The organism is Streptomyces sp. NPDC033131, from assembly GCF_055578365.1.
In genome coordinates this window covers 57,150-113,701 of the sequence record NZ_JBVIPA010000003.1, presented here as the reverse complement: position 1 = coordinate 113,701, position 56,552 = coordinate 57,150, and the positions used below count along the sequence as shown (strand labels likewise).

The following is a 56,552-nucleotide window of genomic DNA, read 5'->3' as shown; positions in this document are numbered from 1 at the left end:
AGTTGCTCGAAGCCGTGGCCGACGATGAGCCGGGTGGCCTCGGTGCCGAGCCCCCGGCCCCGGCCGCGGGGGCCGATGAGAGTGCGGAAGGTGCAGCCGCGGGCGTGCCGGTCCCACTCGTGCAGGACGACCTCGCCGACGAGTTCGCCGGTGGCGCGGTCGGTGACGGCGAGGTCGAGGCGGTCCGGCCGGCCGGACCGGGAGCCGTACCAGGAACGCAGTCCCTCCAAGGTGAGTTCGGTCGACGGCTCGAAGGTGAAGCGGACGACCTCGGGGTCCTGGATGATCTCCCAGATCTGCTCGGCGTCGGCCGCGGTGAATGGTCGCAGCCTGGTCTTTTCGCCGGTCAGGACGGGTTTGACGGAGAAGTCCATGGGAGGACTGTGCCCCACGGGCGAGTGGGGCGCAGGTGTTTTTCCGGCCGTCAGAACTCTCGTCGGCCCCGGTTGCCCGGGCGGGACGCCACCCACGCGCGGACGGTGTCCGCGTACCAGAAGGGCTTGCCGCCCTCGACGTGGTCGGGCGGTGGCAGCAGCCCGTGCTTGCGGTACGAGCGCACGGTGTCCGGCTGCACCCGGATGTGCGCCGCGATGTCCTTGTAGGACCAGAGCCTTCGGTCGGTCATGGGTTGCCCCTCCCTGCGCGTACCGCGGGGGCGGCCGGGGGCGGCCGTCCGGGGGAGCCGGGCACTGCGCTGGCGATCACAAAGCCTGTGCCCCGGTGAACGACGCGGCGCGAGGGCTGGGCAGGGCCTGTGCGCCGGGTGTGACGCAAGACCCGCGTACTTGCGACATGCGTGACACAAGGGAGGTACTTGTGACAGAGGTGACGCAAATGCGTACGCGGGCTCGTCGGCGGGGCGCGTTGACTTGTGGGTGACCGTGTCCTCCGGATCGCCCGGCCGGACGTCCGGCGTGCCGTCGGCGTGCCCCGCCGGTGTCGTGGCGGCTATGCCCCGCAGGACCTCAGGAAGGCCCGCGTCCGCTGCGCGATCGGCAGCGGCTTGTCCGGCTCGCACGGGTACATGTCCTGCTCGACGATCGCGAACAGGTCGACGTCGAGCTTCTGCGCGGCCTCCAGGACGGGCCCCAGTTCGGGCACCCCGTTGGGCGGCTCGCACATCACTCCGCGTGCGACCGCCGGCCCGAACGGCACCTCGCCCGCCCGCACGTCCGCAAGGATCTCCGGGTCGACCTGCTTGAGGTGCAAATACCCGATCCGCTCGCCGTAGGTCTCGATGAGCTTGACGCTGTCGCCGCCGCAGTACGCGTAGTGCCCGGTGTCCAGGCACAGTGACACCAGCGAGGAGTCGGTGGCGTCGAGGAAGCGGACCACGTTCTCCTCGCTGTCGATGTGGGTGTCGGCGTGCGGGTGGACGACGATCTGCAGGCCGTACTCCTCGCGCACCCGGCTCCCCAGCCGTTCGGTCAGGGAGCTGAGATTGCGCCACTGCTCGGGCGTGAGGGTGTCCGGCTCCAGCACCTCACCGGTCTTGTCGTCCCGCCAGAAGGACGGGATGACCACCAGGTGGGATGCGCCCATCGCCTGCGCCAGGACCGCGTTGTCCGCGACATGGTCCCAGGTCTTCTCCCACACGGCCTCGCCGTGGTGCAGGCCGGTGAAGACCGTGCCGGCCGACACTTTCAGGCCACGCCGGGAGGTCTCCTCGGTGAGGACGGCGGGATCGGTCGGCAGGTAGCCGTAGGGGCCGAGTTCGATCCACTCGTAGCCGGACTGCGCGACCTCGTCGAGGAAGCGCTGCCAGGGAACCTGCTGGGGATCGTCCGGGAACCAGACGCCCCAGGAGTCGGGGGCCGATCCGATCCGGATGCGGGACAGTGAGGTCTGAGGTGACAACGACGTCATGGCCGCCAGCGTGCGGATCCCGAGCGAGGGTGTCAAGCCCTGGTCCGAATGTCTGGACAAAACATTGACAGGGCTCACCATGCGGGGCTAGAAAGCCGTGGAGAGCCGACACGAAGGGAAGTCGATGGCGTACGACCTGATCACCATGGGGCGGATAGGAGTGGACCTCTATCCGCTGCAGACGGGCGTCCCGCTGCCGCAGGTGTCGTCCTTCGGCAAGTTCCTCGGCGGCTCGGCCGCCAACGTCGCGGTCGCCGCGGCCCGCCTGGGACGGCACACTGCGGTGATCACGCGGACCGGCGACGACCCGTTCGGCACCTACCTGCACGAGGCGCTGCGGGACTTCGGCGTCGACGACCGCTGGGTCACCCCGGTCCCCGGCCTGCCGACCCCGGTCACCTTCTGCGAGGTCTTCCCGCCGGACGACTTCCCGCTGTACTTCTACCGCCGGCCCAAGGCGCCCGACCTCGAGATCGACGCCCACGAGCTGGACCTCGACGCCGTCCGCGAGGCCCGCATCTTCTGGGTCACCGGCACCGGCCTGAGCGAGGAGCCCAGCCGTACGGCGACCCTGGCGGCCCTCGCCCACCGGGCCAAGGCCGGCACCACGGTCTTCGACCTGGACTGGCGGCCCATGTTCTGGACGGACCCGGACACGGCCCGGCCCTTCTACGAAGAGGCCCTGCGCCACACCACCGTCGCCGTCGGCAACCTCGACGAGGTGGAGGTGGCGACCGGAGTGCGCGAGCCGCACGCCGCCGCCCGCGCACTGCTCGACGCCGGTGTCGAACTCGCCGTCGTCAAGCAGGGCCCGAAGGGTGTCCTCGCCGTCAACAGCAAGGGCGAGTCCGCCGAGGTCCCGCCCCTGCCGGTGACCGTCCTCAACGGCCTCGGCGCCGGCGACGCCTTCGGGGGCTCCCTCTGCCACGGCCTGCTGGAGGGCTGGGACCTGGAGAAGATCATGCGGCATGCCAACGCGGCCGGTGCGATCGTCGCCTCCCGCCTGGAGTGCTCGTCCGCGATGCCCACGCCGGACGAAGTGACGTCGGCCCTCGCGGCGGGAGCCGTCCTGTGAGCACCGTCGCCCCCGCCGGCAACGGCCCCGTGCCCTCCGTCGACGTCACGGAACTCGTCCGTCTGCGCACCCACCACCCCGACGCGATCGCGGAGGCCGCCGCCCGCCGCCCCCGCCGCCCGCTGCTCAACGAGGCCGGCCGGCTGATGATCGTCGCCGCCGACCACCCGGCCCGCGGCGCCCTCGGCGTCGGCGACCGCAAGTTCGCCATGGCCAACCGCGTCGACCTGCTCGAACGCCTCTGCCTGGCGCTGAGCCGCCCCGGCGTGGACGGCGTCCTCGCCACCGCCGACATCCTCGACGACCTGCTGCTGCTCGGCGCCCTCGACGGCAAGGTCGTCATGGGCTCGATGAACCGCGGCGGCCTCCAGGGCGCCAGCTTCGAACTCGACGACCGCTTCACCGGCCACCGCCCCGAGGACATCGAGCGCTTCGGCTTCGACGCCGGCAAGCTGCTCCTGCGGATCGACTACGACGACCCGGGCTCCCTCACCACCCTGGAGTCCACGGCCCGCGCCATCGACGACATGGCCGCGCGCCGGCTCCCCGTCTTCGTCGAGCCGTTCATCAGCGAACGCTCCGCCGAGGGCAGACTCCGCAACGACCTTTCCGCGGAGGCCGTCACCAAGTCGATCGCCATCGCCTCCGGGCTCGGCGGCAGTTCGGCCTACACCTGGCTGAAGGTGCCGGTCACCGAGAACCCCGACGACATGGCCGAGGTCATGGCGGCCTCCACGCTGCCCGCCGTGCTGCTCGGCGGCGAGGTCGGCGACGACCAGGACGGGGCGTACGAGAAGTGGCGGGGCGCCCTGCAACTGCCCACCGTGCGCGGCCTGGTGGTCGGCCGTTCGCTGCTGTACCCGGCGGACGGCGACGTGGCCGCCGCCGTGGACACCGCCGTAGGACTGCTGTGAGGGCCGCATGACGAGCAACGACCTCTACCTCGCGAAGGGCGCCACGACGGGCGCCCGGTACGCCGTCGACATCGACCCGAAGCGGGCCGGCTGGACCTACAGCAGCCTGCGGATCGTCGAGCTGGAGCCCGGCGGCACGCACGCCTTCGACGCCGGGGACAGCGAGTGGATCGTTGTCCCGCTGCAAGGCGGCTGTACTGTGCAAACAGAGGGCAGCGAGTTCCAACTCCTGGGCCGGGAAAGCGTGTTCAGCGGAGTCACCGACTTCGCGTACGTGCCCCGTGGCGCCCGGGCACAGATCGCCTCCGGCGCGGGCGGCCGCTTTGCTTTGGCAGGAGCGAAGTGCGAGCGACGACTCCCCGCCCGCTACGGCCCCGCGCCGGAGGTCCCGCAGGAACAGCGTGGCAGCGGCAACTGCACCCGCCACGTCCGCAACTTCGCCTCGGCCGACGCCTTCGACTGCGACAAGCTGATCGCCGTCGAGGTGATCACGCCCGGCGGCAACTGGTCCTCGTACCCGCCGCACAAGCACGACGAGCATCGGCCGGGCGAGGAGGCGGAGCTCGAGGAGATCTACTACTTCGAGATCGACGGCCCGAACGGATTCGGCTACCAGCGCGTATCCCCCTCCCGTGAGGGCGGTTCGGACGTCCTCGCGGAGGTCCGCTCCGGCGACGCCGTCCTCGTCCCCGACGGATGGCACGGCCCGTCGATCGCCCAGCCCGGCCATGACATGTACTACCTGAACGTCATGGCGGGCCCGGGCGAGACCCGGGAATGGCGGATCTGCTTCCACCCGGACCATACGGAGGGTTACCGATGACCTCGACGACGAGGCTGACGGTCGCACAGGCGCTGGTGCGTTTCCTGGCCGCCCAGTACACGGAGCGGGACGGCGAACGGCAGCGGCTGATCAGCGCGACCTGGGGCATCTTCGGCCACGGGAACGTCGCCGGGCTCGGCCAGGCGCTCGTGGAGTACGCCGACGAGATGCCGTACCACCAGGGCCGCAACGAGCAGTCCATGGTGCACGCGGCCGTGGGTTACGCGAGGCAGTCGAACCGCCTGTCCACCCACGCGGTCACGACCTCCATCGGCCCCGGCGCGACCAACCTGGTCACCGGTGCCGCCCTCGCCACGATCAACCACATCCCGGTCCTGCTGCTCCCCGGCGACACCTTCGCCACGCGGGTCGCCGACCCGGTCCTCCAGCAGCTGGAACTGCCGTACGCGGGAGACGTGTCGGTCAACGACTGCCTGCGCCCGGTCTCGAGGTACTTCGACCGCGTCACCCGCCCGGAAGCCCTCATCCCGGCCGCGCTCCAGGCCATGCGGGTACTCACCGACCCGGTGGAGACCGGCGCGGTCACCCTCGCCCTCCCGCAGGACGTCCAGGCCGAGGCGTACGACTGGCCGGACGAGTTCTTCGCCGAGCGCACCTGGGTCGTACGACGGCCCGGCGCCGACGCGACCGAGCTGGCCGAGGCCGTCACCGCGATCCGGGCGGCCGAGCGCCCCCTGCTGATCGCGGGCGGCGGCGTCCACCACAGCCGCGCCGAGGAGGCCCTGGCCGAGTTCGCGGCGGCCACCGGCATCCCGGTCGCCTCCACCCAGGCCGGCAAGGGCTCCCTGCGCCACGACCACCCCCAGGACGTCGGCGGCGTCGGCCACACCGGCACCGCCACGGCCGACGAACTCGCCCGCCTGGCCGACCTGATCATCGGCGTCGGCACCCGCTACACCGACTTCACCACCGCCTCCGGCACCCTGTTCGAGAAGCCCGGGGTCCGCTTCCTCAACCTCAACATCGCCCCCTACGACGGCCACAAGCTCGCCGGCATGCCGCTCGTCGCGGACGCCCGCAGCGGCCTCCAGGAGCTCACCCAGTCCCTGGGCATGCACGCGCACCGGGTCACGGACGCGTACGTCAGCGAGTACACCCTGGACAAGGAGCGCTGGGAGCAGCGCGTCGACGCCTGCTACGAGGCCGAGGAGCCGGACGTACGGCCGACGCAGTCCCAGGTGCTCGGCGCGCTGGACGCCCTCGTGGACGAGTCGGACGTGATCATCAACGCGGCCGGTTCGCTCCCCGGCGACCTGCACAAGCTGTGGCGGGCACGCTCCCGGGACCAGTACCACCTGGAGTACGGCTACTCCTGCATGGGCTACGAGATTCCGGCGGCCATCGGCGTCAAGATGGCGGCACCCGATCGGCCCGTGTGGGCGCTGGTCGGCGACGGCACCTATCTGATGATGCCGACGGAGATCGTGACGGCCGTACAGGAGGGGATCGCGATCAAGATGCTCCTCATCCAGAACCACGGCTACGCGTCCATCGGCGGACTGTCCGAGACGGTGGGCGGCGAGCGGTTCGGCACCGCGTACCGCTACCAGTCCCAGGACGGCACCTACACGGGGGCGCCGCTCCCCGTGGACCTCGCCGCGAACGTGGCGAGCCTCGGCATGCGCGTGCTGCGCGCGAAGACCGTACGGGATCTGCGGGCCGCGCTCGCCGAGGCCCGTGCGGCCGACACTCCCACATGTGTCTACGTCGAGACGGAAACGGCAGACACAGTGTCGGGCCCGCCGCCGGCGCAGGCCTGGTGGGATGTACCTGTGGCCGAAACCGCGACCCGACCGTCCGCGGTGAAGGCACGTGAGCTGTACGAACGGCACGTCTCCACCCGACGCCGCCATCTGTGAAGGAGTACTCGGTCATGACGAAGATCGTCAACCACTGGATCGGCGGCAAGACCGTCGAAGGCGCGTCGGGTACGTACGGGCCGGTCACCGACCCCGCGACCGGCGCGGTCACCACCAAGGTCGCGTTCGCCTCCGTCGAGGAGGTGGACGCCGCCGTCGCCGCCGCCAAGGACGCCTACGCGACCTGGGGCACCTCGTCGCTCGCCAAGCGGACCACCATCCTGTTCAAGTTCCGGTCGCTGCTGGACGCGAACCGTGACGCCATCGCCGAGCTGATCACCGCCGAGCACGGCAAGGTGCACAGCGACGCGCTCGGTGAGGTCGCGCGCGGCCTGGAGATCGTGGACCTGGCGTGCGGGATCACCGTGCAGCTGAAGGGCGAGCTGTCGACCGAGGTGGCCAGCCGCGTGGACGTCTCGTCCATCCGGCAGCCGCTCGGTGTCGTCGCGGGCATCACGCCGTTCAACTTCCCGGCGATGGTCCCGATGTGGATGTTCCCGATCGCCATCGCGACCGGCAACACCTTCGTCCTGAAGCCGTCCGAGAAGGACCCGTCGGCGTCCCTGAAGATCGCCGAGCTGCTGGCCGAGGCCGGTCTGCCGGACGGCGTCTTCAACGTCGTCAACGGCGACAAGGTGGCCGTCGACCGCCTCCTGGAGCACCCGGACGTCAAGGCCGTCTCCTTCGTCGGCTCGACCCCGATCGCCCGCCACATCCACACCACCGCCTCGGCGAACCACAAGCGCGTCCAGGCCCTGGGCGGCGCCAAGAACCACATGCTGGTCCTGCCGGACGCCGACCTGGACGCGGCGGCGGACGCGGCGGTCTCGGCGGCCTACGGCTCCGCGGGCGAGCGCTGCATGGCCATCTCGGCCGTGGTCGCGGTCGGCGCGATCGGCGACGAGCTGGTCGACAAGATCCGCGAGCGCGCCGAGAAGATCAAGATCGGTCCCGGCAACGACCCGACCTCCGAGATGGGCCCGCTGATCACCGCCGTCCACCGCGACAAGGTGGCCTCCTACGTGGAGGGCGCGGCGGCCGAGGGCGCCGAGGTCGTCCTCGACGGCACCGGCTACACGGTCGACGGCTTCGAGGACGGTCACTGGATCGGCATCTCCCTGCTCGACAAGGTGCCGACCACCGCGAAGGCCTACCAGGACGAGATCTTCGGCCCGGTGCTGTGCGTGCTGCGCGTCGACACGTACGACGACGGCGTGGCCCTCATCAACAGCTCGCCGTTCGGCAACGGCACCGCGATCTTCACCCGGGACGGCGGCGCGGCCCGCCGCTTCCAGATGGAGATCGAGGCCGGCATGGTCGGCGTGAACGTCCCGATCCCGGTCCCCGTCGGCTACCACTCCTTCGGTGGCTGGAAGGACTCGCTCTTCGGCGACCACCACATCTACGGCAACGACGGCACGCACTTCTACACCCGCGGCAAGGTCGTCACCACCCGCTGGCCCGACCCGGCGGACGCCCCGGCCGGCGTCGACCTGGGCTTCCCGCGCAACCACTGACACCGAACCGATCAGGGGCCGTTCGTGACACGACGGCCCCGCTTCTTTGGCCGCTGCGCGGCCATCAAGGGGCGCGGGGAACTGCGCGACCAGCCACAACGAGCCCGCACCCGGCCGGAGACAGAACCCACCGAGCTCTCAGCCGTACCACGCCCGCGGTACAGGAAACCGCCCCCGTACCCCCACGGGATGGGGCGTGGTTCACCCCCCGGTAGATAACTTCCCGACAGTTTCACCCCGTACCGTTGACGCATGGATCTTCGACTGCCCCGGCTGCAAGACCTGCTCCGGCGGCCACGACGGCTCGGCGTCGCCGCGGCCGCCGTCGTGGTGCTCGCCGGCGCCGGGACATGGACGGCCGCCGCCGACGACGACGCGCCGCCGGTACGCCGTACCGACCGGGTCATGGACATGAGGGGCGGGGTGCGCATCGACACCTCGTACTTCACGTCTCCCGACGCGGGACGCCGCCCCGCCGTCCTCCTCGCCCACGGCTTCGGCGGCAGCAAGAACGACGTACGGCAGCAGGCCCAGGACCTGGCCCGGGACGGGTACGCGGTCCTGACCTGGTCGGCCCGCAGCTTCGGCGAGTCGACCGGCAGGATCGGACTCAACGACCCGAAGGGCGAGGTCGCCGACGTCCGCAAGCTCATCGACTGGCTCGCGAAGCAGCCGCAGGTCCAGCTCGACAAGGCCGGCGACCCGCGCGTGGGCATGGCGGGCGCGTCCTACGGCGGCGCGATCGCGCTGGAGACCGCCGGGTACGACGACCGGGTGGACGCCATCGCCCCGGCGATCACCTACTGGAACCTCGCCGACGCCCTCTTCCCGAACGGCGTGTTCAAGAAGCTGTGGGCGGGCATCTTCGTCAACTCCGGCGGCGGCTGTGAGAAGTTCGAGCCGCAGCTGTGCCGGATGTACGAACGGGTCGCCGAGTCCGGCACCCCGGACCCGGAGGCCGTCAAGCTCCTTCAGGAGCGCTCGCCGTCCGCCGTCGGCGACCGCATCAAGGTGCCCACCCTGCTGATGCAGGGCCAGACCGACTCCCTCTTCCCGCTCGGCCAGGCCGACGCGGCCGCGAAGGCGATCCGCGCCAACGGCGCCCCGGTCGACGTCGACTGGCTCGCGGGCGGCCACGACGGCGGCGACATGGAGACGAGCCGCGTCCAGGCACGCGTGCAGTCCTGGTTCGACCGGTACCTCAAGGACGACAAGGCCGCCGACACCGGCCCCGCCTTCCGCATCACCCGCACCGGAGGCGTCGACTCCACCGACGGCCAGGCGCTGCGGCGGGGCGCGAGCGACGACACGTACCCCGGCCTGGAGAGCGGGCGGAAGACCTTCGCCCTGACCGGCCGCGAGCAGAGCTTCGCCAACCCGGCGGGCGCCAACCCGCCCGCCGTCTCGGCCCTTCCCGGCCTCGGCGGCGGCGGCCTCGCCCAGCTCTCCTCGCTCGGCGTCGGCGTCTCGCTGGACTTCCCCGGCCAGTTCGCCCGCTTCGAGTCGGCGCCGGTCACCGACGACGTCCGGATCACCGGATCGCCGAAGGTCACCGTCCACGTCGAGTCGACGAGCGACGACGCCGTCCTCTTCGGCAAGGTGTACGACGTCGGCCCGGGCGGCACCCAGCAGGTGCTGCCCTCCCAGCTGGTCACCCCCCTCAGGGTCGAGGGCGCCAAGGCCGGCAAGGACGTGACGATCACGCTGCCCGCCGTCGACCACGACGTCGAGAAGGGCCACCGGCTGCGTCTGGTCCTCGCCTCCACCGACCTCGGATACGCCTCCCCGGCCGCTCCGGCGACGTACACCGTCTCCCTGAAGGGCGACCTCACGGTGCCGACGGCCCCCGGCGTGACCACCGCGGCCGCCCCGCTGCCCGCGTGGGTGTGGTGGCTGCCCCTCGCCGGCGCGGTGGTCGCCCTGGCCCTGCTGCTGACCGGCCGCCGCCGTACCTCCGCGGCGCCCCTCGACCCGGACCTCACGGAAGTCCCCCTGCAGATAACGGACCTGAGCAAGCGGTACGCCAAGTCGGCGGACCGGTACGCGGTCAAGGACCTGTCCTTCCGCGTCGAGAAGGGGCAGGTCCTCGGCCTCCTGGGCCCGAACGGCGCGGGCAAGACGACCACCCTGCGCATGCTGATGGGCCTGATCAAGCCGGACGACGGAGAGATCCGCGTCTTCGGCCGGGCGATCCGCCCGGGCGCCCCGGTGCTGTCCCGGGTCGGTGCCTTCGTCGAGGGCGCGGGCTTCCTGCCGCACCTGTCCGGCCGGGAGAACCTGGAGCTGTACTGGGCGGCGACCGGCCGCCCCGCCGAGGACGCCCACCTGGACGAGGCCCTGGAGATCGCGGACCTCGGCGACGCACTGGCCCGCGCGGTGCGCACGTACTCGCAGGGCATGCGCCAGCGCCTCGCCATCGCCCAGGCCATGCTCGGCATGCCCGACCTGCTGATACTGGACGAGCCGACGAACGGCCTGGACCCGCCGCAGATCCGTGAGATGCGCGAGGTGCTCATCCGGTACGCGGCCGCCGGGCGCACGGTGATCGTCTCCAGCCACCTGCTGGCGGAGGTCGAGCAGACCTGCACGCACCTCGTCGTCATGGACCGGGGCAAGCTCGTCCAGGCCGGACCGGTCGCGGAGATCATCGGCTCCGGCGACACCCTGCTCGTCGGCACCGGAACTCCCTTGGAGGAGCCGGTCGTCGAGAAGATCGCCGCGCTGCCGGGCGTCGTCTCGGCCGTGCGCACCGACGACGGGCTCCTGGTCCGCCTCGCCGCCGACGGCAGCGCCCGGCGCCTGGTCGTCGACCTCGTCCGGCTCGAAGTGCCCGTCGAGTCGGTGGGCCCGCACCGCCGTCTGGAAGACGCCTTCCTCACCCTGATCGGAGGCTCCGCATGAGCACGCTCGTCGAGCGCCCGGAGGTCGCCTCCGGCTACCGCGCGGGCCGCACGCTCCCCCTGAGGGTGGAGCTGGTCCGCCAGCTGAAGCGGCGCCGCACCCTCGTCATGGGCGGGATCCTCGCCGCCCTGCCGTTCGTCCTGCTCATCGCCTTCGCGATCGGCGGCGAGCCGGACGCGGAGGGCAACCGGATCACGCTGATGGACACGGCGACGGCGTCCGGCGCGAACTTCGCCGCCGTGAACCTGTTCGTGTCCGCGGGCTTCCTGCTGGTCGTCCCGGTCGCCCTGTTCTGCGGGGACACGGTCGCCTCGGAGGCCAGCTGGTCCTCCCTGCGCTATCTCCTGGCCGCTCCGGTGCCGCGCGCCCGGCTGCTGTGGTCGAAGCTCGTCGTCGGGCTCGGCCTCAGCCTGGCCGCGATGATCCTGCTGCCGGTGGTGGCACTGGCCGTCGGCTCGGCCGCCTACGGCTGGGGTTCCCTGGCGATCCCCACCGGCGGCTCGCTCGCGCCGGGCACGGCCGCCCAGCGGCTCGTGGTGGTCGTGGCGTTCATCTTCGTGTCCCAACTGGTCACCGCCGGGCTCGCGTTCTGGCTGTCGACCAAGACGGACGCCCCGCTCGGCGCGGTCGGCGGCGCGGTCGGCCTCACCATCGTCGGCAACGTCCTCGACGCCGTGACGGCCCTCGGCGACTGGCGTCACTTCCTGCCCGCGCACTGGCAGTTCGCCTGGGCCGACGCCATCCAGCCCAATCCCGAGTGGTCCGGCATGATCCAGGGCACGGCCGTTTCCATAACGTACGCCGTGGTGCTGTTCGCGCTGGCCTTCCGGGGTTTCGCCCGCAAGGACGTGGTGTCCTAGGTCACCGGAGGATCACCTACCGGTCTCGACGGCCGGCTTCCGTGCCCTCTTCGAGATCCATCCGCAACGCTCCGTAGCGCACGTTCCGTCCCCCCGCGCCGTCACAGTCACAGACAAGGCGTCATGAGACCAAGGGGGCACGGAAGATGGAGCGGTATCGAACACGACGGCTGCGCGCCGCCCTGCTCGCGATCACCGCGGCGGGCGGCCTGCTGCTCACCGGGTGCGGCGCGGGCGGCAGCGGCGACCACAGCAGCGCGGACGGGGCGACCGGCTTTCCCGCCCCCGACCACAACCGGGGCACCGGCGAACAGGACAGCGGCAACGACAGCGACCGTCCCGACGACGAGTCCCGCGAGGTCGCCCCCTCACCCGACTACCTCTCCACCTTCGCCCTCGACGTCGACACCGCCTCCTACGGCTACGCCCGCCGCACCCTCGCCGACGGGCAGCGGCCCGACCCGTCGACGATCCGCCCCGAGGAGTTCGTCAACAGCTTCCGCCAGGACTACGAGCGCCCCGACGGCAACGGCTTCACGGTGACCGTCGACGGCGCCCGCACCGACGAGGACGACTGGTCCCTGGTCCGCGTGGGCCTCGCCACCCGGGGTGCGGCCGAACAGAGCGGCGAACGCCCGCCCGCCGCCCTCACCTTCGTCATCGACATCTCCGGCTCCATGGCCGAACCGGGCCGCCTCGACCTCGCCCAGAAGTCCCTCGGCGTGATGACGGACCGACTGCGCGACGACGACTCGGTCGCCATCGTCACCTTCAGCGACAAGGCCGAGACCGTCCTGCCGATGACCCGCCTCGACGGCAACCGCGGGGAGATCCACGGCGTGATCGACGACCTGGAGCCGACGTTCTCCACCAACCTCGGCGCCGGCGTCGAGACCGGCTACGCCACAGCCGTCGAGGGCCTGCGCAAGGGCGCCACCAACCGGGTCGTCCTCGTCTCCGACGCCCTCGCCAACGACGGCGACACCGACCCCGACTCCATCCTGGAGCGCATCGACGGCGCCCGCCGCGAACACGGCATCACCCTGTTCGGCGTCGGCGTCGGCAGCGAATACGGCGACGCCCTGATGGAACGCCTCGCCGACAAGGGCGACGGCAACACGACGTACGTCTCCGACGTCGACGAGGCCCGTACGGTCTTCTGTGAGCAGCTCCCGAAGAACATCGACCTCACGGCCCGCGACGCCAAGGCCCAGGTCGCCTTCGACCCGGAGACGGTCGCCGAGTTCCGCCTGGTCGGCTACGACAACCGCCGCGTCGCCGACGACGACTTCCGCGACGACCGCGTCGACGGCGGCGAGGTCGGCCCCGGCCACACCGTGACCGCCCTCTACGCCGTCCGCACCAAGTCCGGCGCCGACGGCCACCTCGCCACCGCGACCGTCCGCTGGCAGGACCCGGACACCCGCACCCCGCACGAGGAGTCCGGCCAACTGGAGTCCGACTCCCTCGACGACGACCTCTGGAACGCGAATCCCCGCCTCCAGGTCACGGCCGTCGCCGCCTACTTCGCGGACGCCCTGCGCAGGGGCGACGACCGCTGGAGCGCACTGCCGGGCGCCCGGCCCCTGAAGGAGCTGGCCGGCCGCGCCGACGACCTGGCGGACACCACCGAGGACAAGTCCGTACGGGAACTCGCCGACACCATCCGCCAGGCGCGGCACCTGGCTGAGTAGCCGCTCGGCCCCGCCGCACCCCGCCCCGACGGGGGGATCAGCCGCCGCACACGGACGGCAGCGCCCGCCGGAGTCCCGTCAGATGCAGGAGGTCCAGGTCATGCCCGTACGCGGACCGCGCGGCGGCGACGGACAGCCTGGGCTCGCACGAGGCGGAGGCCCGCACCCGCTCCGTCTCCCGCAACGCGGCGAGCACCTGGGTGGTGATGCGGTCCAGCGCCGGCCGGACCTCCCTCACCAGGTCGGGCCGCTCGGCGGGCCGCTGCTCGGGATGCGCGTCCCAGCGGGCGTACAGCCCGCGCTGCACCAGCTTGTTCGCCTCGATCTGGTCCCGGAAGACCGCGCTCACCGCGTCCGGGTCCAGCCCGAGGCCGACCGCCCGCGCGGTGACGTCGTCGAGGACCTGCTGCTCGCGCGCGGGGTCGTCGATCGGTTTGTCGGTGCCGTACTTGGCGGCGGCCACCTTGTCGGCGAGCAGCAGCCGCTCGGCGAACAGGTCGGTGAGCGGGACGAGGGCGGGGGCGACGGCCGCCGCATGGACGGGCGTAGTGGCGACCGCCGGGGCGGCACCGGTGAGGGTGACGGCCGCCGTCGCGCACACGGCGACGAGGACGGAGCGAAGGCGTGGGGGGCGCACGGGCTTTCCTTCCGTGGGGGGTCGGTCGGAAGGCAACGTACAGGCGCTGTTCCCGGCCTTCGTCGCCGGGCCCCGCGACCGCCGACTCACCGGCCGCACAACTGTCGTTCGGCCCGCACGGGGTCGTTCGGGAAGCGGAACACCGTGCGCTCCCAGGCCCCGGCCACGTTCCGCACGAAGCGCACCGGCGTGAGCGGGTCCCGCGTAGCGGCGCGCAGTTCGGCGAGCGCCCCGCAGCGCAGGGCGCGCCGGGCGGCGGCGATGTGCGCCGGGTCGGTCCCGGGCGGCGGATCGGCGGGCAGCCCGCGGTCGGCGGCCAGCCAGGCGGCCGGCAGCCACTTGTCGTGCGCCACCCGCCCGCCCTCGATCCGCTCGGAGTGCGCGGCCAGCGGATGGGCGAGCCCGATCGGGTCGAGCGCGGCCCCGGCCAGCGGAACGACGGACCCGTTGAGCCCGAGCACCACATAACTGCCGGTGACCGACGGCGAGTTGGCGGCCGTACGGGGGCCCCTCCCGCCGAACAGCAGCGTCGGCTCCCCCGACCGCACGGCCTCCCGTACGTCATCCAGGTACCCGCGGTGGCGCGGCGCCCCGGCGAAGTGGTGGTGCACCGGATGCGGGTCCGCGTTGTGCCGCACGTACACCCCGCGCTCGTCGGCGATCCCGGCCGGCCCGATATGCCCCTCGTACGGCACCCGCAGCCACCCCGCGCACACCACCGCCCACGCCCCGACACCGACGGCCGCGCACACCCCCACCCGCGACACCGGCACCACGAACACCGGCAGCAACAGCAGCAGCAACCCGGGCAGCAGCATCCGCCCGTGCATGAAGTCACCGCCGACCTTCACCACGTAGAGCCAGCAGAGCAGCCCGGCGACGACGGGCGCGAGCACGGGGACGACGGCTGCCCGGCGGACCTCACGGCGCCCGAACAGCACCACGGCGCCCACGAACAGCACGGGCACCCACAGCAGATAGGGGAGCGCGAGATCCGCGAAGTAGCCGAAGCCCCGCCCCCACAGGCTCTGCGAGGCCTCCTTCGTCACGGCGGGCAGCGGCACCAGATGCCCGTAGTAGCCCGCCCGGAACACCTCGTACCCGGCCGGCAGCGCACCCGCCGCCCCCGCGCCCGCGAGCACGCCCCGCCAGGAGGGCCGCGCGAGCAGCCACTGCGCCCCCAGGAAGACGGCCGAGACCAGCCCCAGGTCGGGCCGCACCAGCGGACCCAGACCGATGAGCACCGAGGTCGCCAGACACCCGGGCCGGACGGCCAGCGCCAGCCACGCCCCCGCGATCCAGCAGGTGACAAGCCCCGTCTCCAGCCCCGAGGTGGCGAAGTCCCACACGGGCGGCAGCCCCAGCAGCAGGAGCGAGCCCAGGGGCACGGCCGCCCGGCCGCCGTACAGCCGCAGCGCCCCGACCCCCGCCAGCGCGAACCCGGCGCCGGTCAGCGCCAGCCCTGCGTACACCGCGGCCGACGCCGGATCGGCCCCTGCCTCGCCCGCCGCCACCAGCAGCCACTGCCACAGCGTTCCCGTCGACGACTCCACCCGCTCACCCTGGTTGAACACGGGCCCGTTGCCCGCCAGCACCTGCCGCACGGTCCGTACGTAGATGAAGGCGTCGTCGGACATCCACCGCCGCCCGAACCCGGCGAACGCCACGACGACCGCGGGGACCAGCCACACCGCGCCCCGCAGCACCCTTCCCGCCACCGGCACAAGATCGGGCGGCACCGCAGGGGCCGGACTGGTCTTCGCAGGCGCGGGCGAATGCGTCGAGGTCATGATCCAGTCATCGGCCCGCGCGAAGCCGACCTTGACACGGGAAGCGGCACACGACGAGTGACCCCCGGCGCGTGACATGCGAAACGGCGGGCCACCGGAAAACCGGTGACCCGCCGTGCGGCGGAAGCCGATGCTCAGCCGTTGGCCGTGCCGTTGCCGGACAGCGCCGAGATGTCGTCCAGGATGTGCGACAGCGGCTCGTCGCCCTTGGCCTGCGTCGAGTTCTCGACACACTGCTGGTTCTGGGGGGCCGACAGGATCGGGATGTCCTGCACGCCGACGTTGACGAGCGCCACGAGCGACTGCGCGTTGAGCTTCGCGGGCAGGCCGACACACGGCTTGTTCAGCGAACCCTGGACCAGCGAGAGCTGTGGGCTCATCTTGCCGAACGTGGCCGAGTTGCCGAACTCCTGCGAAGCGCCGTTGCCGCTGGCGGAGGTGGTGCCGTTGTCGTCACCGATGGCAAGCGCCGGGGAGGCGGCCGCGGCCGACAGGCCGGCGACGGAGGCGGCAATGGCCGCGGTGGCCCACAGCTTCTTCATTTTCATTCCCTTCGAAAAGCGGACTCCCGGGAGGAGCTGCGTGATCATCAACGGCCCGACCCCCGCTGAAGTTGTGGGCTTTGCCCCGATTGGCGCAGCGCACTGCGAGAGGATGTGAGCGCCCCTCACCGGCAGGCGAAGGCGCTCCCGCGCACCGGCACGGAGTTCGTCATATGGGGCGGATCACTGGGCCGGGGCTGGGTTCCGGCCTTGATCAGCGGACGGTCCGCACGCAGCAGCCCGAACATCTCCTCCGCCTTCTCCCGGTCCCAGGCCAGCGTCGAGCCGATGTCCGGGCGGGTCGGGTTGAAGCCGGCGACCGGCACCGTCGCGAACTCCGTCGCGTCGGCCGGCACCCGGCTCAGCGCGGCCGCCAGCTCGACCAGTTCCCCGGCCCCGACCCCCTGGTCGACCTGCCCGGAACCGAGCAGCGTGTTCACCACGCGCGCCATCGCCATCGGGTCGGTGAGCAGCTGCCGGTCCTGGAGCCCCCGCAGCGCGGCGACCAGGAACCGCTGCTGGCGCTGCATCCGCCCGAGATCGGCGGTGGCGTCCACATGCCGGGAGCGGACGTACTGGAGGGACGGCCCGCCGCCGAGCCGGTGCTTCCCGGGGGCCAGGTCGAGCTTCGTGACCGTGTCCTTCAGCCGCCGCGCGGTGCACACCTCGACTCCGCCGACATCGTTCACGGTGTCCATGAAGCGCCTGAAGTCCACCTGGAGATACCGGTCGATGCCGAGCCCGGTCATCGACTCGACGGTACGGACGGCGAGCTCGGCGCCGCCCCGGGCGTACGCGCCGTTGATCTTCGAGGGCTGGGACGGGCGTTCCTCGCCGGTGGACGGGTCGCGGTACGGCGGGATGTCCGCGTAGGAGTCCCGCGGGAGACTGACGACGCTCACGCGGTCCCGGCGCGCCGAGACATGGACCAGCATCAGGACGTCCGTGCAGTCGCAGGCGATCCCGCCGGCGTGGAACTCGCGTTTCTCCGCGTCACTGATGGTGTCCCGGCCGTCCGTTCCCATCAGCAGGATGTTCGTGCCGTGCGACGAGGGTGCCGGGTCGGGAAGTGGGGAGGTGCCGAGCAGGGCGGCGGTCGCCGCCAGCCCGAACAGGGAAATCAGAGCTTTCTTCAGCGTCACGCGACGAAAACTAGGTCAGCGGGCCGCCGAAAGTCCGGCGGCCCGCTGACGGGGGCTCAGAAACCAGCCCCGGAGCTCACAAGCCCCTGCTGAGCGACAGGCTCAGTTGTTGGCCGTGCCGTTGCCGGACAGCGCCGAGATGTCGTCCAGGATGTGCGACAGCGGCTCGTCGCCCTTGGCCTGCGTCGAGTTCTCGACACACTGCTGGTTCTGGGGGGCCGACAGGATCGGGATGTCCTGCACGCCGACGTTGACGAGGGCGAGGACGGACTGCACGTTGGCCTTCGCCGGCAGGCCGATGCAGGGCTTGTTCAGGGAGCCCTGGATGAGCGCCATCTGCGGGCTCATGTCGCCGTACGTGGACGAATTGCCGAACGACTGGTGCGCGCCGTTGCCGCTGGCGGACGTGGTGCCCTCGTCGTTGCCGATGGCCAGAGCGTGCGGTGCCGCGGCGACGGAGGCGCCGACGACGGAAGCTGCGACCGCGGCGGTAGCCAAAACCTTCTTGATCACTTGCTAGTCCCTTCTGGAGAAACCCCGTCCACCGGAGCGCTCTGATCAACTGCCGCGAGCCCGCTTGGTTGCTGTCATTCACTCCGATGGCCCATTGGGAAGGTGAAAGGGCTGATCGGGTGAAATGTCGCAACCAATCTCCGCGCATTCGGTTGAAGCGGGGGCAGGAACATGCGTCATGCCGGGATACGTCGTGTCCAGGACGCCTCTTGCCCTGGAAAGGAAAGTGAAATGCTGAAGAAGGCAATGGCCACGGCGGCGGTCGCGGCGTCCCTCGTCGGCGTGTCGGCGGCGGCGGCTCCGCAGGCGCTTGCCATCGGCGACGACAACGGCACCACGTCCGCGAGCGGCAACGGTGCCCGCAGCAAGTTCGGCAACCAGGTGACCAAGGGCGAGATGAGCCCCCAGGCCACGCTGGTCCAGAGCTCGCTCAACAAGCTCTGCGTCGGCCTGCCGGCGAAGGCCAACGTGCAGTCCGTCCTCGCCCTCGTCAACGTCGGCGTGCAGGACATCCCGGTCCTGTCGGCCCCGCAGAACCAGCAGTGCGCCGAGAACTCGACGCAGGCCAAGGGCGACGAGCCGCTGTCGCACATCCTGAGCGACCTGTCGGTCCTCGCCGGAAATGGCACGCAGAACGGCTGATCCGTCGTCTTCGGAATCCGCTCGGGCGCGCTATTTCCCTGAATGGACCGACTGGGCGGTTTCGCCATTCGCGTCAATATTGTGAAGGCGTTCGAGTGAATTACCCGGCGACTCACGTTCCTTGGTTGCTTCGGCCGTCTATCTCTCGTTCTGCAGCCTGCAGGTCATGGTGCGAGCCGTTCCGACTGCGCTCGCTCGGTTTCGACCGTCACACAGGCATGACCGCAGAGAAGGGAAATTTCATGAAGAAGACCGCAGCTGTCGTCGCGGGCGTGATCATGGCCCTCGGCATGGCCGCCCCGGCCTTCGCCGACGCGGGCGCCGAGGGTGTCGCCGTTGGGTCGCCGGGGTTCCTCTCCGGCAACGTCGTGCAGGTTCCGGTTCACGTGCCCGTCAACGTGTGCGGCAACACCGTGAACGTCATCGGCTTGCTGAACCCGGCGGTCGGGAACGTCTGCGTCAACGACTGACGACACAAGGCACCAGTCACTCGGCTGTGTCTTGGCCGGCCCTGGGACGTCCGTTTTCGGTCCGGGGCCGGCTTTTCCCACTTCTACCAGCAGGAAGACAACGAAGTTGCGTCAGACCCTGAGTAAGGGAATGGTCGCGGCCGCCGCCGCGACGAGCATTCTGTCTCTGTGCGGAAGCCCTGCCCTCGCCGACGCCGACGCGAGCGGGGCCGCCAAGGACTCGCCGGGCGTCGCGTCCGGCAACAGCGTGCAGGTCCCGGTCGACGTGCCGGTCAACGTCTGCGGCAACTCCGTGGACGTCGTCGCCGCGCTCAACCCGGCGTTCGGCAACTCCTGCGCGACCGACTCCGCTTCGCACAAGGGCGGCTCGCGCGCGGGCGGCGGCGACCACGACGCCGGTCACGGTCCGGGGCAGGGTTCCGGCCGTGACTCGGGGCACGGCTCCGACCACGCCTCGGGGCAGGGTTCGGATCACGGCTCCGGCCACGGCTCCGGTCACGCCTCGGGCTACGGCGACGACGACCTGCCCGGCGCCTTCGAGTCCGGGGCGCACGGCGGGGCGTACGACTCGCCCGGCGTCGGGTCCGGCAACAACGCGGACGCGCCGGTCGACGTGCCGGTGAACCTGTGCGGGAACACGCTGGACCTGATCGGCGTGGCCAATCCCGCGTACGGTGACGACTGCGGGGACGCGCCGGGAGGATACGGGGACACGCCGCCCACCACCCCACCGACGACGCCTCCCACCACGCCGCCCGCCGGGCCGGAACAGCCGCCGACGACCCCGCCGGCCACGCCTCCGCCGACGCATCCGGAACACCCCCCGACGACTCCGCCGCACACGCCTCCCGGGACGCCGCCCACCCTGCCCGAGACCGGCAGTGAGAGTGTGCTCGCGGCTTCGGGTGCGAGTGCCGCGCTGCTGGTCAGCGGGGCTGTGCTGTACCGACGAGGGCGGGCCGCGTCTCGTCGGTAGTACCTCTGCCGCGTTTCAGGATCGAGTGCCGGGCACGTGTTCTGTGCCCGGCACTCACGCATGTCGGTACCGCATGCTCTTCGGATCCGTTTCACTCGTGCGGGCGATCGGAGTACTCGAAAGCCGTAGCCGCGATGGCGGACTTCACACTTATATGACTGAGTGTCACATACCGGTCAAGAGCTGAAAAGTGTGGAGAGAGGAGCAGGCATGGCCTCACAGCAGCGCCGCGCCCGTTCCCGACGGCTGGCATGCGTCGCGGTGACTGTCGCCGCGTCCGCCGTCCTGGCGTCGGGAACGGGTGTCGCCGCGGGGGTGGTGCGGGTCGCCGATCCTCCCGCTCCCTTGCCCGCGGTCACCCCGGTGCCCGCGACCCCCACGACCCCCGCGACTCCTACGGCCCCCGCCACCCCGGCGCCCGGGAAGGAGGGGGCCGCCTTCGGCGCCTACCTCCACTACGGCGCCCGCGGCGTGGCCCGGATCGCCGAGCTCAGCCGCTGGCTGGGCAACGCCCAACTGCGCGTCGGCCACACCTACCTGCCCGGCGACCGCTGGAGCAACATCGAGGGCGCCCCCGGCTTCCTCGACGTGTGGGCGAACTGGCGGCGCGAACGGGACGACCGGATGTTCGTCCTCAACGTCCCCATGCTGGAGCGCAACGAGGACCACGTCTCCGACGCCGAGGTCCGGCTGCTGCTGCGTCAGGGCGCGGCCGGACGGTTCGATCACCACTTCCGCAAGCTCGCCGAACGCCTGGTGGAGCTGAAGGTGCCGGACACGGTCGTGGTGCTCGGCTGGGAGATGAACGGCATCACCTACACCCACCGCTGCGGGCCCGACCCGGAGGCCTGGAAGAAGTACTGGAACCGGATCGTCACCACCATGCGGGCGGTGCCGGGGCAGAAGTTCCGGTTCGACTTCACACCGACCCGCGGCCGGGACGCCGTTCCGTGGACGCGGTGTTATCCGGGGGACGACACGGTCGACATCATCGGGATGGACTCCTACGACCAGCCGTCCGGAGTGACGTTCGACGAACAGGTCAAGGAGCCCTACGGCCTCCAGAAGCACGTGGACTTCGCGAAAGCCCACGGCAAGCCCATCTCGTATCCGGAATGGGGACTGTTCCGCAACGGCGACAACTCCGCTTACATGCGGCGCATGCTCGCCTGGATGGACGAGCACAAGCCGCTGTACAACACGCTGACCGACTACTGCCCGCACGGTGTCTGGCAGTGCGACGCCAACCCCAAGTCGGCCGAGATCTACCGGTCCGTGCTGTTCGGCCGCACCGACCCGGTCACGGAACCGACCAAGCCCGCCGAGCCGGCCGAACCCACCACACCGACCCTTCCGCCCGCGCCGGTGAACCCGCCGAACTGCTCGCCGCTGGATCTGGGCGACTGGGTGGAGTACTGGATCGGCGGGAAGCTGTGCCTGCGCCTGGACTGGTGGTCGCGCAACCGGTAGCCCGGCACAGGGCGCGGTGGCGGCGGAGCGGTCAGGGCCTGCCGCCACCGCCACGCTCCTTCCGCTCCCGCCACCCCTTCCAGTGCAGCAGCAGCTCCTTGCCCCGCCGCCGCGCGGCCACCTCGAGCATCACCGCCGCGAGCAGCGGGGCGGTGTGCCGGCGGGCCAGCAGCAGCCGCTGGTTGACGACCTTCTCGGGCCGCCAGTGGTGCTTGTACGGCTCGTTGCCGCGCAGCAGGCTCAGCGTGTCGCGTCCTGCTCGCCGGTGGTGCGTGGCGGACGCGGCGAGCAGCAGCACCGCCACGTCCGCCTTGCGTTCCCTCAGGCACGGGTGGGCGCCGTACAGATAGCCGCCCGCCAGGCGCCGCGACAGCAGGGTCAGGTCCACGGCCACCACGTCGTCCTCCAGGCGGAACTCGGTGACCACGGCATCCCCGGCGCGCACCATCCGGCCGACCGACCGCACGAGGTGGTCGCAGAACCGCGGCCGCAGGTGCTCGGACGTCACCTTGCGTCCCCGCCACTGCAGCTGGTGCAGCTCGATGAGCCGCCGCAGGGCCTTGTCCACCTCGTCCGGTCCCACGACATGACGCTCGACGCCGAGGGCGTCCAGCCTGCGCAGTTTGGCGCGCGCCCGTTGCTGGGTCTTGGCCAGCGGCAGGCGGGCGACCAGTTCGTCCATCGGCAGGGCGGGCAGTTCCAGGCACACCGAGTCGTCCACCCGGCGACGAGTTCCCCGCCAGTGGTCGTGGATCCGCTCGGCGGCGCCGCCGGGGCGGACCTCGCGCAGGTCGATCAGGGCGGTGCGGGCGGCGGCGGCGAGCCCTTCGGCGAGCGCGGTCGCCGCCGCCTCGGCGCGATCGTCGTCCAGCAGGACGTCCCCGTAGTCGGAGATCGCCCCGCCGAGCGGCACGAGGGACGGCACCGGGCGGCCGACGCGCATGAGCGGGGCCGCGGCGACGAGTTCGCCGCCGTCCCGGACCAGTACCAGCCGCAGCCGGCCGCGTCTGCCGTACGAGAGCCACCACGAATGGATCCAGGCGTGGCTCTGGAAGGGCGTCGCGGCGGCGCAGCGCCGGTACAGCCCGTCCCACTCGTCGGCGAGTTCGGCGAAAGCGCGCTCGTCGGTGACGAGTTCCGTGGTGTAGGCGGGGTTCACAGCTGTCCGCGGACGTCGGCGGCCGTGGCGGGTCCGGGCACGGCCGCCTGGCGGGCCGGTTCCCCGGTGGCCCGTCGGGGCCGGACCAGCAGGGCCAGGCCGCCGAGCAGGCCGCCCGCGCTCGCACCGACCATGCCCGTCACCGCGGGCGAGGCCGAGGACGGTTCGGCCGGCTTGGTGGCGCGGGCGAACTGCTGGAGTTCGACGCGGGTGGTGGCCCGGGCGTCACTCGCGTGCCGGGTCAGCGCGCGGGAGACGGCGTTGGCCATGTCGGCGGCGAGGTCGGGGCGGGAGGAGGTGGCCGTGATCGCGATCATCGGGGCGTCCGGCGAGGTCGCCGTCCGCACGCTCTTCCTCAGCGTGTTCACCGGCACCCCCGCCCACACCTGCGCGTCCCCGAGCACCGCGAGCTGCGTGGCGACCCGGCCGTACGCCGTGGCGAAGCCGAGCGCGGACGCCGGGTCGGACTTCTCGGCCGGTACGGCGACGACGTAGCTCGTGGCCGTGTAGGCGGGCGGCTTGGCGAGACCGTACACACCGCCGAGCAGGCCGCCGGCGAGGGCGCCCGCCGCGATCAGGGACCACGGCGGGAGGGTCCTGGCGCGGGCCAGGGCGGTGACCGGGCGGCGTGGTCCGGTGGGGTTCTCGGTCATGAGGAACTGACTCCCTGGGATGACGGGGACACGGAAGGGGCGGCCACCGCGGCCGCGTAGACGCCCATGAGCCGGGCGGCGCTGCGGGTGATGCTGTAGTGGTGGGCGGCGTCGGGCGCCGTGCGCGGGCGGGGGCCCGGTGCGCGGGTTTCGGCGATGGCCCGGGCGAACGCCTCCGGGCCGCCCCGCACGCGGCGCGCGGCGGACGCGCTGTGCGCGGGCAGGTCCTCGATCGCCGGGCAGGACGCGTACAGCACGGGCAGCCCGGACGCCAGCGCCTCCACGGCCGCGAGGCCGAAGGCCTCCTCGGGGCAGGGCGAGGCGAGCAGGTCCATCGCGGCGGTGAGGGAGGGCAGGTCGGGGCCGGGGGAGCCGTCGGGGACGTAGGGGCGTTCGCCGGTGAACAGCACACGCTCGGCGACCCCCGCCTCGTGCGCGGTGCGGCGCAGGACGCTCTCCTCGGGGCCGCCGCCGACCAGCAACAGCCAGTGGTCCGAGGGGAGCTGGGTCAGGGCGCGGATCAGGACGCCGAACCGCTTGCCCGCCGTGAGTCGGCCGATGCCGCCGACGACGTACGCCGTGTCGGGCAGCCCGAGGCGCCGGCGGGTGCGCAGGCGCCGGCCCGGGTCGAAGCGGAAGCGGTCCAGGTCGATGCCGTTCGGGACGACCTCGATGCGCGGGGCCGGTACGCCCCAGTGGGTGAGGCGGGCGGCGACCGTGGGGGAGACGGCGACCGTCGCCCGGCCCAGGCGTTCGCTGGCCAGGTAGAGGCCGCGGACTCCGGCGGTCAGTCTCCGGCCCTCCATCTGCGAGGCGCCGAGGGAGTGTTCGGTGGCGACGATCGCGCGGACCCCCGCGAGACGCGCGGCGAGACGGCCGTAGACGCAGGCGCGGTAGAGGTGGGTGTGCACGAGGTCGTAGCCGCCGTCGCGGATGAGGCGGATCAGGCGGGGGAGGGCGGCCAGGTCGCGGTTGCCGGCCATGCCGAGGTGGGTGACGCGCACACCGTCGGCGGCCAGCCCGTCGGCGACCGCGCCCGGGTTGGTGAGCGTGACGACGTCGCAGTCGACGGGCAAATGCTGCAGCATGAGCCGCAGTTGCTGCTCGGCACCGCCCACGCCGAGACCGGTGATGACGTGCAGGGCCTTCACCTCAGACCCCCTCGACGGGACGTCGGCGCAGGCGGTGCAGCCGGTACTTCAGGAAGAGGCGTACGGCGGTGTCGTTCTGCCCGATGTGCAGGCGGGGGAGGGCGTGGCGGCCGGTGAGCGGGCCGGGGTCGATGGCGCAGGCGTAGGTGTATCCGGCTTCGCGTACGGCGTCGACGGTGCGTCGGTCGATCGTGCCGTACGGGTAGCAGAAGCCGGTGACCGGAGCGCCCGTCACCTCCTCCAGCAGGGCCCGGCTCTCGGCGGCCTCCGCCTTCAGGGTGACGTCGTCAGCCTTGGTCAGGTCGGCGTGTGTCAGGCCGTGCGAGCCGATCTCGACGCCCTCGGCGGCCGCGTGCCGGATCCCGTCGGCCGTCAGGAGCGGCTTGCGCGGGCCCAGCGGGTCCCAGGCGTTGTCGCCGCCGAGCCGGCCGGGCAGGACGAAGAGGGTGGCGCCGCAGTCGTGGCGGCGCAGGACGGGCAGGGCGTGCTCGACGAAGTCGGCGTAGCCGTCGTCGAAGGTGAGCCCGACCAGACGCCGGTCCTCACCGCAGGCGCGGGCGGCGAGCAGGCCGGCCATGGAGACGCCCGTGAGGCCACGGGCGCGGAACCACCTCAGCTGGCTGTCCAGCCGTTCCGGCGTGACCGTGACCCGGTACGGATCCTCGGAGCAGTCGCCCACCGAGTGGTACATGGCCACCCAGGGAACACGTCCGGGGTGCCTGCTGGTGCGGGCTGGGTCAACGGTCGCGGCCATGCGGGAGCCTTCGTGTGACGGTACGTGTGAGGTGTCGTACGGAGTGGAGGGCGGGGGAGCAGCCCTGGGCGCCCAGGACCCGGGCGAGCAGGGCGAAGACGGCGGTCACCGTCGCGCCACCGGCGGCGAGAGCGGGCAGCGGCGCCTCGATCCGGCTCGCCACGAACGCGCCCGCGACCGTCGCGGCCGCCGCCGCGCGCACCGGCCTGCTCAGCTCGGCCAGCACCCGCCGGGTGCGGATCGGGACGTTGCGCGGGCCCATCCCGGCGAGCAGCAGCGCGGCCGTGACGGTGATGCCGGCCGCGTTGGCGGCGGCGATGCCGGCGACGCCCCAAGGGCCCACCGCCCAGGCGCCGAACCAGGTGGTCGCGACGATGCCGACGGTCATCGCGCCGACCGGGTACCAGGTGGGGCGGCCCGCCGAGAAGTACGAGCGGACCAGACAGCCGACCAGGGTCTGGCCGAGCAGTCCGAGCGCGTACACGCGCATGACGTTCGCGGTCGCCGTCGTGTCCCGCGCGGTGAACGCGCCCCGCTGGAAGAGGAGTTCGATCATCTGCGGGGCGCAGGCGATCACCGTCGCCGCACCGAGCAGCACCATGCACGCGGCCAGCGCCAGGTCCCGCTCCACCCGGTCGCGGGCCCGCTCGACGTCGCCGTCGGCCAGCGCCCGCGCCACCACCGGGAAGGTGACCGTGCACAGCATCAGCGACAGCGTCATCGGAATCTGCGCCACCTTCTGCGCGTAGTTCAGGTGCGAGATCGCCCCGGCGGGGAGGGTGGAGGCGAGAAACCGTTCGACGAGGACCTGGGACTGCCGGCACAGGGCGAACAGGAGCACGGTGGAGACCAGCGCCAGCGTCACCGCCCGGTCCGGGGTCTCGACGAGCGTCTCCCGCACCACCACCTTCCGGCGCGACTGCCGCCACACCGAAGGCAGTTGGACCGCCACCATCAGCCCGCCGCCCACCGCGACCCCGACGGCCGCCGAGCGCACCCCCCACTGCCCGCCGAACACGAACATCGCCGTGATGATGCCGGTGTTGTACGCCACGTAGATCGCCGCCGGCGCCAGGAACCGCCGGTGCGCCCGCAGTGCCGCGCTGCAGTACCCGGCGAGCCCGAAGCCCAGCACGCACAGCGCGGTCAGGCGGGTGCAGTCGACGGCGAGGGCCGGGTCGGGCAGGCCGGGGGCCAGGGCCGCGACCAGGTGGGGAGCCAGGCCGACGACCAGCGCGGACACGGCGACGAAGGCCAGTGACAGCCGGGGCAGGGTGGCGGCGACCAAGGCGCGGACCGGATCGCCGGGGGCGCCCTGCGCGCGCCGGGCCAGCGCCAGGCTGAACGCCGGGACCAGCGCGAAGGCCAGACCGTCCTCGATGAGGAGTGTCGCCGCGAACTCCGGCACGGTCCACGCCACCAGGAACGCGTCCGTCTCACTGCCGGCCCCGAACAGCCGGGCCAGCGCCTGGTCCCGCACCAGCCCGAGCAGGGCCCCGGCGACGGAGAGGACGGCGGTGACGAGGGCGGCCTTGGCGAGGAAGTTGCGGGAGGCGGGGGCGGGTTCGGTGCTGTCCGCGGTGCGGGCCGGAGGAATGGCCGCCGTCCCTTCCAGGCCGGCGACCTCGCCTCCAGGACCGGTTGCAGGCGTCCGGGGCGGCGGCTGAGCAGGCGTCACCGTCATCGCGCCACGGCCTCCTCGACCCGTCCGGGCTCAGGCGTCGGCGCCACGGCCTCGACGGGCCGGACCCCCACCAGCCCCCACCACGCCACCAGCCCGAAGCACACCGCCGTCAGCACCGTGGAAGGGCCGCCGATGTCGGCGTACGCGAAGTCGGTCAGCTGCCACACCAGCAGACCGCAGGCGACGAGGCCGCAGTCGAGGCCCGACCCGTCCCGCCGTACGCGGAACAGCCCGCGCAGCGCACACACCAGCAACGCGAGCCAGCTGCCCGCCAGCGCGAGCAGCCCGGTCAGTCCCTGTTCGGCGAGGATCAGCAGGTACATGTTGTGCGGGGAGAGCAGGGGCTGCCTGTGGAAGGAAGCGCCCGCGCCGTCCGTGTCGCTGCCCGAGGACAGCGCGAGCGAGGCGTGTGCGTCCCGGTGCTCGGGGAAACCCTTCAGTCCGACGCCGACGAGCGGCTGTTCGCGCCACATGCCGACGGCCGCCGCCCACATGGTGTACCGGTCGGTCACGGACTGGTCGGGCGCGGCGGTGACCTGCGTGATGCTGGTGATCCGCTCCTGGAGCATCGCCGTACCCACTCCGAACCCGCCCACCAGGACCACGCCCGCCGCGGCCACGACCGCCCCGGCCCGCACCGCCCGCCGCGCCCCGGCCAGCAGCAACTGCGCCGCGCAGGTCACCGCCGTGGCGATCCAGGCGCCGCGGCTGAAGGACAGCGCGAGCGGCAGCAGGAGGGCCGCCGCACATGCGGCGGTGACGGCCCGCTGCCGTACCGACGTGTGCCCCAGCGCCAGCCCCACCGCGCACACCAGCCCCAGGGACACGACGGTCGCCATGCCCATCACGTCCTGCGCGCCGAAGGTGCCGACGGCACGGATCTCCTCGCCCTGGTACGAGGCACCGGTCCCGGTCGTGTACTGGTGCACGCCGATCGCCCCCTGCCACAGGGCGAGCCCCACGAACGACCAGGCCAGCAGCCGGAAGTCGGCCCGGCCGCGGATCAGCAGCAGGACGGCGGCGGGGACCAGCACGAAGACCTGGAGGTAGCGGCCCAGGCCGGTGAGCCCGGCCCCCGGCGCGGACGCCCCCAGCGCGGCGACCGCCAGTCCGGCGACGGGCAGGCCGAGGAGCACGGCGGCCGTACGGGACAGGGGACGCCGCCGGTCCCGGACGAGAAGGATCACGCAGTACAGGACGACGAGCGCGGAGAGCGCGTCGGCGGGGCCCGCGCCGCCCGCGCCGCCGGGCCCGAGCGGCAGCCCGAGCAGGGCGACCACGGCCACCACCGCCAGGACGGGGGACGACTTGAGGGCCTGCGGAGGGGGCACGCGCTCAGCTCCCCGTCGGGCGCACGAGCGCGGCCGCGGTGCGCAGCAGGATGCAGACGTCCTGCCACAGCGACCAGTTGTCGATGTAGGCGTTGTCGAAGCGCGCCCGGTCCTCGATGGAGGTGTCGCCGCGCAGGCCGTGGATCTGGGCGAGGCCGGTGATGCCGGTCCGCATGCGGTGGCGGGCCGCGTAGCCGGGGTAGGTCCGGCTGAACTGGGCGACGAAGTAGGGGCGTTCGGGGCGCGGGCCGACCAGGCTCATGTCGCCCCAGAAGACGTTCCAGAGCTGGAGGAGTTCGTCCAGGGAGGTGCGGCGCAGGAAGCGGCAGAACCACGGCATGCGGTGCTCGTTCGCCACGCTCCAGCGAGTCGCCGCCTCGTGCTCGTCGACCGGGCGGTGGGTGCGGAACTTCAGCAGTGTGAAGGGCTTGCCGTCGAGGCCGATGCGCTCCTGACGGAACACCACCCCCGGTCCACTCGTCAGCCGCAGCACCACCGCGCACACCAGCAGCAGGGGGCTGACCAGCAGCAACAGCGCCCCGGACACGGCCACGTCCAGCGCCCGCTTGCCGACGCCGCCACGCCGCCGGGATCCCGTCTCGAGCCGTCGGCAGGAGAACCCGGCGAGCCGGTCCCTCGTCGCGTACGACGGTGAGTCCGCGTCGACCTCCCACACCGCGCAGCCGGACTGGGCGAGCGCGCGCAGCAACGGCCCCTGCCGGGACCGTACGGAGGGATGGACGACCAGGACGTCCCGCACCCCGTTCTGGATGAGGGCCCGCTCGACCTCCGCGCCGGTCGTCAGCACGGGCAGCCCGTCGCCGCCGTCCGGCTGCTCGGCCACGATCCCCACCGGCCGCACTCCGCAGCGCGGATGCCGCAGGACGGCGGCGGCGACGCGCTGCGCGGTCGCCGCCGGGCCGACGACCAGGGCCGCACGCGGCCGGGCGAGCCGCGCCGCGCGCCGCCGCCGGTGCACGAGACCGCGGCCCGCGCAGCCGGCCGCCGTCTGCAGGAGGAAGCCCGCGGCGAGCGTGCCGGCGGAGAGCGCGTGAGGGGGCGCGTACGCCGCCACGAGCGCGGCCAGCGCCAGCCAGGCGACGGCGATCCGGGCGCAGACGGCGGGCAGTTCGTCGAGGACGCCGGGAACGGACCGGGGCGTGTGGGGCCGTAGCAGCAGTGACGCGGCCACCAGCAGGGCCACGAACAGCGGCCGGCGCGGGGATCCGGTCAGGGCCAGGGCGCCCAGCAGGGCGGCGACGCCGTCCGCGGCGAGCAGCGGGAGGGGCGAGGCGGGCCGGACCGGGGGGCGCCCGGCGGGGAACCGGAAACCGGTGGCGGTGCCGCGCGGCGGCATGACGGAGACGGGCGAGAATCCGAGATCCCGTGGCTGCCCACCGGGCGAGGGGACGGTGCTTTCCGCGGTCACGAGTGGATGGACTCCCTGTACTCGGTGGGCACGAAGAGCGCGGCGGCCGGGTCGTCGAGAACGTCGCGGTAGACGCCCGCCACCGCCTCGGCCGTGTGCCGCACGTCGTGCGTGGACAGGACGTGACGGCGCCCCTGGTGGCCGAGCGACGCGCGCAGCGGCGGGTCGAGCAGCAGGTCGGTGACGGCCCCGGCCAGGGCGGCCGGGGTCTCGGACGGGACGAGGCAGTGCGCCGCGAGTCCCGGCGGCAGGCTCTCCCGGGCGCCGTCCACGTCCGTCAGCACCACCGGCCGCCCGCACGCCATCGCCTCCAGCGGGGCCAGGGCCATGCCCTCCCAGCGCGACGGCAGCACGACCAGGTCGGCGGCCCGGTACCACGGGGCGGTGTCGGCGACGGCACCCGCGAACAGCACGGACCCGGGTGCGCGCGACCGCAGTTCGGCCAGGTCGGGCCCATCGCCCACGAGCACGAGGCGGGCGTCCGGCACCCGCGCCGACACGGCCTCCCACGCGCGCAGCAGGACGTCCTGCCCCTTCTGCCGGCACAGCCGCCCCACACAGACCACGAGCGGCGCCGCGGGATCGACTTCGGGAAGGAGAGCGGCTCGTACGGTGCCGACGGCGGCCGGGCGGAAACGCTCGGGGTCGATGCCGTTGGGGATCACGCTCCACGGCCCGGCGATCCCGGCGCGCACGCCGGTCGTGCGCTCCGCCGCGCTCACGCACACCACCCGGGATGCCCAGCGCGCCCCCCACCGCTCCCACCGCAACGCCAGCGCCGAGGTGACGCCGCCGACCGCCTCGAACGACCAGGCGTGCGGCTGGAACACGGTCGGGATCCGCCCCCGCACGGCGAGCCGGCCGGCCAGACCGGCCTTCGCGCTGTGCGCGTGCACCAGATCGGGCCGCACGTCCTCGATCAGGCGAGCGAGCCGGCGTACCTCTCGAACGAGTGTCGGGCCGGGCGAGCGGGTCGCGGGCCAGTGCCGTACGTCGGCGCCGAGCGTGCGCAGAGCGGGGGCGAGAGGGCCGTCCGGGCAGCCGACCGTGACCTGCAGACCGGCCGTCAGCTGGGCCCGCACCAGATCCGTCACCACCCGGGCGACCCCGCCGTCCACGGGCTGGGTGAGATGCAGGACCCGTGGCCGAGGGTCGGGTGCTGGCTGGTGCATGCGGGCTTTCCTCGCTCACGGACGGCGCTGGGAGGGCGGGAACGCGCCTGTCCATGCCGCGTCCCGCTGGGAAACGAGCCGGTGGGCCGGCTGGTCACCGCCCGGCCGCGGCACCTTGCCGGGTTCGAACAGCGCCCGCCTGCGCGCGGTGCGGCTGCGGAATCCGGGAATGCCGCATGACCGGCGTGGCCCTTCGGGAAAAGGGGTGCGATGTGCTGGCTGCAGGGGTGCGTCAAGAGGTCCGCAACTCTAGCCGCTATCCGTATTTATTCGGCGAAACGGGACAAGTGTGTCGGATCGGTGAAGCCGGGCTCTGTGGCAGATCACTCCATTGGCGGCACAACCCCCGTGGGTGCCACGCGTTGACACAGCGCCGGGCATCCCCGCCCGGATGTGTGTGTCAACCCCAAGGAGCACCTCTCCATGTCGCGTATCGCGAAGGGCCTGGTCCTGTCCTCCGTTGCGGCCGCCGCCGTTGCGGGCACCGCCGGCATCGCCACCGCCGACAGCGGGGCCGCGGGCAAGGCTGTCGGTTCCCCCGGCGTCCTGTCGGGCAACGTCGTCCAGGTCCCGGTCCACATTCCGGTCAACGTCTGCGGCAACACCGTCAACGTCATCGGTCTGCTGAACCCCGCGTTCGGCAACGAGTGCGAGAACGACTGACGTCGGCGCGAAACCCCAGGTGCCGGCCGCCCTCCCGTGGTTCTTCCCCGGGGTGGCGGCCGGTTCGTGTTTCCGGCGCTCGCCCGAATGGTGTTCGCACGGTTGCAGAGCGCATGGGCCGATTCCACGGTGAGTTCACGATCCGGCCACATCGAAAGGAACCCCATGCGTGGTCTGCCCACACGGCGCGTCGCCTCCTCCGCCCTCTGCGCGACCCTCCTCCTCGGCATCGCCGGCCCGGCCGCGGCGTCCGTCGAGAGGGAGCCGGGCAGCGGGAGTGTCCAGGAGGCGGCATCGCGTGCGCCCGTCCCCGGCGCGGACGCGCTCCTCGCCCAGTCCAGGGCCCTGGGCGATCTCGGCGGCGTGCTGACCCCGGTCACCGACCTGGTCAACGCCGTGCTCAAGGCCGACAACGGCCAGCTCTCGGCCGACGAGTCGACCCGGCTCGGCGACGCCGTCAAGGCCGCCATCGCGAAGGCCACCGCGGCGGCCCCGGAGGCTCCGGTCACCACCGTGCCGGACACCACCGTGCCGTCCAGCATCCTGCCCGCGCTGCCGGGGTTTCCCGCGCTGCCCACCCTGACGGGCGCCGACTCCAAGGAGCCTGCCGTACAGGCGGCCCCGGCCGACCTCGTGGGTGACGCGCTCGACGCCCTGCAGAAGGCGGTCGACACCCTGCTCAAGGCGTCCACCGCCGGTGACGCCGCCCAGGTGGCGCCGGCCGTCGACGGCGTGGTGTCCACCCTCGTCAACGTCGTCGCCGCCGCGTTGACGAGCGGCGGACTGCCCGCCCCCAGCCTCCCGGCGGTGCCCGGCCTGCCGACGAGCTCGCTGCCGGCCGCGCAACCGGTGCCGGCGGCCTGAGCCGCCGTCCCGGGGAGCTCACGGTCAATCTTCCAGGCCTCTCATATGAGGATGGGAAACGCCGATGAGACCCACCCTTCATTCGGGTGGGTTGCGGAAACATTCCGCGTACGGGGTTTCCGCTCCGGCGGGGTCTCGTTAGGCACGGCGTCAGCATTTCCTCTGGTGACGCGAGTTGCCGAAGAAAGGAACACGATGAAGTCCCTGAAGGCTGCCGCTGTAGTTGCCGGTTCCATGGTCCTCGCCGGTGCCGCCGCGCCCGCGTTCGCCCAGGACGCCGCCGACCTCACGCCCACCAGCCTCAACGGCGCCGTGAACACGCTCACCGAGACCCCCCTCCAGCCCGCCGACGTGATGCCGCTGCAGCACCAGTCGGACGCGCTCAACACCGAGAACAAGGACTCCGTCCTCAACACGGTCAAGGGCGCGACCACCACGCTGAACTCCAGCGGGCTTCTCGGCGGGCTTCCGCTGCAGGGCTGACGTATTCCGGAGCACCCACCACAGGGGCCGATCCCGTGTCGTACGGAATCGGCCCCTCGCGCTGTTCGAGTGGCGTCCCTCGTTCGTGTGGACAGGCGGGGGGCAATCGCCCGGTCGGGTGAGAACACGGTCGGCCTGTTCAGGTGCGTCGATAAGGTCGCGCGGTGACCTCAACCTCAAGCAAAACCCGCCCTTTCCACGCCGCCGACCTCGGCACGCTCGTCGTGATGGCCTGGAGCGGCGAAGCCCCCGACGGCGACATGCCCTACCTGCTCGCCTACACGCTCGGGGACGGTGCGAACGGCCCGGAGGCCTCCACGGCCGCCGTCGAGGCGCTGCTGGAGAACAACGGGCTGCCCGTCGGCGGTGACCTCGTCGACGGCGCCTCCCGTCCGAGCCTGCCGGTCAGCCTGCTCGTCGAGTCCGGCACGGCCGTCGTCACCATGCCGGGCTCCAACGCCCAGTGCACCCCGCCCCCGGAGTGGCTCGCGGCCGTCGGCGAACGCGGCTTCGCCTACTTCGTGTTCACCACCCGCCCCTGGCCCGAGGCCAAGCCCGGCAAGCCGGTCGAGCCGGAGGCGCTGTCCGCCTTCGCGGGCGCCGAGGAGACCCTGAACGCGGCGGCGCACATCGTGCTGCCCGCCCGCAGCCTGCGCAACTGATGGCCGACGCCGCGGGACGGCGCACGCGGGTGGCCGCCGGTGCCGGCCGGGGCCTCGCCCTGCTGCTGGTGATCACCGGCGCGGCCGGGCTGCTGGCCTCCTGGGTCATCACCCTCGACAAGTTCAAGCTGCTGGAGGACCCGGACTTCACCCCGGGCTGCAGTCTGAACCCGGTGGTGTCCTGCGGCAGCGTCATGGAGAGCGACCAGGCCGAGGCCTTCGGGTTCCCCAATCCGATGCTGGGCCTGGTCGCCTACGGCATCGTCGTCTGCGTCGGCATGAGCCTGCTGGCCGGCGCGGCCTTCCCCCGCTGGTACTGGCTGACGCTCGACGCCGGCTGCCTGTTCGGGCTCGGGTTCGTGTCATGGCTCCAGGTCGAGTCGCTGTACCGGATCAACGCGCTGTGCCTGTGGTGCTGCCTCGCCTGGGTCGCCACGATCCTCATGTTCTGGTACGTCACCTCGTTCGCCGTATTGCGGGAATTCCTGCCCGCGCCCGGATGGTTGCGGGCCTTCGTCGGTGAATTCACCTGGGTGCCGCCGCTCTTGCACTGCGGCGTCGTCGGCATGCTGATCCTGACCCGTTGGTGGGACTTCTGGACGAGCTGACCGTTGCCGTACGTCGTACTACTGCGGCAGTCGGGGGAATCTTGCGCTGGTGGACGGCTCGGGATCGTTACGCGGTACGGGCGTTGAGACTCGCCGATCCGCCGATCCTGAGAGGGACCGTACCTGACATGAAGTCGACCACCCGAGGAACCCTTGCCGCCGTCATCACGGGCGTCGCGGCCGCGGTGGGGGCCACCGCGACCCCCGCGGCAGCGGTGGACACGGTCCCCGTGCCGGTGCCGCTGGAGGGCATCGAGCACTCCCTCAACATGGAGCTGCCCAAGCTCGGCGGCGAGCTGCCCCTGCTGACGCCGGGTGCGCCCGAGGGACCGCAGTACGTCGAGGGGCGCCTCATCCCGGAGCGCGTCGTCCCGCAGCTGCCGGTGAGCGGCGCACTGCCCGGCGCGGGTCTGCGCGCGCCCCTGCCGCACCTCCTCGGTGACGACTTCGACCACGTGGGCGTCGACGCGCCGGCCTCCGACCTGCGCGCGCTGGCGCCGGGCCTGACCCTCGACGCCCCGCTGACCCCGCCGAACCCCGACAACTTCGGCCTGCCGGACCCGAAGCTGCCGCAGGCGGGCCTGCTCGCCCCGGTGCTGCAGACCGTGCCGGGGGCGGACCTGGGGGCGGGGCCCGGACTGTAGGGGCGTACCGGCCACACCCGACAGAGCCCGGACCGCGTGAGCGGCCGGGCCCTTCGGTTGTCCGGGCCCTTCGGTTGTCCGGGCCCTTCGGCTGTCCGGGCCCGGAAGTTCACCTCCTGGGCCGCCGGACGGTGACCGGGCGGGCCGCTGGACGGTTACCGCTGCAGAGAACCGAACCGGACGAGGAGCAGACCATGGTCGTGAGCGCAGGCGGAGTGCCGGTGAGGGCGGAGCCCTCAGCGACGAGCCCGGTGAGAGGCGGCCCCGCGCGCGGGAGCCGACGGGACCTGCTGCGCGGGCTGCTCGCCCCGGCCGTCGCCCTGGCGCTCACCCCCGTCGTCGTCGCCTCCCGCCCGACGTCCGGGGACGGTCCGCCCGCGGACGTCGCCTTCGAGGAGACCTACCGGGGCCACCGTATCCGCGGGGTCAGAACCTCCGCGGCCGCCGCGGGGCACACCTTCGCGGGCGGCCGGTGGCACGTCACCGTGGACGACCGCCCGCTGCACCTGATGCGCCGCGCCGACGGCACCTGGCTGAGCATGGTCGACCACTACCGGTCGTATGCCACCCCGCTGGAGGCCGCCCGCGCCGCCGTCGACGAGCTGGGGCCGGGGCAGCGGCTGCGCGCCCCGGGGATGACCGGGGAACAGGGACACGAGGACATGGGGGGACACCATGGCGTACACGCGTAAGGACGTCAGCACGTTGACCGCCGCCGAGAGGCGGCGGTTCGTGAAGGCGCTGCTGGAGGTCAAACGGCGGGGCGAGTACGACGAGTTCGTGCGGATGCACGTCGAGTACTACGTGGCCGACGGCGAGGACGGACTGCGTTCGGCCCACATGACCCCCTCCTTCCTGCCCTGGCACCGCCGGTTCCTGCTGGAGCTGGAGCGGGCGCTGCGCCGGGTGGACCCGTCGGTGAGCATGCCGTACTGGGACTGGACCAAGGACCGTACGACGTCCTCCGCGCCCTGGACCAAGGACCTGCTCGGCGGCAACGGGCGGCGCTCCGACCGGCAGGTGACCACCGGACCGTTCGCCTACAAGGAGGGCAACTGGACCCTCAAGGAAGGAGTCACCGACGGGGAGTTCCTCACCCGGGACCTCGGGCGGGCCCGTGATCCGATCGCGCTGCCGACACGGAGCGAGCTGGAGTGGGCCCTGAAGGACCCCGTCTACGACACCTCGCCCTGGGACTCCACGGCCACCAGGGGGTTCCGCAACAAGCTGGAGGGGTGGGGCACCGGGCGGGGCAGTGCCGGCTGGCGCAACCACAACCGCGTGCACCGCTGGGTCGGCGGGGCCATGGTCGGCGGCGCGTCCGTCAACGACCCGGTCTTCTGGCTGCACCACGCCTTCGTCGACCTGTGCTGGTCCCGCTGGCAGCGCCGGCACCGCGAGCACCGCTACCTGCCCGCGAAGCCGCCCGGTCCGGGCAGCGCCCAGCGGGGACGGATCGTCGCCCGGCACGAGAAGCTGCCGCCGTGGGACGTGACACCGGACGAGCTGGAGGACCACGGGCGGATCTACCGGTACGCCTAGCCGTCGGGCGGGCCCCGGACGTGCGAGAGCCCCGGCGCTCGGAGGTGCCGGGGCTCTCGGGTGGGGACGGGCGGTCAGCCGCCGTAGCCGTTGTGGCCGCCGGAGCCGTGGTGGCCGTTCTTGTCGTCGCTGACGTTCGCGCACTGGTTGCCGAACGCCGGGTTCAGCAGGCCGATCACGTCGACGGTGTTGCCGCAGAGGTTGACCGGAATGTGGACCGGGACCTGGACGACGTTGCCCGACAGGACGCCGGGGGAGCCGACGGCCGCACCCTGGGCGCCCGCGTCCGCCATGGCCAGGCCGGCGCCGCTCATGACCACGGCGCCGGTGCCGAGAGCCACACAGGCTGCCTTCGCGATGCGAGACATCACGTTCTCCTTCTGACTCGGGGAGTGCGGCGGCAGGACGTGCCGTCGCACTCCCCGTTCAACGCCGCCGCTCACGGCTGGTAACGGCGGGCATGTGCGGATCACCCTTTTTGAACACGCAATCGGTGGGGACCGGGGAGCCGGGCGGCGGGCGGCGGGCGGCGGGAAAATGATTTGGGCCGTGCCGGGCCGTTCACTAGCCTCCCGGCATGGAACCCGACCCCATGACCCTGGTCCGTCTGTTCGCCGAGGAGAGCCGGGTGCGCGCCTTCGCGGCGGTCGCCCTGGGCGCGGGAAGCCCGGCTGAGGTGGCCCGCGCGTCCGGCCTGTCCGTGAAGGAGACGGCCCTGGCGCTGCTTCGGCTGCGCGAGCAGGGTGTCGTGACCGCGGGGGACGACGGGGCACTGACCGTGGCGTACGACCTGTTCAGGGATCAGGCACGGGCGGCGGGGCGGCCGCCGCGGGCGCCTGGGGTTCCCTCCGGCGGGGACGAGCGGACCGACATGATCCTGCGGACCTTCGTCCGGGACGGCCGGCTGCTGCGGCTGCCCGCCCGGTGGACCCGCAAGAAGCTGGTGCTGCGGTACATCGCCGAGCAGACCTTCGAGCCGGGCGTCGAGTACCCGGAGCGGGCCGTCGACGAGAAACTGCGCGCCTGGTGCGAGGACGGCGACGTCGACCATGTGACGCTCCGGCGCTGTCTGGTGGACCTGCACCAGCTGCGCCGGAGCGACGGAATCTACCGGCGGCCCGAGGGGGCGGCGGAGGCCGGCATCGCCTGACGTCAGGGCAGTCGTCGTACCGGCGAACCCGCCAGGAAGGCGCGGATGTTCTCGACCGCCTGGCCGTAGTACGTCTCGTAGTTGGCGCGTGAGACGTATCCGAGGTGAGGGGTGGCGAGCAGCCGGGGGGCCGTGCGCATCGGGTGGCCGGCGGGGAGGGGCTCGGTGTCGAAGACGTCGACGCCGGCGCCGGCGATGCGGCCCTCTTCGAGGGCGGCGAGGAGGGCGTCCTGGTCGACGATCGCGGCGCGCGAGGTGTTGACCAGGTAGGCGGTCGGCTTGAGGAGGGCGAGTTCGGCGGGGCCGAGCAGGCCGCGGGTGCGGTCGCCGAGCGCCAGGTGGATCGAGACGAAGTCGCTGGTGGCGAGAAGGTCGTGCAGGGAGGGTGCGAGTTCGGCGCCCACCTCGTCGGCGCGGTCCGCGGTGAGGTTCTGGCTCCAGGCGCCGACCCGCATGCCGAAGGCGAGGCCGATCCGTGCCACCCGGCTGCCGATCTTGCCGAGGCCGAGGATGCCGAGGCGGCGGCCGTGCAGGTCCGCGCCGACCGTGCGCTGCCAGGGCCCGTCGGAGCGCAGGGCGTTGCTCTCCTCTACGATCCCGCGGGCGAGGCCGAGCAGCAGGGCCCAGGTCAGTTCGACGGGCGGGGTGGCGGCGCTGGCCGTGCCGCACACGGTGACGCCGTGCGCCTCGGCGGCGGCGTAGTCGATGACGGAGTTGCGCATGCCGGAGGCGACGAGCAGTTTCAGCCGGGGCAGGCGGGCGAACAAGGAGGCCGGGAAGGGCACGCGTTCGCGCAGGGTGACCACGATGTCGACGTCGGTGAGGGCCGCGGCCAGGGCGTCCTCGTCGGCGAAGTGCGTGTCGTGGGAGACGACCTCCACCTCCCCGGCGAGCGGTGACCAGTCGGCGAGTTCGGTCGCCACCTGCTGGAAGTCGTCGAGCACGGCACAGCGGAGGGGCACGTCGGTTCCTTTCCGGGCGGGCAGACCGACCTTACGGCGCCGGGTCCGGCGTCGCCATGACGGCTTCACCTGCGGGGCCGGTGGTGCCGGGTGGGACCGGGGCGAGTGGCGTGCGAACGTCCTCAGAGGGGAACGGGCCTCCGGCGCCGACACGCCGACACGAAGCGACTGCCTGCCAGCGGGCGAGTGCCGCTCCGGCACCCCGGCACCCGGCACCCTGTGCCATGCGGTTCTGCCGACCCGCGGATCCGATGTCGTGTCCGGCGCTCCTGCCGACGTGGCCGGGATGACCTGGCACTCGATGAGGTAGAGCGGTGCTGGATCGCCTGACGCGGGCGAGCGGTGGAGCCACTGATCGACGGGTCCTCGCTGCCTCTGGTGCCCCGTGCCGGCTGATGCAGCAGGCCGGCTGGAGTTCGTGTGCGTCCTGTCGGGGGCGTATGGGAGCAGTTGGGACGTATGGGGAGGGGAGCGGCCGCCACTGGAAGGTGAGCCCTCTGACCTGCGGAAATGCGGAGAGTGGAGCGCCCCCGGCAGGACTCGAACCTGCGGCCAAGCGCTTAGAAGGTGCGCGGGCCTGATCGATGCGCTCACCTGCGTGTTCGCAGGTCGTCCACGAACGGAAATCGTCAAAGCGCTTGCTGTCGATTCCGGGATGCCTGCTCGATGGTCGTCTCGGGTAGCGAAAGGCGCGTGCCATCGGCCGGAGCCAGGGCGTTCGACAGCGGTGGCGCCGGAACAACTACACCCTGAGGTATTTAGGTACTATGGCGTGCGGAGGTGTCGACAATGACGACGGCGGCGAAGCCGGTACGCCAGTCCCCGCTGAAGGTGGACCCGGCGACGGACAAGTTGATCAGCCAGGGCGCTCATTTCCTGGGGCTGACGAAGAAGGACTTGGTGGCCGAGGCGGTCCGGGCGTATCTGGAGCAGCGCCGTGAGGATCTGCGGTCCGGCATGGTGGAGGCGCTCAGTGTGCTGGATGGCTCGCTGAAGTCGGATGTGATGCTGCTGACCGGGCTGACCGCGGAGGAGATCGACGCGGTCGGGGGAATCGAGGAATGAGCGGAGCCGGCCCGCTGCGCCCGGCCCGCCCGACGCTGCGCTGCTTACGCGAGGATTTGTGCCTCGCGGTGCCGCCGGTCACGGCGCCGCTGGACGAGATCGAGCACCCGGTGCTGGCCAAAGTGTCCGAGCAGTTCGCGGACGAGGACGGCAAGCACGAACGCATTCGGTCAGTGGACGACCATGTGCTGTTCAAGGTCAAGGTGCAGCGGTGGCGCGGCGCGGTATGGCTGGACGCCGATCTGCCGTGGCTGGTCGCGGCGGGTCGGCGCGAGGACGGCTCGGGCGATGACTTCTATGCGGCCCTTGAGGCCGACGGCCGCGCCGCCCGGGCTCGCTACAACGCGGAACATTCCGACGGCCTGAAGACCGCGACGCACACCGCTCACCTCCTGCCCGCACGCGAGGGCCACGTCCGGTACCGGGCCGAGGCCGGCGTCCGCTTCGTGCGCCGCCTGCGGGTGACTCTGCTGGACCTGGCGCACGCCGCGCTGCGCGACGGCCGTGAGCACACACGCGAGTTCGACACCTTCACCCTTGGCCTCCAGGTGCGTGCAGACGACGGCCACGAGACATACCTCGCCGTCCGGATCACCGGCTCCGTCCCGCCGAACCTGACCGTGCTGATCCTGCGCAACGTCCCCGGCTGCGAGGTTGAGGGCTGGTATCCGGAGTACGCCCTGCCTGAGCGGGACCTGCTCCCGGCCGAACAGGCGTGGTCCAACCTCATGGATCCCCGCGCGGCCGCCCAGGTGCTGGACGAGGAGGGGTAGCCAGCCATCTGTCAGCTCGAACTGCAACCTGGATCTCGGGCATGCATCCACGACTGTGGACAGTCAAGGCGCTTGCTCTCGCAGCGATGTGCACCCGGACGTCAAAGAATCCCTCACGCGTTTCCGCAGGGGAGAGGGTATGTGCGCCCCCGGCAGGACTCGAACCTGCGGCCAAGCGCTTAGAAGGCGCCTGCTCTATCCACTGAGCTACGGGGGCCGGGTGTGGTGGCCTCTGTCCTGGGTGCCCGGGTGTGGGCCGGTCCGTGACGCTGCCGGGGACAAGGATAGGGCTCCCGCGTCCTTGTCCCTGTTGCTTCCCCTCCGTGGCTCGATGTGGAGGTTCGGTGAAGCGGTCCTGATAATCGCAGGCAGGTACGAATCGTGCACCGCTTTTGGCGTCTTGTGCCTCGGGTGTTGTGCACTCGTTATGCCTGGACTGTGGCCGCGCCCCAGTCGCCCCTTCCGTCCGTTGTGTCCTGTCGGCGCGCAGACATGCTCATATGCTTCAGAATTCCCCTAAAATTGGGCATTCTTCACATGTGGTGACCTTGGACGTACGGCCTCAGCTGCTCGACGCACTCTCCGCCCTGCGCGACCGTGTCGCCGCCGCACGCTTCCCGCTGCCCCTGCCGGGGGCTCCACGCGCGCGTGCCAACCGCGACGAACTGCTGTCCCAGCTCGACGACTATCTGGTGCCCCGCTTGAGAGAACCCGAAGCGCCGCTGCTGGCGGTGGTGGGGGGATCCACCGGGGCCGGCAAGTCGACACTGGTCAACTCCCTGGTGGGGCGGCGGGTCAGCGAGGCGGGGGTGCTCCGGCCGACCACCCGGACTCCGGTTCTGGTGTGCCATCCGGAGGACCATCACTGGTTCAGCGGGATGCGGGTACTGCCCGACCTCACGCGCGTGTGGGTGCCCCATCGGGAACAGACGGACGAACTCCTGCTGCCCGGCGAGGACCCCACGCGCGTCCTGCGCATCGAGACCGCCGACACCCTCCCGCCCGGCGTCGCCCTCCTCGACGCCCCCGACATCGACTCCCTCGTCGCCGACAACCGCGTCCTCGCCGCCGAACTGATCTGCGCGGCCGACATCTGGATCATGGTCACCACGGCGGCCCGGTACGCCGACGCCGTGCCCTGGCATCTGCTGCGCACCGCCAAGGAGTACAACGCCACGCTCGTCACCGTGCTCGACCGGGTGCCCCACCAGGTCGTCTCCGAGGTCTCACGGCAGTACGGCGCGCTGCTCACCAAAGCCGGACTCGGCGACGTACCCCGCTTCACCGTGCCGGAACTGCCCGAGTCGGCGTGGGGCGGCGGGCTCCTGCCGGCCACCGCCGTCGCGCCGCTGCGGACCTGGCTCATCCATCAGGCCCAGGACCAGGTGGCCCGGCAGTACGCGATGGCCCGTACCGCGTACGGCGTCCTCGACTCGCTCAAGGCCCGGATGCCCGAGCTGGCGAGCGCGGCCGCCGCACAGTACGCGGCCGCGCTGCGGCTCACCACTGCCGTCGAGGGGGCGTACGACAGCGAGCACGCGCGCGTGCGGGGCCGTCTGCAGGCGGGTGCCGTGCTCGCCGGCGACGCCCTGAAGCGCTGGCGGGCCTTCCCGCTCGACTGCACCGCCGACGAACTCCTCGACGCCCTCGTGGAGAGTCTCGGCGCGCTCCTGCTGTGTGCCGTCACCGCAGCCGACGAACGCGTCGAGGAGGCCTGGCGACGCGAACCGGCCGCCGGGGCTCCCGAACTGACCGACCGTGGCACGTCCGCGGAGAGCGCCGAGCACCGCATCGGGCTGGCCGTACGGCGGTGGCGGCGGGAGCTGGAGGAGTACGCCGAGGAGGAGGTGAGCGGCCTCGACCGGAGCGTCGCACCCTCCGCCGAACTCGTCGCCGCCCTCGTCGCAACCGCTCTGCTGGGCGGCCGTCGGGCGCGGTCGGCCGGCGAGGGACTCGCCGAGCGGATCGGCGCGCACGGCGCGCTGCGGCTGCGTGACCGCGGCGGACGGCTGCTCACCGACCACCTGGACCGGATCATCCACACCGAACGCGAGCGCCGCCTCGCCCCGCTCGATGCCCTCGACGTCCACCCCGAACCGCAGGCGGAACTCATCGCCGCGCTGTCCGTACTGCAGAAGGAGAGGTGACCGGTGACCGCCGTCACAGACCACGACCACACGGAGCACACGGACGATGCGGCTGACGCGGCCGACGCGGCCGACGCGGGTCGTCAGGACGACGAGCGAGCCGAAAATGCCGGCTCCGAGGAGGGCACGCCCGATGACGGCCGTCCTGACGGTCCTGGCCGTGCTGGAGAGGCCGATTCGGGTGAGGGGGGCACGGAAGTCGAGCTCGCCGGTGAAGCGACTCCCGAAGCATCCGGCGAGGTTCAAGAGCCGGAGCGCCCCGGGGAACCCGAGGGACCTGGGGGGCGCGTGCGCTCCGACGACCGGCACGCGCGCGTGAAGGACGGCCACTCCGCAAGCCGTACGGGCACCTCCGGTCGTACGGACTCCGACAGCGCCTGGGACGACGGGCTGATCGCGCGAAGGGTCACCGAGGAGACCGCCGCGCAGCACGTCACCGTCGTGGAGGCCCGGCCCTCGCATCCGCAGGCCGTGCCCGAGCTGGCGTACGACGGAGCGCTGCGGTCCCGGCTCGAAGCGCTGCGCGAGCTGGTGGGGCTCTCCCGTACGCGGCTGGACAGCAGGACCCTTGCCGAGGCGGGCCGGGTCCTCGACGAGGCGACGGCGCGCCGGCGGCTGTCCGGGCAGCACACCGTCGTCGCCATCGCGGGCGCGACCGGCAGCGGCAAGTCGCAGCTGTTCAACGCGCTCGCCGGAGTGAACATCTCGGAGACGGGCGTACGACGGCCCACCACCGCTGCGCCCATCGCGTGCAGTTGGAGCGACGGGGCGGCCGGCCTCATCGACCGGCTCGGCATCCCGGGGCGGCTGCGGCGGCGCCCCGTGCAGAGCGCCGAGGCCGAGGCACAGCTGCGCGGGCTCGTCCTGGTGGACCTTCCCGACCACGACTCGGCCGCCGTACAGCACCGCGAGCAGGTGGACCGCGTCCTGGCCCTCGTCGACGCGGTCATCTGGGTCGTCGACCCGGAGAAGTACGCCGACGCCGTCCTCCATGAGCGCTATCTGCGGCCGATGGCGGGCCACGCGGAGGTCATGTTCGTCGTCCTCAACCAGATCGACCGGCTGCCCGGAGAAGCCACCGAGCAGGTCCTCGACGATCTGCGGCGGCTGCTCGACGAGGACGGGATCGTGCTCGGCGAGTACGGCGAACCGGGCGCCACCGTGCTCGCCCTGTCGGCGCTCACCGGCGACGGTCTCGGGGAACTGCGGGAGGCGCTCGGCCAGTTCGTGGCGGAGCGCGGGGCCCCGGCACGGCGTATCGCGGCCGACGTGGACGCCGCCGGGTGGCGGCTGCGGCCCGTCTACGCCACGGGCCGGCGGACCGGGCTCAGTGAGCAGGCGCGGGACGAGTTCGCCGCCCGGCTCGCGGAGGCGGTGGGTGCCACCGCGGCGGGCGAGGCGGCCGAACGCGCGTGGCTGCGCAACGCCAACCGCGCCTGCGGGACGCCCTGGCTGCGGCTGTGGCGGTGGTACGAGGACCGGTTCGAACCTTCGACCGGGCGGCTGCCGTCGCGCTCCCCGGTCGACGAGGAGGTCACGGCCCGCCAGCGGGTCGAACAGGCCGTGCGGACGCTGGCCGACCGGGCGTCGGCCGGGCTGCCGGCACCCTGGGGGCAGGCGGTGCGCGAGGCCGCCGTACGCGGCGCGCAGGGGCTGCCCGAGGCGCTGGACGAACTGGCGGCGCGGGCGGGACTGCCGCCGGGACGGCCGCCGCGACCGGGCTGGTGGCCGGCGGCTGTGTTCGCCCAGGCCTCCATGACGATCCTCCAGGTCATCGGCGGCCTGTGGCTGCTGGGGCAGATCATCGGGGTCATGTCGCCGAACCTGGGCGTGCCGGTGCTGCTGATGGTGGTCGGCATCATCGGCGGCCCGCTGGTCGAGTGGAGCTGCCGGATGGCGGCGCGGGGACCGGCGCGGCGGTACGGCCTGGAGGCGGAACGGCGGCTCAGGGAGGCGTCCGCCGGGTGCGGGCGGGCACGGGTGCTGGATCCGGTGGCCGCGGAACTGCTGCGGTACCGGGAGGTGCGGGAGCAGTACGGCCAGGTCATGGGGGTGGCGGCGGCACGGTGATCCGGCCGCGGGGCGGCCCGGGGCACCGGTGACTCGGGGTGGCACCACTCGTTCGGGTGGCGGAGTTGTCCACAGCCGGGCGGTGGCCCACAGCGCTCAGCGGGCTCGGCCCGACGGAGGCAGTCTGGCCTCGCGGCGATCGGGGCGGACGCGGTCGTCGTGGCAGACGCAGCCGTACGGGACGGGCCCGTCGGCGTATCCGTCCGGCGTGAATGCCGGGAGAGGGTGGGGATCGAGATGAACGAGACGGTCATCTGCGCGGTGGGCAACGTGGCGACGCGACCGGTGTTCCGGGAGCTGGCGTCGGGCGCGTCGGCGCGCTTCCGGCTGGCGGTGACCTCGCGGTACTGGGACCGCGAGAAGAACACGTGGACCGACGGCCACACCAACTTCTTCACGGTCTGGGCCAACCGGCAGCTCGCCACCAACGTGACGGCGTCGCTCGACGTCGGCGACCCCGTCGTCGTGCAGGGCAGGCTGAAGGTGCGCTCGGACGTACGCGAGGGGCAGAGCTGGACGTCGGCCGACATCGACGCGCTGGCCATCGGCCACGATCTGGCCCGCGGCACCTCGGCCTTCCGGCGCACTCCCAGGCAGGAGACGGCGGCCGCCGGCGCCCCGGCGCAACCCGAGCCCAACTGGGAGACACCGCCCGCCGAGCCGGACGCCCAACGGCAACCGGAGCCCGCTGCGGTGACGTGACGTCAGCCGTCTGCCGGAGGGCCGAGCCCCGGGCCCGTGATGACATGACGTGACGTCAGCCTCCGTCGGCACCAGCCCGATGACGTGACGGCAACCGCCCCCGGAGCCGACCGAACTGCGGCTTATCGGTGAATGCGCGCCGAACAACTCAAGTGGATTTGTCGATAAGCCCTGTTCGGGTGCGGTCGTGGCGATAACGATTCCGAGTCGGATCGGTTGACCGACGGCATCCCCGGGAAGCGCGGTGCGCGAGGTACCTAGGATGCCGGACGTAGGCTCTCGGGGTTTCTGTTTCTGCTGGTGGGACCACACCCCCACGTCAACGGGTCCTGCTCGAAGGGGAATTCTGTGTTTTCTTCGTCCTCCGCGCTGTCGGTGCGCAGGCGAGGCGCGGCCCGCCTCGCCGCCGCCGCGCTGATGTCCGCACTCGTCGCCGCCGGCGTGCTGTCCGGCGCGGGCACGGCGTCCGCCGACGAGACGGCCCAGAGTCAGAGCGGCGCGACCGCGACGATAGGCGGACTGAAGACGTACGGCGACGCCGTCATACACGGCGACACCGGAGACCTGACGGTGTCGGCGGGCCTGTTCGAGATGTCCGTCGAGGGCGGCGGCACCCTGCAGACCTACTGCGTCGACCTGCACAACCCCACGCAGCGGGACGCCAAGTACCACGAGACCCCGTGGAGCGGCACCTCGCTCGGCGCCAACAAGAACGCCGGCAAGATCCGCTGGATCCTGCAGAACTCCTATCCGCAGGTCAACGATCTCGCGGCGCTCGCCGCGGCGGCGGGTGTGAACGGCGGCCTCACCGAGGAGGACGCGGCGGCCGGCACCCAGGTCGCCATCTGGCGCTACTCGGACGGCGCCGACGTCGACGCCGTCGACCCGCAGGCCGAGAGGCTCGCGGACCACCTGCACAAGAGCGCCCGGAACGTGGCGGAGCCCCAGGCGTCCCTGACGCTCGACCCGCCCGCGGTCTCCGGCCGCCCCGGCGAGCTGCTCGGCCCGGTCACGGTGCACACCAACGCGGCCGGCGTGACGGTGACACCGCCGGCGGACGCCGCCACCAGCGGAGTACGGATCGTCGGCAAGGACGGCAAGGCGATCACGTCCGCGACGGACGGCAGCCAGCTCTTCGTCGACGTGCCCGAGGACGCACCGGCCGGCTCGGCCGAGCTGACCGTGCAGGCCTCGACCACCGTGCCGGTCGGCCGCGCGTTCTCCTCCGAGAGCCGCAGCCAGACGCAGATCCTGGCCGGCTCCAGCGAGTCGACGGTCTCGGCGACGGCAAACGCGGCCTGGGCGAAGGAGGGCGCGATACCGGCCCTGTCCGCGGCGAAGAACTGCGCCGAGGGCGGCCTGGACATCACCGCGACCAACGTGGGCGACGAGACGTTCACCTTCGAGCTCATGGAACGCGAGCACAGCATCGCGGCGGGCGAGTCCCAGACGGTGACCATCCCGCTCCAGGAGGACCAGGCGTACGACTTCACGATCACGGCCCCGGGCGGTCTCGAGCAGCGCTTCACCGGCGTCCTGGACTGCCGGACCCAGGGCAGCGAGACCGGCGGCGACGCGACCCAGACCCTGAGCGAGCCGAGCCCCGCGACGGTCGGCGGCACCGCCAGTGACGTGAACCTCGCCGAAACCGGCGGCTCCAACGCCACCCCGATGATCGCCGGCACAGCCATCGCCCTCGTGGTGATCGGCGGCGCGGCGCTGCTGCTGGTGGGCAGGGAGAAGACGCCGACCCGGGACTAGCGGGTGCCGGCACCCACCGTCCGCCCCTGAGAAAGACGAACCAGGCCGGCGTCGCATGAGGCGAACCGTCCGGGCGGACGGTGCACAGCAGGCCCGGATCGAACTCCTGAAGCGGACGTCAGCCCGCCTGGCCCGGCTCGAACGGGCCGGCCCCCGCCACGACGGGCTGGTGCTGCGGGTCTACAGCTGCCAGTCGACGCACGTCGCTCCGAGCAGCCATGATCTGTCCATGGATGAGTACGCGTGGCCCACGGGCCCGGCGGTGCCGACGGGAGAGGCGGTTCGTCGGAATTGGGCGGCAACCGTTGCGGCCCTGCCCGTGGGGACCCGCATCACCGGCCAGGTCATCGGCCGTCAACCCTTCGGCATCTTCGTGCATATGGACGGTGTGCCGGATGCCGTGGCGCTGGGCGAGATATCGGCCATGCCGCTTGGGAGGGAGCTCCCTGCCCTCGGGACCGCTGTCGAGGGCGAGGTGTACTGGCATGCACACAACCACCAGGTGAGGATCCGGCTGGATGAGTGGCGGACGACCGGGGACTGATGTGGTGCCGGGCCGCCCCCGGGCCGTCCGACGCTCCCCGAGGGCGACCGGCGGCGACCGGCAGTGACAGTCGGGCTACAGCCGCCGGCGGTGAAGCCCCAGGTCACGGACCCCCGACAGAACGCGTTTCCTTCGAGGGGTAGCCGTCAGGCAAGATGGGGTGTATCTGCCCACTGCCAGAATTCAAGCTGCCGGACGGTTTCTCTTGGCTGAGTACATCTACACCATGCGCAAGACGCGTAAGGCGCACGGCGACAAGGTGATCCTTGACGACGTGACGCTGAGCTTCCTGCCCGGCGCGAAGATCGGTGTGGTCGGTCCTAACGGTGCCGGTAAGTCCACCGTTCTCAAGATCATGGCCGGGCTTGAGCAGCCGTCCAACGGTGACGCCTTCCTGTCGCCCGGCTACTCCGTCGGCATGCTCCTCCAGGAGCCGCCGCTCGACGAGTCCAAGACGGTCCTGGAGAACGTGCAGGACGGCGCCGCCGAGATCATGGGCAAGCTCAAGCGCTTCAACGAGGTCGCCGAGCTCATGGCGACCGACTACTCGGACGCGCTCATGGAGGAGATGGGCAAGCTCCAGGACGACCTGGACCACGCCAACGCGTGGGACCTGGACACACAGCTGGAGCAGGCCATGGACGCCCTGGGCTGCCCGCCCGGCGACTGGCCCGTCACCAACCTCTCCGGTGGTGAGCGTCGACGCGTGGCGCTGTGCAAGCTGCTGCTCGAAGCTCCCGACCTCCTGCTGCTCGACGAGCCCACCAACCACCTGGACGCCGAGTCCGTGCAGTGGCTGGAGCAGCACCTCGCGAAGTACGCGGGCACCGTCGTCGCCGTGACCCACGACAGGTACTTCCTCGACAACGTCGCCGAGTGGATCCTCGAGCTGGACCGCGGCCGCGCCCACCCGTACGAGGGCAACTACTCCACGTACCTCGACAAGAAGGCCTCCCGCCTCAAGGTCGAGGGCCAGAAGGACGTCAAGCGGGCGAAGCGGCTCAAGGAAGAGCTCGAGTGGGTGCGGTCCAACGCCAAGGGGCGTCAGGCCAAGTCCAAGGCGCGTCTGTCCCGCTACGAGGAGATGGCCGCCGAGGCGGACAAGATGCGGAAGCTGGACTTCGAGGAGATCCAGATCCCGCCGGGCCCGCGTCTGGGCAGTGTGGTCGTCGAGGTCAACAACCTCAGCAAGGCCTTCGGCGACAAGGTCCTCATCGACGATCTCTCCTTCACGCTGCCGCGTAACGGGATCGTCGGTGTCATCGGTCCGAACGGCGCCGGCAAGACCACCCTCTTCAAGATGATCCAGGGCTTCGAGACCCCGGACTCCGGCACGATCAAGGTCGGCGACACCGTCAAGATCGCCTACGTCGACCAGGGCCGCGAGAACATCGACCCGAAGAAGTCGCTGTGGGCCGTGGTCTCGGACGAGCTCGACTACATCAACGTCGGCCAGGTCGAGATGCCGTCGAGGGCCTACGTCTCCGCGTTCGGCTTCAAGGGTCCGGACCAGCAGAAGCCGGCCGGTGTCCTCTCCGGTGGTGAGCGCAACCGCCTCAACCTCGCGCTCACCCTCAAGCAGGGCGGCAACCTGCTGCTCCTCGACGAACCGACGAACGACCTCGACGTCGAGACCCTGGGCTCCCTCGAGAACGCACTGCTCGAGTTCCCGGGCGCGGCCGTGGTCGTCTCCCACGACCGGTGGTTCCTGGACCGGGTGGCCACGCACATCCTCGCCTACGAGGGTGACTCCAAGTGGTTCTGGTTCGAGGGCAACTTCGAGTCGTACGAGAAGAACAAGATCGAGCGGCTGGGCGCGGACGCCGCGCGCCCGCACCGCGCCACCTACAAGAAGCTGACCCGGGGCTGATCTTGCGGCACATCTACCGCTGCCCGCTGCGCTGGGCGGACATGGACGCGTACGGCCACGTCAACAACGTGGTCTTCCTCCGCTACCTGGAGGAAGCCCGTATCGACTTCCTGTTCCGCCCGGAGAAGGACTTCAAGCAGGGGTCCGTGGTGGCGCGCCACGAGATCGACTACAAGCGGCAGCTGGTCCACCGGCACACGCCGGTGGACATCGAGCTGTGGATCACGGAGATAAGGGCGGCGTCCTTCACGATCGTGTACGAGGTCAAGGACCCGGACCAGGTCTACGTCCAGGCCTCGACGGTGATCGTGCCGTTCGACTTCGAGGCGCAGCGGCCGCGCCGGCTCACCGCTCAGGAACGCGAGTTCCTGGAGGAGTACCGCGACGACCGGGGTGACGACTCCGCCGAGGAGGAGGCCGTCGCCGCATGACGGTGCTCCACCTCGCCGACGAGGGGGAGGCGGCGGACCTCGCGGCCTTCCTCTCCCGGCTGCTCCACTACGACCGTGGAGCAGCGGTGCGCCTCCAGGCGGCCGGCACCGCGCTCGCCGTCTTCGGACGGCCGCCGTCCTTCGACGTACTGGCGATCCGTACGGTGCGGCTCGCCAAGCCGTACGAGGACGGGCTCGCCGTCACGCTGGACGTGACCGTGTCCGCGGGCGAGTTCCTGGAGTCCGTCGACGAGGCCGCGGTCACCGTGGGCGTTCCGGGGGCGGTGACCGGGCCGCCGTGGGCCGGGGTGCTGCCGCCGCGCGGCGGGTGGCGGGCCCAGGCCGGGCTGCCGGAGCCGGACGCCCTGCGGGCGCTGGTCGCCGCCGTGATCGCCGAATTCCGGTCCCGTACGCAGGAGTTGGGACCTGAGGCGCGTACGAGGGCCGAACTCGACCGGATCGGGCGGGAGATCTGGTCCCGGACCGTCGGGGACACCGGGCTGCCGGTACGGGCCGTGCACGCGGCCCAGTCGCTGGGGTTCCTGCGCCCGGCCGTGCCCGCAGCGGACACGCGTGCGCCCGCCGAGGCGCCGCTGGGGCTGTTCTCGTCGGGCGCATGGCTCAGGCTGCGCACGCCGTACGGGTCGATCGCCGTACGCAGGGCGGGGCTCGGGGCACTGGACGTCAGCGTCCGCTGAACCGCCGCGGGCGCCGGCGGCTCCGTTGCCCCCTACCGCGCTTCCGTTTGGTTACGGCGCGTGACCGGTCGTGCTCAGTCGCGCTCGCTGTCGTCCGGCCATACGCCGATGTGGTCCGCCTCCAGTTCCAGGGCCACGCGGTCACGCATGCCGAGGGCACGGGTGTAGTCGGCGGGGAGCTGGAGGCGGCCGGCGCGGTCGAGCATGGCGTATTCGCGGGCGACCACCGTCTCGTGGCCGGTCGCCGCGTCGACCTCGCTGCGGCGCAGGACCTCGGTGGAGGTACGGCCGTCTCGGATGGCGACCGTGCGGCGGACCTCGCCGGCGACCGCCTGGTCGTGGGTGACGATCACGATGGTGGTGCCGAGCTGATCGTTGGCGGTGCGGAAGGCGGCGAAGACCTGTTCCGCGGTGTGGGAGTCGAGTTCGCCGGTGGGCTCGTCGGCGAGCAGGATCGCCGGGTTGTTGGCGAGGGCTACGGCGATGGCGGCGCGTTGTTGCTGGCCGCCGGACATCTGGTGCGGGCGGCGGTCGCGGCAGTCCGCGATCTCGAGCAGGTCGAGGAGTTCCAGGACGCGTTCGGTCTGGGCGCGGCGGGACCTGGGGGTGCGGGTGCGTCCGGCCAGTTGCATCGGGAGGGCGGCGTTCTGGGCGGCGGTCAGGTAGGGGAGGAGGTTGCGGGAGGTCTGCTGCCAGACGAAGCCCACAACTTCCCTGCGGTAGGAGAGGCGGTCCTTCGCGGTCATCGTGAGGAGGTCTCGGCCGGCCACGCGGGCGGCGCCGGCGGTGGGGGTGTCCAGGCCGGCGAGGATGTTCATGAGGGTGGACTTGCCGCTGCCGGACGCGCCCACCAAGGCCATGAGCTCGCCCTTCCGCACCAGGAGGTCGAGGCCCTGGAGGGCTTGGACCTCGACGCCGTCCGTGGTGAAGATGCGGACGAGGCGGTCGCAGGTGATGAGGGCGTCGTGGCCGTAGGCGGGGCGGTCGCGGTCCTGTGCGGCGCGATGGGTCAGGTCGGTGAGGGTGGGGTTCGTCGTCATCCCGGGTCTCCTAGCAGCACGACTGCCCGCAGCCGGAGCAGCAGGTATGTGGTCAACGGGCGTCCCCCGCCCTCAGCTCCCGCACCGACCCGCGCCGCCCCGACCACCATGCCTGCCCCACCGCCACACCCACCGCCAGCAGCAGCACCGAAAGCGCCGGCACTGTCAACGACAGGGCGTCCGTGTGGAGTTCGGCCTTGCCCGGAGAGGACGGTGCCGAGGCGAGGGCGATGGTCGTCAGGTCGATGCCCGGGGAGAGGAGGCGGATGGCGGCCCAGCCGGTGAGAGTGCCGCCGACGGCCGCCAGTACGGCCTGGGGGAGGGACTCCAGGACGAGGAGGCGTCGGCCCTGGGCGCGGGTGAGGCCCATGGTGCGGAGGCGGGCCAGCAGGGCGGTGCGTTCGGGGGCGGAGCGCAGCAGGGCGAGGAGGAGGGCCAGGACGGCGTAGCCGGCGCCGGCCGCCACCGCGGCGGTGTAGACGCGTTCGGCGCCGGACTGGAGGGGGGAGTCGACGAACCGGGCGCGTTCCTCGGACCGTAGCCGGACGGTCGTCGACTCGCCCGCCGCCCGGCGCAGCGCCCCGGCGTCCAGGTGGTCGCCGGTCAGCAGCAGGGCCGTCGGTCGGGCGGCCGCGCCGCTGAGTCCGGCGCGGTCGACGACCAGGAAGTGGGCACCGGAGACCGCCGGGGTACCGTCCCGGACGAGGGCGATCCGGACGGTGACCGTGCTGCCGTCCTCCAGACGGACCGGGAAGGGGCGCGTGCCGTACATGGCGGCGGTGGCGGGGGAGGCCAGCGCGGGCAGGGGTGCGGCATTGCCGGTGGCAGCCGGTGCCGTCTTCGCGTCGCGGGTGGCAGCCGCCGCGGCCGTTCCGTTGTCGGCGGTAGCCGGTGCCGACTCCCCGCCCCCGCCCTCGCCCCCGGCGGTCAACTCCCCCTCCTCGAACGACCAGGTCCCCGTCCGTCCCGCAAGTGACGCGTAGTCACCGGGGTCCACTCCCACCACCGGTACCGTCACCCGACCGTCGTCCGGCTTCGCCTGGTACGTGATGCCTGCCTCCGCCAGGCCGTCCACGCCCGGCACGCGGCGGAGCCGGTCGGGCAGGAGGGCCGGGAGCGGGCCCGTCGTCTCGATGCGGGCGTCGGCGCCGACGGCGAGCAGGGCCGCGTGGTCGCGGGCCTCGCGCACCCCGGCGAGGACGGAGCCGCCGAAGGCCGCGCTGGTCAGCGCGGTGAGCAGGGCGAGGAGGGGCAGCGCCGCGGAGACGGAGGTGCGCCCGGCGCGGGCCAGCGAGAGGTGGCCCACCGCGCCCCGCAGCCGGCCGGCCGGGCGGGCCAGCGCCCGCAGGGGGAGCGGGTAGAGCCGGACCAGGACCAGCGCCGCGATCACGCTGATCAGCACCGGGGCCAGCGATACGAGCTGGTCTCCGGCGGAACCCGACGTGCCGCGTCGGCGCAGGCTCTCGACCGCGCCGGCCGCGAGGACCACCAGCGTGAGTTCCGCGACCGTACGGCGTCGGGACGGGCGTACGGACGTCACGTCCTCGCGGCCGCCGTGCACCCGTACCGTCCGGTGTGCGGCGGCGGCGCGCAGGGGCAGGGCGGCGCAGGCGACGGCCGTGACCGCCGCCGCTGCCAGGACGGCGGACAGCGAGCGGGGCGCGGGGAGCGCCAGCAGCGTGGCCGTGAGGCCGAGGGCGCCCGCGGGGAGGGCGGTCACCGTGGTCTCGGCGAGCAGTCGCCCGGTCACGCCCCGCAGGGAGGCGCCGCGGGCGCGCAGGAGGGCGAGTTCGGTGCGGCGGCGGTCGGCGGCGAGGCCGCCGGCCATCAGCAGGACGACGGTGGCGACCGTGCCGGTGCCGAACGCGGCGACGGCGACGAGTGGGTCGACGCCCTCGCGCAGCCGGGCGTAGGAGGCGAGCACGTCGTCGAGGTCGGTGCTCACCTCGGTGACGCCGGACGTGTACTCGTCCGCGAGGTCGCCGATCGCCGTGCGCACCTTCTGCAGTGCCGGGCCGGACTCCAGAGAGGCGACCGCGGGCCGCAGCCGGTCCACGTCGTACGCGTGCAGGGCGTCGGCGGCGGGGGTCAACTGCCAGTAACGCCAGGGGTTTCCGGGGGTGCCGAGGATCGCGGGGGCCGCCTCGGGGGCGAGCAGGAGGGCGCCGAGCCAGTAGGTGTCCGCGTCCGAGGACGGGCCGGGCAGGCGGACGAGGGTGGGGGTGCGCAGGAGGGGCTGGGCCGACCAGTAGCTGCCGGCCGGGTCGCGCGGGGCGACGATCGCGGTGACGCGGACGGCGAGGGGATCGCGTTCCACCCCGGGCACGTGGATCACCGAACCGGCCCTGATGCGCAGGCTCCTGGCGGTCTCGACGGTGACCGCGGCCTCCACCTCGGCCGTCGCGGCGGTCACCCGGCCGACCGCGCGCGGGAGGCGTCCGGTCCGCAGGTCCGCGTGGTCGGCGAGGCCGGCCTGGGCGACGAGGGACACCTGTGCGGGCAGCCCGGTCGGCCTCGGCAGCCAGGGGTCCGAGGTCACCAGGTCCGTCTTCGTCCGCACGCCGTACGTCGACCGGCCGCGATCGACGGTGAGCGGCGCGGGGACGAGGGCGCGGATCTCGCCGTACTGCCGGGCCAGGGTGTCGGGGCGCAGGGCGTCCTCCCGCTGCGTCTGCGGCAGCAGCAGGTCGGGGGGCGGGGCGGCGACCTGCACGCCGCTCCGCTCGGGCCCGGCCTGCTCGACGGCCCGGTGCAGGCCGGCGTCCGCGTACCGGTCGACGGCCCGGGGGAACGCGGCGGCCAGAGCCGCGGTCAGCGCCACCAGCAGCGCGAGCGCCCAGGCGGCGCCGGGGGCGGTCCGCAACCTGGTGCGCACCCAGGGCGTCATCGTCGACCTCACGTCACTCACCCCCCTGTTCCCGCAACGACGTGACCGGATTCGCCCGCCGCAGCGCCAGCACCGCCGTGACCAGGGCCGGAGGCAGCGCCACCGCGGTCAGCAGTACGGCGACCCCGGTGACCGGCAGTTCCACGAGCACCTCGGGCACCGGCCGGGCGGCCTCGGAGGTCAGCACGATCAGGGGGACCACGGCCCGGGTCAGAACGGTGCCCAGGGCCGTGCCCACCAGCAGTGCCAGCGCCACCAGCACCCCCTGCTCGACGGCGACCGCGCGGGCCAGCCTCCGGCGTGGGGCGCCCAGCGCGCGCAGTACGGCGAACTCGGCGCCCCGCTCCCGCAGGGAACCCGTCGCGCTCACCGCGAACCCGACCGCGGCCAGTGCCGCCGCCACTCCGGCCGCCGCGGCGAACGCCGCCTCGGGACCCGCGCCGAACGGGTCGTCGCGCAACCGCTCGGCGATCTCGTCCCGCACCACCACCTGCGCCGGGTCCGTGTCGGGCCGCGCCCGCAGCGCCGCCGCGACCTCACCGGCCTCGCCCGGCGCGGTCCGCAGCCACCACTCGGTGGGCGTGACGCTCTGCGCGTACCGCGCCTCCAGCACCCGGTTCACCGAGCGGAGATCGACCAGCAGCGCCCCGCCGGCCGACCCCTCGGTGGTCGGCAGCGCCCGCACCGCGCGCACGATCCGCACCGGTACGGTCCCGCCGCCGAACGCCAGGTCCACGCGCTGCCCGGTGCGGGCGCCCGCGGAGGCGAGGAAGCGGTCGGTCGCGACGGCCGTGACGGCGGGCGGCGGGGGCTGTGCGACCCGGAGGCGGAGCGTCACCGACGAGAGGACCCAGGTGTATTCGCGGGGCACGTATCCGGTGCCGTAGGCGACCGTCGGTCGTCCCGACGGCGTGCTCAGGCGCGGTTCGGTCGGCTTCGTGCGCTCGTCCGGACCGGCCGCCTCCACGTCGCTGAGCGCCCCGGCCGTCCAGGCGGTGGGCAGCGGCAGCCGCCGTACCGCCCCCTCGGGGTCGACGGCGGTCACCTCGTCCAGCGCGAAGCGGTGCCGCTCGGCGCGGTCGACCGGCTGGGGCATGACCAGTTCCACGCCGGTGAGCGTGAGCGGACCGGAAGGGACGTCCAGGTCGAGGGTGTGCCGGCGGCCGTCGGAGGGGAGTTCGCCCGCCGGGAGCTGGTACGGCGTGCCGTAGCGGTCCTGGAGGGTGACGGTGACGTCGGCCGTCGTGCCCGGGCCGGCCGAGCTGCGCAGGGCCGCGGTCAGCCGCAGCCGGTCGGTGCCCGCGGGCACCTTCGCGCCCGCCGACGTGCCCTTCGGGCCCAGCCCGGCCAGCAGCGGCCGCACCGGCTCGGACGCCAGGTCGGGGCGCAGCAGCAGGGCGTCCTTCGCGTGCGCGGTGTCGAGCGCCAGCACGGTCGCGGTCCGGTTGCCGGACAGCGACAGCTCGGTGCGTACGGCGGGGGCGGCCTGGCGTACGCGGGGGACTGCCGCGTACTCGTCGGTGCGGCCGAGGCCGCCGTCCCCGGCGGCGAGGATCCGCACGGACGTGCCGGCGCGGAAGTCGGCCTGGTCGTCCTGCGAGCGGTTCCAGGAGGCGCCCTGCCCGATCGCCAGCATGCCCAGCGCGACGGCGAGGACCAGCAGCAGCACCGGGCCCGCCCCGCGCATCGGGCGGCGGGCGATCTGCCAGCCCGCCAGCGCCGCTGTCAGCCCGCGCCCGCCGGCCGCCCGGCGTTCGGCGAGCCGTGCCACCGGAGGCAGCAGCCGCAGCGTCATGACCGTCCCGGCCAGCAGCGCGAGCGCGGGCGCCGCCACCAGCAGGGGGTCGATGCCGAGCGTGCCGGTGCCGTCGCCGGTCACGGCCCCGGTGGTCTGGCGGCTCAGCTGCCAGTACGCGACCGCGGCCACCGCCAGCAGCCCGA

At 72.5% G+C, this 56,552-nt stretch carries 52 protein-coding genes and 1 tRNA gene (2 of these 53 cut by a window edge); 31 read left to right on the top strand and 22 right to left on the bottom strand.

The features are described 5' to 3' along the window. From ACZ5XS_RS05810 to ACZ5XS_RS05800, 3 genes are all read right to left on the bottom strand, one after another. Positions 1-374, bottom strand: partial view of a GNAT family N-acetyltransferase gene (locus ACZ5XS_RS05810; RefSeq protein ID WP_468648132.1) — the 5' portion only. It extends 190 nt beyond the left edge of the window; 374 of the gene's 564 nt are visible here — the first part of the coding sequence; it begins with the start codon at positions 372-374; the stop codon falls past the left edge of the window. 50 nt (positions 375-424) lie between these two features. Further along, complete coding sequence (locus tag ACZ5XS_RS05805) at positions 425-625, bottom strand: helix-turn-helix transcriptional regulator (protein ID WP_468648130.1); 201 nt, start codon at positions 623-625, stop codon at positions 425-427. Positions 626-948: 323 nt separating this feature from the next. Next, entirely contained in the window at positions 949-1,866 is a 918-nt protein-coding gene (locus tag ACZ5XS_RS05800; protein ID WP_468648128.1) for a sugar phosphate isomerase/epimerase family protein, read from the bottom strand. Positions 1,867-1,990: 124 nt separating this feature from the next. Here ACZ5XS_RS05800 and iolC point away from each other — a divergent pair, with 124 nt between their 5' ends. From iolC to ACZ5XS_RS05760, 8 genes are all read left to right on the top strand, one after another. Then, the gene (gene iolC, locus ACZ5XS_RS05795) at positions 1,991-2,941 is read left to right on the top strand and encodes a 5-dehydro-2-deoxygluconokinase (protein WP_468648126.1); all 951 of its coding nucleotides are present in this window, start codon (positions 1,991-1,993) and stop codon (positions 2,939-2,941) included. Positions 2,942-2,970: 29 nt separating this feature from the next. Further along, positions 2,971-3,855: a Cgl0159 family (beta/alpha)8-fold protein gene (locus ACZ5XS_RS05790; RefSeq protein WP_468648591.1), complete on the top strand. Its 885-nt coding sequence runs from the start codon at positions 2,971-2,973 to the stop codon at positions 3,853-3,855. A 7-nt stretch (positions 3,856-3,862) separates the two neighbouring features. Further along, complete coding sequence (iolB, locus tag ACZ5XS_RS05785; protein WP_468648124.1) at positions 3,863-4,678, top strand: 5-deoxy-glucuronate isomerase; 816 nt, start codon at positions 3,863-3,865, stop codon at positions 4,676-4,678. Beyond that, positions 4,675-6,558 carry a 3D-(3,5/4)-trihydroxycyclohexane-1,2-dione acylhydrolase (decyclizing) gene (gene iolD, locus ACZ5XS_RS05780; RefSeq protein WP_468648122.1) on the top strand — a complete coding sequence of 628 codons (1,884 nt, stop codon included), beginning with the start codon at positions 4,675-4,677 and terminating at the stop codon, positions 6,556-6,558. The genes iolB and iolD overlap by 4 nt, the downstream gene beginning before the upstream one ends. A 14-nt stretch (positions 6,559-6,572) precedes the next feature. Beyond that, positions 6,573-8,075, top strand: coding sequence for a CoA-acylating methylmalonate-semialdehyde dehydrogenase (mmsA, locus tag ACZ5XS_RS05775; RefSeq protein WP_468648120.1), 1,503 nt, complete (start codon positions 6,573-6,575; stop codon positions 8,073-8,075). Between the two features lie 252 nt (positions 8,076-8,327). Continuing rightward, positions 8,328-10,976 carry an alpha/beta fold hydrolase gene (locus tag ACZ5XS_RS05770; protein ID WP_468648118.1) on the top strand — a complete coding sequence of 883 codons (2,649 nt, stop codon included), beginning with the start codon at positions 8,328-8,330 and terminating at the stop codon, positions 10,974-10,976. After that, on the top strand, positions 10,973-11,836 hold the full coding sequence (locus ACZ5XS_RS05765; RefSeq protein ID WP_468648116.1) for an ABC transporter permease: 864 nt from the start codon (positions 10,973-10,975) through the stop codon (positions 11,834-11,836). Before ACZ5XS_RS05770 ends, ACZ5XS_RS05765 begins: the two co-directional genes overlap by 4 nt. A 146-nt stretch (positions 11,837-11,982) precedes the next feature. Beyond that, positions 11,983-13,530 carry a vWA domain-containing protein gene (locus ACZ5XS_RS05760; protein ID WP_468648114.1) on the top strand — a complete coding sequence of 516 codons (1,548 nt, stop codon included), beginning with the start codon at positions 11,983-11,985 and terminating at the stop codon, positions 13,528-13,530. 37 nt (positions 13,531-13,567) lie between these two features. Here ACZ5XS_RS05760 and ACZ5XS_RS05755 read toward each other — a convergent pair whose 3' ends face one another. The 5 genes from ACZ5XS_RS05755 to ACZ5XS_RS05735 form a co-directional block, all read right to left on the bottom strand. Then, complete coding sequence (locus ACZ5XS_RS05755; RefSeq protein ID WP_468648112.1) at positions 13,568-14,167, bottom strand: chorismate mutase; 600 nt, start codon at positions 14,165-14,167, stop codon at positions 13,568-13,570. A gap of 86 nt (positions 14,168-14,253) precedes the next feature. Then, a complete protein-coding gene (locus ACZ5XS_RS05750; RefSeq protein ID WP_468648110.1) occupies positions 14,254-15,957 on the bottom strand; it encodes an arabinofuranosyltransferase AftB family protein in 1,704 nt (567 codons plus the stop codon). A 134-nt stretch (positions 15,958-16,091) separates the two neighbouring features. Further along, positions 16,092-16,499, bottom strand: coding sequence for a rodlin (locus ACZ5XS_RS05745; protein ID WP_468648108.1), 408 nt, complete (start codon positions 16,497-16,499; stop codon positions 16,092-16,094). 125 nt (positions 16,500-16,624) lie between these two features. After that, a complete protein-coding gene (locus tag ACZ5XS_RS05740; RefSeq protein WP_468648106.1) occupies positions 16,625-17,641 on the bottom strand; it encodes an LCP family protein in 1,017 nt (338 codons plus the stop codon). A gap of 102 nt (positions 17,642-17,743) precedes the next feature. Next, positions 17,744-18,154, bottom strand: coding sequence for a rodlin (locus ACZ5XS_RS05735; protein ID WP_468648104.1), 411 nt, complete (start codon positions 18,152-18,154; stop codon positions 17,744-17,746). 231 nt (positions 18,155-18,385) lie between these two features. Between ACZ5XS_RS05735 and ACZ5XS_RS05730 the strand changes: the two genes are divergently transcribed. The 4 genes from ACZ5XS_RS05730 (at position 18,386) to ACZ5XS_RS05715 (ending at position 21,712) form a co-directional block, all read left to right on the top strand. Continuing rightward, on the top strand, positions 18,386-18,796 hold the full coding sequence (locus ACZ5XS_RS05730; RefSeq protein WP_468648102.1) for a rodlin: 411 nt from the start codon (positions 18,386-18,388) through the stop codon (positions 18,794-18,796). A gap of 242 nt (positions 18,797-19,038) precedes the next feature. Then, on the top strand, positions 19,039-19,266 hold the full coding sequence (gene chpD, locus ACZ5XS_RS05725; protein ID WP_468648589.1) for a chaplin ChpD: 228 nt from the start codon (positions 19,039-19,041) through the stop codon (positions 19,264-19,266). Between the two features lie 106 nt (positions 19,267-19,372). Then, on the top strand, positions 19,373-20,242 hold the full coding sequence (locus ACZ5XS_RS05720) for a chaplin (RefSeq protein WP_468648100.1): 870 nt from the start codon (positions 19,373-19,375) through the stop codon (positions 20,240-20,242). Between the two features lie 210 nt (positions 20,243-20,452). Beyond that, complete coding sequence (locus tag ACZ5XS_RS05715; protein WP_468648098.1) at positions 20,453-21,712, top strand: glycoside hydrolase family 26 protein; 1,260 nt, start codon at positions 20,453-20,455, stop codon at positions 21,710-21,712. 31 nt (positions 21,713-21,743) lie between these two features. Here ACZ5XS_RS05715 and ACZ5XS_RS05710 read toward each other — a convergent pair whose 3' ends face one another. From ACZ5XS_RS05710 to ACZ5XS_RS05675, 8 genes are read right to left on the bottom strand one after another with little or no spacing between them, the layout of a single operon-like run. Beyond that, a complete protein-coding gene (locus ACZ5XS_RS05710; RefSeq protein WP_468648096.1) occupies positions 21,744-22,871 on the bottom strand; it encodes a GNAT family N-acetyltransferase in 1,128 nt (375 codons plus the stop codon). Further along, the gene (locus ACZ5XS_RS05705) at positions 22,868-23,524 is read right to left on the bottom strand and encodes a YveK family protein (protein ID WP_468648094.1); all 657 of its coding nucleotides are present in this window, start codon (positions 23,522-23,524) and stop codon (positions 22,868-22,870) included. Before ACZ5XS_RS05705 ends, ACZ5XS_RS05710 begins: the two co-directional genes overlap by 4 nt. Further along, on the bottom strand, positions 23,521-24,675 hold the full coding sequence (locus ACZ5XS_RS05700; RefSeq protein WP_468648093.1) for a glycosyltransferase: 1,155 nt from the start codon (positions 24,673-24,675) through the stop codon (positions 23,521-23,523). Before ACZ5XS_RS05700 ends, ACZ5XS_RS05705 begins: the two co-directional genes overlap by 4 nt. Before the next feature lies 1 nt (position 24,676). After that, the gene (locus tag ACZ5XS_RS05695) at positions 24,677-25,429 is read right to left on the bottom strand and encodes a polysaccharide deacetylase family protein (protein ID WP_468648091.1); all 753 of its coding nucleotides are present in this window, start codon (positions 25,427-25,429) and stop codon (positions 24,677-24,679) included. Further along, entirely contained in the window at positions 25,413-27,113 is a 1,701-nt protein-coding gene (gene murJ / locus ACZ5XS_RS05690; RefSeq protein WP_468648089.1) for a murein biosynthesis integral membrane protein MurJ, read from the bottom strand. The genes ACZ5XS_RS05695 and murJ overlap by 17 nt, the downstream gene beginning before the upstream one ends. Then, the gene (locus tag ACZ5XS_RS05685; RefSeq protein ID WP_468648087.1) at positions 27,110-28,444 is read right to left on the bottom strand and encodes an O-antigen ligase family protein; all 1,335 of its coding nucleotides are present in this window, start codon (positions 28,442-28,444) and stop codon (positions 27,110-27,112) included. The genes murJ and ACZ5XS_RS05685 overlap by 4 nt, the downstream gene beginning before the upstream one ends. Positions 28,445-28,448: 4 nt before the next feature. Beyond that, positions 28,449-29,873, bottom strand: a complete 1,425-nt coding sequence (locus ACZ5XS_RS05680; protein WP_468648085.1) for an exopolysaccharide biosynthesis polyprenyl glycosylphosphotransferase — start codon at positions 29,871-29,873, stop codon at positions 28,449-28,451. Next, entirely contained in the window at positions 29,870-31,045 is a 1,176-nt protein-coding gene (locus tag ACZ5XS_RS05675; RefSeq protein ID WP_468648083.1) for a glycosyltransferase, read from the bottom strand. Before ACZ5XS_RS05675 ends, ACZ5XS_RS05680 begins: the two co-directional genes overlap by 4 nt. A 423-nt stretch (positions 31,046-31,468) precedes the next feature. On the opposite strand from ACZ5XS_RS05675, the gene chpG reads away from it, so the two are divergent. The 8 genes from chpG to ACZ5XS_RS05635 all read left to right on the top strand — a co-directional run bounded on the left by chpG (position 31,469) and on the right by ACZ5XS_RS05635 (position 36,511). Beyond that, positions 31,469-31,708, top strand: a complete 240-nt coding sequence (chpG, locus tag ACZ5XS_RS05670) for a chaplin ChpG (RefSeq protein WP_468648081.1) — start codon at positions 31,469-31,471, stop codon at positions 31,706-31,708. Between the two features lie 165 nt (positions 31,709-31,873). Further along, a complete protein-coding gene (locus tag ACZ5XS_RS05665) occupies positions 31,874-32,572 on the top strand; it encodes a hypothetical protein (RefSeq protein WP_468648079.1) in 699 nt (232 codons plus the stop codon). A gap of 195 nt (positions 32,573-32,767) precedes the next feature. Continuing rightward, entirely contained in the window at positions 32,768-33,055 is a 288-nt protein-coding gene (locus tag ACZ5XS_RS05660; RefSeq protein ID WP_468648077.1) for a hypothetical protein, read from the top strand. A gap of 164 nt (positions 33,056-33,219) precedes the next feature. After that, a complete protein-coding gene (locus ACZ5XS_RS05655) occupies positions 33,220-33,717 on the top strand; it encodes a DUF5949 family protein (RefSeq protein WP_468648075.1) in 498 nt (165 codons plus the stop codon). Then, entirely contained in the window at positions 33,717-34,325 is a 609-nt protein-coding gene (locus tag ACZ5XS_RS05650; protein WP_468648073.1) for a vitamin K epoxide reductase family protein, read from the top strand. The genes ACZ5XS_RS05655 and ACZ5XS_RS05650 overlap by 1 nt, the downstream gene beginning before the upstream one ends. A 128-nt stretch (positions 34,326-34,453) precedes the next feature. After that, on the top strand, positions 34,454-34,969 hold the full coding sequence (locus tag ACZ5XS_RS05645) for a hypothetical protein (RefSeq protein ID WP_468648071.1): 516 nt from the start codon (positions 34,454-34,456) through the stop codon (positions 34,967-34,969). Between the two features lie 194 nt (positions 34,970-35,163). Then, positions 35,164-35,661 (top strand): tyrosinase family oxidase copper chaperone, encoded by a 498-nt coding sequence (locus ACZ5XS_RS05640; protein ID WP_468648070.1) that lies wholly within the window; start codon positions 35,164-35,166, stop codon positions 35,659-35,661. Further along, positions 35,645-36,511: a tyrosinase family protein gene (locus ACZ5XS_RS05635; protein ID WP_468648068.1), complete on the top strand. Its 867-nt coding sequence runs from the start codon at positions 35,645-35,647 to the stop codon at positions 36,509-36,511. Before ACZ5XS_RS05640 ends, ACZ5XS_RS05635 begins: the two co-directional genes overlap by 17 nt. 74 nt (positions 36,512-36,585) lie before the next feature. Here the strand turns inward: ACZ5XS_RS05635 and ACZ5XS_RS05630 are convergent, their stop codons facing one another. After that, positions 36,586-36,879, bottom strand: a complete 294-nt coding sequence (locus ACZ5XS_RS05630; protein WP_468648066.1) for a chaplin — start codon at positions 36,877-36,879, stop codon at positions 36,586-36,588. A gap of 209 nt (positions 36,880-37,088) precedes the next feature. On the opposite strand from ACZ5XS_RS05630, the gene ACZ5XS_RS05625 reads away from it, so the two are divergent. Continuing rightward, positions 37,089-37,661 carry a DUF2087 domain-containing protein gene (locus tag ACZ5XS_RS05625; RefSeq protein WP_468648064.1) on the top strand — a complete coding sequence of 191 codons (573 nt, stop codon included), beginning with the start codon at positions 37,089-37,091 and terminating at the stop codon, positions 37,659-37,661. A 2-nt stretch (positions 37,662-37,663) separates the two neighbouring features. Here ACZ5XS_RS05625 and ACZ5XS_RS05620 read toward each other — a convergent pair whose 3' ends face one another. Then, on the bottom strand, positions 37,664-38,623 hold the full coding sequence (locus ACZ5XS_RS05620; protein WP_468648062.1) for a D-2-hydroxyacid dehydrogenase family protein: 960 nt from the start codon (positions 38,621-38,623) through the stop codon (positions 37,664-37,666). A gap of 789 nt (positions 38,624-39,412) precedes the next feature. Between ACZ5XS_RS05620 and ACZ5XS_RS05615 the strand changes: the two genes are divergently transcribed. Together ACZ5XS_RS05615 and ACZ5XS_RS05610 are read left to right on the top strand one after the other, a co-directional pair. Then, positions 39,413-39,688, top strand: a complete 276-nt coding sequence (locus ACZ5XS_RS05615; protein WP_361880148.1) for a DNA replication complex GINS family protein — start codon at positions 39,413-39,415, stop codon at positions 39,686-39,688. Then, positions 39,685-40,461, top strand: a complete 777-nt coding sequence (locus ACZ5XS_RS05610) for a hypothetical protein (RefSeq protein ID WP_468648060.1) — start codon at positions 39,685-39,687, stop codon at positions 40,459-40,461. The genes ACZ5XS_RS05615 and ACZ5XS_RS05610 overlap by 4 nt, the downstream gene beginning before the upstream one ends. Before the next feature lie 144 nt (positions 40,462-40,605). Here the strand turns inward: ACZ5XS_RS05610 and ACZ5XS_RS05605 are convergent. Next, positions 40,606-40,678, bottom strand: a tRNA-Arg gene (locus ACZ5XS_RS05605). Between the two features lie 322 nt (positions 40,679-41,000). Here ACZ5XS_RS05605 and ACZ5XS_RS05600 point away from each other — a divergent pair. From ACZ5XS_RS05600 to ACZ5XS_RS05565, 8 genes are all read left to right on the top strand, one after another. Continuing rightward, the gene (locus tag ACZ5XS_RS05600) at positions 41,001-42,608 is read left to right on the top strand and encodes a dynamin family protein (RefSeq protein ID WP_468648058.1); all 1,608 of its coding nucleotides are present in this window, start codon (positions 41,001-41,003) and stop codon (positions 42,606-42,608) included. 3 nt (positions 42,609-42,611) lie between these two features. Then, a complete protein-coding gene (locus tag ACZ5XS_RS05595) occupies positions 42,612-44,678 on the top strand; it encodes a YfjP family GTPase (RefSeq protein WP_468648056.1) in 2,067 nt (688 codons plus the stop codon). Between the two features lie 237 nt (positions 44,679-44,915). Further along, the gene (locus ACZ5XS_RS05590; protein WP_468648054.1) at positions 44,916-45,380 is read left to right on the top strand and encodes a single-stranded DNA-binding protein; all 465 of its coding nucleotides are present in this window, start codon (positions 44,916-44,918) and stop codon (positions 45,378-45,380) included. Between the two features lie 348 nt (positions 45,381-45,728). After that, positions 45,729-47,141 carry a Cys-Gln thioester bond-forming surface protein gene (locus ACZ5XS_RS05585; protein WP_468648052.1) on the top strand — a complete coding sequence of 471 codons (1,413 nt, stop codon included), beginning with the start codon at positions 45,729-45,731 and terminating at the stop codon, positions 47,139-47,141. Positions 47,142-47,196: 55 nt separating this feature from the next. Next, entirely contained in the window at positions 47,197-47,685 is a 489-nt protein-coding gene (locus ACZ5XS_RS05580) for a hypothetical protein (protein ID WP_468648050.1), read from the top strand. Positions 47,686-47,890: 205 nt separating this feature from the next. After that, positions 47,891-49,555 (top strand): energy-dependent translational throttle protein EttA, encoded by a 1,665-nt coding sequence (gene ettA, locus ACZ5XS_RS05575; RefSeq protein ID WP_468648048.1) that lies wholly within the window; start codon positions 47,891-47,893, stop codon positions 49,553-49,555. A 2-nt stretch (positions 49,556-49,557) separates the two neighbouring features. Beyond that, a complete protein-coding gene (locus ACZ5XS_RS05570) occupies positions 49,558-49,986 on the top strand; it encodes an acyl-CoA thioesterase (protein WP_468648046.1) in 429 nt (142 codons plus the stop codon). Then, positions 49,983-50,684 (top strand): DUF8185 domain-containing protein, encoded by a 702-nt coding sequence (locus ACZ5XS_RS05565; protein WP_468648044.1) that lies wholly within the window; start codon positions 49,983-49,985, stop codon positions 50,682-50,684. Before ACZ5XS_RS05570 ends, ACZ5XS_RS05565 begins: the two co-directional genes overlap by 4 nt. Before the next feature lie 74 nt (positions 50,685-50,758). Here the strand turns inward: ACZ5XS_RS05565 and ACZ5XS_RS05560 are convergent, their stop codons facing one another. The 3 genes in view from ACZ5XS_RS05560 to ACZ5XS_RS05550 are tightly spaced (at most 52 nt apart) and all read right to left on the bottom strand, a layout consistent with a single transcriptional unit that may run on beyond the window. Next, positions 50,759-51,724, bottom strand: coding sequence for an ABC transporter ATP-binding protein (locus tag ACZ5XS_RS05560; protein WP_468648042.1), 966 nt, complete (start codon positions 51,722-51,724; stop codon positions 50,759-50,761). 52 nt (positions 51,725-51,776) lie between these two features. Continuing rightward, positions 51,777-54,611, bottom strand: a complete 2,835-nt coding sequence (locus tag ACZ5XS_RS05555; protein WP_468648587.1) for an FtsX-like permease family protein — start codon at positions 54,609-54,611, stop codon at positions 51,777-51,779. 13 nt (positions 54,612-54,624) lie between these two features. Beyond that, positions 54,625-56,552 carry the 3' portion of an FtsX-like permease family protein gene (locus ACZ5XS_RS05550; protein WP_468648040.1) on the bottom strand. It continues 1,321 nt past the right edge of the window, so 1,928 of the gene's 3,249 nt are visible here — the last part of the coding sequence; the start codon falls outside the window, past its right edge; it ends in the stop codon at positions 54,625-54,627.

Coding starts and splice junctions, on each gene's coding strand:
- ACZ5XS_RS05805 (WP_468648130.1), bottom strand. CDS start 625: ATGACCGACCGAAGGCTCTGGTCCTACAAGGACATCGCGGCGCACATC.
- ACZ5XS_RS05800 (WP_468648128.1), bottom strand. CDS start 1,866: ATGACGTCGTTGTCACCTCAGACCTCACTGTCCCGCATCCGGATCGGA.
- iolC (WP_468648126.1), top strand. CDS start 1,991: ATGGCGTACGACCTGATCACCATGGGGCGGATAGGAGTGGACCTCTAT.
- iolB (WP_468648124.1), top strand. CDS start 3,863: ATGACGAGCAACGACCTCTACCTCGCGAAGGGCGCCACGACGGGCGCC.
- iolD (WP_468648122.1), top strand. CDS start 4,675: ATGACCTCGACGACGAGGCTGACGGTCGCACAGGCGCTGGTGCGTTTC.
- mmsA (WP_468648120.1), top strand. CDS start 6,573: ATGACGAAGATCGTCAACCACTGGATCGGCGGCAAGACCGTCGAAGGC.
- ACZ5XS_RS05770 (WP_468648118.1), top strand. CDS start 8,328: ATGGATCTTCGACTGCCCCGGCTGCAAGACCTGCTCCGGCGGCCACGA.
- ACZ5XS_RS05765 (WP_468648116.1), top strand. CDS start 10,973: ATGAGCACGCTCGTCGAGCGCCCGGAGGTCGCCTCCGGCTACCGCGCG.
- ACZ5XS_RS05760 (WP_468648114.1), top strand. CDS start 11,983: ATGGAGCGGTATCGAACACGACGGCTGCGCGCCGCCCTGCTCGCGATC.
- ACZ5XS_RS05750 (WP_468648110.1), bottom strand. CDS start 15,957: ATGACCTCGACGCATTCGCCCGCGCCTGCGAAGACCAGTCCGGCCCCT.
- ACZ5XS_RS05745 (WP_468648108.1), bottom strand. CDS start 16,499: ATGAAGAAGCTGTGGGCCACCGCGGCCATTGCCGCCTCCGTCGCCGGC.
- ACZ5XS_RS05730 (WP_468648102.1), top strand. CDS start 18,386: ATGCTGAAGAAGGCAATGGCCACGGCGGCGGTCGCGGCGTCCCTCGTC.
- chpD (WP_468648589.1), top strand. CDS start 19,039: ATGAAGAAGACCGCAGCTGTCGTCGCGGGCGTGATCATGGCCCTCGGC.
- ACZ5XS_RS05715 (WP_468648098.1), top strand. CDS start 20,453: ATGGCCTCACAGCAGCGCCGCGCCCGTTCCCGACGGCTGGCATGCGTC.
- ACZ5XS_RS05705 (WP_468648094.1), bottom strand. CDS start 23,524: ATGACCGAGAACCCCACCGGACCACGCCGCCCGGTCACCGCCCTGGCC.
- ACZ5XS_RS05695 (WP_468648091.1), bottom strand. CDS start 25,429: ATGGCCGCGACCGTTGACCCAGCCCGCACCAGCAGGCACCCCGGACGT.
- murJ (WP_468648089.1), bottom strand. CDS start 27,113: ATGACGGTGACGCCTGCTCAGCCGCCGCCCCGGACGCCTGCAACCGGT.
- ACZ5XS_RS05675 (WP_468648083.1), bottom strand. CDS start 31,045: ATGCACCAGCCAGCACCCGACCCTCGGCCACGGGTCCTGCATCTCACC.
- chpG (WP_468648081.1), top strand. CDS start 31,469: ATGTCGCGTATCGCGAAGGGCCTGGTCCTGTCCTCCGTTGCGGCCGCC.
- ACZ5XS_RS05665 (WP_468648079.1), top strand. CDS start 31,874: ATGCGTGGTCTGCCCACACGGCGCGTCGCCTCCTCCGCCCTCTGCGCG.
- ACZ5XS_RS05660 (WP_468648077.1), top strand. CDS start 32,768: ATGAAGTCCCTGAAGGCTGCCGCTGTAGTTGCCGGTTCCATGGTCCTC.
- ACZ5XS_RS05650 (WP_468648073.1), top strand. CDS start 33,717: ATGGCCGACGCCGCGGGACGGCGCACGCGGGTGGCCGCCGGTGCCGGC.
- ACZ5XS_RS05645 (WP_468648071.1), top strand. CDS start 34,454: ATGAAGTCGACCACCCGAGGAACCCTTGCCGCCGTCATCACGGGCGTC.
- ACZ5XS_RS05640 (WP_468648070.1), top strand. CDS start 35,164: ATGGTCGTGAGCGCAGGCGGAGTGCCGGTGAGGGCGGAGCCCTCAGCG.
- ACZ5XS_RS05635 (WP_468648068.1), top strand. CDS start 35,645: ATGGCGTACACGCGTAAGGACGTCAGCACGTTGACCGCCGCCGAGAGG.
- ACZ5XS_RS05630 (WP_468648066.1), bottom strand. CDS start 36,879: ATGTCTCGCATCGCGAAGGCAGCCTGTGTGGCTCTCGGCACCGGCGCC.
- ACZ5XS_RS05625 (WP_468648064.1), top strand. CDS start 37,089: ATGGAACCCGACCCCATGACCCTGGTCCGTCTGTTCGCCGAGGAGAGC.
- ACZ5XS_RS05615 (WP_361880148.1), top strand. CDS start 39,413: ATGACGACGGCGGCGAAGCCGGTACGCCAGTCCCCGCTGAAGGTGGAC.
- ACZ5XS_RS05610 (WP_468648060.1), top strand. CDS start 39,685: ATGAGCGGAGCCGGCCCGCTGCGCCCGGCCCGCCCGACGCTGCGCTGC.
- ACZ5XS_RS05590 (WP_468648054.1), top strand. CDS start 44,916: ATGAACGAGACGGTCATCTGCGCGGTGGGCAACGTGGCGACGCGACCG.
- ACZ5XS_RS05580 (WP_468648050.1), top strand. CDS start 47,197: ATGAGGCGAACCGTCCGGGCGGACGGTGCACAGCAGGCCCGGATCGAA.
- ACZ5XS_RS05565 (WP_468648044.1), top strand. CDS start 49,983: ATGACGGTGCTCCACCTCGCCGACGAGGGGGAGGCGGCGGACCTCGCG.
- ACZ5XS_RS05560 (WP_468648042.1), bottom strand. CDS start 51,724: ATGACGACGAACCCCACCCTCACCGACCTGACCCATCGCGCCGCACAG.
- ACZ5XS_RS05555 (WP_468648587.1), bottom strand. CDS start 54,611: ATGACGCCCTGGGTGCGCACCAGGTTGCGGACCGCCCCCGGCGCCGCC.